General features: G+C 33.2%; 59 protein-coding genes and 1 riboswitch (1 of these 60 running past the window's edge). Of the genes, 27 read left to right on the top strand and 32 right to left on the bottom strand.

Annotated features, from left to right (window positions below):
• The 7 genes from B0A64_RS18060 to B0A64_RS18030 form a co-directional block, all read left to right on the top strand.
• Nucleotides 1-1,709, top strand: the 3' portion of a protein-coding gene (locus B0A64_RS18060; protein WP_089480898.1) for a cellulase family glycosylhydrolase. It extends 34 nt beyond the left edge of the window; 1,709 of the gene's 1,743 nt are visible here — the last part of the coding sequence; its start codon lies off the left edge, out of view; the stop codon is at nucleotides 1,707-1,709.
• Between the two features lie 286 nt (nucleotides 1,710-1,995).
• A complete protein-coding gene (locus B0A64_RS18055; protein WP_089480897.1) occupies nucleotides 1,996-3,609 on the top strand; it encodes a T9SS type A sorting domain-containing protein in 1,614 nt (537 codons plus the stop codon).
• Between the two features lie 306 nt (nucleotides 3,610-3,915).
• The gene (locus B0A64_RS18050) at nucleotides 3,916-4,755 is read left to right on the top strand and encodes an endonuclease/exonuclease/phosphatase family protein (protein ID WP_089480896.1); all 840 of its coding nucleotides are present in this window, start codon (nucleotides 3,916-3,918) and stop codon (nucleotides 4,753-4,755) included.
• A gap of 6 nt (nucleotides 4,756-4,761) precedes the next feature.
• Nucleotides 4,762-6,987: a glycoside hydrolase family 3 N-terminal domain-containing protein gene (locus tag B0A64_RS18045; RefSeq protein WP_089480895.1), complete on the top strand. Its 2,226-nt coding sequence runs from the start codon at nucleotides 4,762-4,764 to the stop codon at nucleotides 6,985-6,987.
• Nucleotides 6,988-7,158: 171 nt separating this feature from the next.
• A complete protein-coding gene (locus B0A64_RS18040; protein WP_089480894.1) occupies nucleotides 7,159-7,554 on the top strand; it encodes a helix-turn-helix domain-containing protein in 396 nt (131 codons plus the stop codon).
• A gap of 253 nt (nucleotides 7,555-7,807) precedes the next feature.
• Nucleotides 7,808-8,590 carry a hypothetical protein gene (locus B0A64_RS18035; RefSeq protein WP_089480893.1) on the top strand — a complete coding sequence of 261 codons (783 nt, stop codon included), beginning with the start codon at nucleotides 7,808-7,810 and terminating at the stop codon, nucleotides 8,588-8,590.
• A gap of 113 nt (nucleotides 8,591-8,703) precedes the next feature.
• The gene (locus B0A64_RS18030) at nucleotides 8,704-9,585 is read left to right on the top strand and encodes a toxin-antitoxin system YwqK family antitoxin (RefSeq protein ID WP_089480892.1); all 882 of its coding nucleotides are present in this window, start codon (nucleotides 8,704-8,706) and stop codon (nucleotides 9,583-9,585) included.
• A 114-nt stretch (nucleotides 9,586-9,699) separates the two neighbouring features.
• Here the strand turns inward: B0A64_RS18030 and B0A64_RS18025 are convergent, their stop codons facing one another.
• Together B0A64_RS18025 and B0A64_RS18020 are read right to left on the bottom strand one after the other, a co-directional pair.
• Entirely contained in the window at nucleotides 9,700-11,721 is a 2,022-nt protein-coding gene (locus B0A64_RS18025) for a DUF3857 domain-containing protein (protein WP_089480891.1), read from the bottom strand.
• A gap of 364 nt (nucleotides 11,722-12,085) precedes the next feature.
• Nucleotides 12,086-12,304, bottom strand: coding sequence for a hypothetical protein (locus tag B0A64_RS18020; protein ID WP_244285446.1), 219 nt, complete (start codon nucleotides 12,302-12,304; stop codon nucleotides 12,086-12,088).
• A 390-nt stretch (nucleotides 12,305-12,694) separates the two neighbouring features.
• On the opposite strand from B0A64_RS18020, the gene B0A64_RS18015 reads away from it, so the two are divergent.
• Genes B0A64_RS18015 through B0A64_RS18005 form a run of 3 tightly spaced genes read left to right on the top strand, consistent with a single transcriptional unit; the run spans nucleotide 12,695 to nucleotide 14,354 of the window.
• Nucleotides 12,695-13,450 (top strand): NUDIX hydrolase, encoded by a 756-nt coding sequence (locus B0A64_RS18015; protein ID WP_089480889.1) that lies wholly within the window; start codon nucleotides 12,695-12,697, stop codon nucleotides 13,448-13,450.
• A 26-nt stretch (nucleotides 13,451-13,476) separates the two neighbouring features.
• Nucleotides 13,477-13,797, top strand: coding sequence for an MmcQ/YjbR family DNA-binding protein (locus tag B0A64_RS18010; protein ID WP_089480888.1), 321 nt, complete (start codon nucleotides 13,477-13,479; stop codon nucleotides 13,795-13,797).
• 35 nt (nucleotides 13,798-13,832) lie between these two features.
• Nucleotides 13,833-14,354: a GrpB family protein gene (locus B0A64_RS18005; protein ID WP_089480887.1), complete on the top strand. Its 522-nt coding sequence runs from the start codon at nucleotides 13,833-13,835 to the stop codon at nucleotides 14,352-14,354.
• Nucleotides 14,355-14,428: 74 nt separating this feature from the next.
• On the opposite strand, the gene B0A64_RS18000 is transcribed toward B0A64_RS18005, so the two are convergent.
• The 7 genes from B0A64_RS18000 to B0A64_RS17970 all read right to left on the bottom strand — a co-directional run bounded on the left by B0A64_RS18000 (nucleotide 14,429) and on the right by B0A64_RS17970 (nucleotide 19,979).
• On the bottom strand, nucleotides 14,429-15,040 hold the full coding sequence (locus B0A64_RS18000) for an alpha-ketoglutarate-dependent dioxygenase AlkB family protein (RefSeq protein ID WP_089480886.1): 612 nt from the start codon (nucleotides 15,038-15,040) through the stop codon (nucleotides 14,429-14,431).
• Nucleotides 15,027-15,272 (bottom strand): Ada metal-binding domain-containing protein, encoded by a 246-nt coding sequence (locus B0A64_RS17995; protein ID WP_089480885.1) that lies wholly within the window; start codon nucleotides 15,270-15,272, stop codon nucleotides 15,027-15,029. Before B0A64_RS17995 ends, B0A64_RS18000 begins: the two co-directional genes overlap by 14 nt.
• A 310-nt stretch (nucleotides 15,273-15,582) precedes the next feature.
• Entirely contained in the window at nucleotides 15,583-16,296 is a 714-nt protein-coding gene (locus B0A64_RS17990; RefSeq protein WP_089480884.1) for a 2OG-Fe(II) oxygenase, read from the bottom strand.
• Between the two features lie 10 nt (nucleotides 16,297-16,306).
• Nucleotides 16,307-17,158, bottom strand: coding sequence for a bifunctional helix-turn-helix domain-containing protein/methylated-DNA--[protein]-cysteine S-methyltransferase (locus B0A64_RS17985; RefSeq protein ID WP_089480883.1), 852 nt, complete (start codon nucleotides 17,156-17,158; stop codon nucleotides 16,307-16,309).
• 320 nt (nucleotides 17,159-17,478) lie between these two features.
• Complete coding sequence (locus B0A64_RS17980) at nucleotides 17,479-18,432, bottom strand: Fic family protein (RefSeq protein ID WP_089480882.1); 954 nt, start codon at nucleotides 18,430-18,432, stop codon at nucleotides 17,479-17,481.
• A gap of 41 nt (nucleotides 18,433-18,473) precedes the next feature.
• Nucleotides 18,474-18,806, bottom strand: coding sequence for a DMT family transporter (locus B0A64_RS17975; RefSeq protein ID WP_089480881.1), 333 nt, complete (start codon nucleotides 18,804-18,806; stop codon nucleotides 18,474-18,476).
• Nucleotides 18,807-18,893: 87 nt separating this feature from the next.
• Complete coding sequence (locus tag B0A64_RS17970; protein ID WP_089480880.1) at nucleotides 18,894-19,979, bottom strand: WG repeat-containing protein; 1,086 nt, start codon at nucleotides 19,977-19,979, stop codon at nucleotides 18,894-18,896.
• Nucleotides 19,980-20,262: 283 nt separating this feature from the next.
• Here B0A64_RS17970 and B0A64_RS17965 point away from each other — a divergent pair, with 283 nt between their 5' ends.
• The gene (locus tag B0A64_RS17965; RefSeq protein ID WP_089480879.1) at nucleotides 20,263-22,113 is read left to right on the top strand and encodes a hypothetical protein; all 1,851 of its coding nucleotides are present in this window, start codon (nucleotides 20,263-20,265) and stop codon (nucleotides 22,111-22,113) included.
• A gap of 104 nt (nucleotides 22,114-22,217) precedes the next feature.
• Here the strand turns inward: B0A64_RS17965 and ahcY are convergent, their stop codons facing one another.
• On the bottom strand, nucleotides 22,218-23,534 hold the full coding sequence (gene ahcY, locus B0A64_RS17960) for an adenosylhomocysteinase (protein WP_041516432.1): 1,317 nt from the start codon (nucleotides 23,532-23,534) through the stop codon (nucleotides 22,218-22,220).
• Nucleotides 23,535-23,925: 391 nt separating this feature from the next.
• Between ahcY and B0A64_RS17955 the strand changes: the two genes are divergently transcribed.
• From B0A64_RS17955 to B0A64_RS17940, 4 genes are all read left to right on the top strand, one after another.
• Nucleotides 23,926-24,705, top strand: coding sequence for a hypothetical protein (locus tag B0A64_RS17955; protein ID WP_089480878.1), 780 nt, complete (start codon nucleotides 23,926-23,928; stop codon nucleotides 24,703-24,705).
• Entirely contained in the window at nucleotides 24,706-25,803 is a 1,098-nt protein-coding gene (locus tag B0A64_RS17950; RefSeq protein WP_089480877.1) for a glycosyltransferase, read from the top strand.
• A gap of 20 nt (nucleotides 25,804-25,823) precedes the next feature.
• The gene (locus B0A64_RS17945; RefSeq protein ID WP_089480876.1) at nucleotides 25,824-26,624 is read left to right on the top strand and encodes a lipid II flippase family protein; all 801 of its coding nucleotides are present in this window, start codon (nucleotides 25,824-25,826) and stop codon (nucleotides 26,622-26,624) included.
• A 157-nt stretch (nucleotides 26,625-26,781) separates the two neighbouring features.
• Nucleotides 26,782-27,444 (top strand): 4'-phosphopantetheinyl transferase family protein, encoded by a 663-nt coding sequence (locus B0A64_RS17940; RefSeq protein ID WP_089480875.1) that lies wholly within the window; start codon nucleotides 26,782-26,784, stop codon nucleotides 27,442-27,444.
• Between the two features lie 73 nt (nucleotides 27,445-27,517).
• Here B0A64_RS17940 and B0A64_RS17935 read toward each other — a convergent pair whose 3' ends face one another.
• Both B0A64_RS17935 and B0A64_RS17930 read right to left on the bottom strand, forming a co-directional pair.
• Complete coding sequence (locus tag B0A64_RS17935) at nucleotides 27,518-27,805, bottom strand: hypothetical protein (RefSeq protein WP_089480874.1); 288 nt, start codon at nucleotides 27,803-27,805, stop codon at nucleotides 27,518-27,520.
• Nucleotides 27,806-27,886: 81 nt separating this feature from the next.
• Complete coding sequence (locus B0A64_RS17930) at nucleotides 27,887-28,483, bottom strand: Crp/Fnr family transcriptional regulator (RefSeq protein ID WP_089480873.1); 597 nt, start codon at nucleotides 28,481-28,483, stop codon at nucleotides 27,887-27,889.
• An 81-nt stretch (nucleotides 28,484-28,564) separates the two neighbouring features.
• On the opposite strand from B0A64_RS17930, the gene B0A64_RS17925 reads away from it, so the two are divergent.
• From B0A64_RS17925 to B0A64_RS17905, 5 genes are all read left to right on the top strand, one after another.
• Complete coding sequence (locus B0A64_RS17925; protein WP_089480872.1) at nucleotides 28,565-29,293, top strand: phosphoglycerol geranylgeranyltransferase; 729 nt, start codon at nucleotides 28,565-28,567, stop codon at nucleotides 29,291-29,293.
• A 30-nt stretch (nucleotides 29,294-29,323) separates the two neighbouring features.
• On the top strand, nucleotides 29,324-29,947 hold the full coding sequence (pnuC, locus tag B0A64_RS17920; RefSeq protein WP_089480871.1) for a nicotinamide riboside transporter PnuC: 624 nt from the start codon (nucleotides 29,324-29,326) through the stop codon (nucleotides 29,945-29,947).
• Nucleotides 29,908-32,022 carry a DUF4301 family protein gene (locus B0A64_RS17915; RefSeq protein ID WP_089480870.1) on the top strand — a complete coding sequence of 705 codons (2,115 nt, stop codon included), beginning with the start codon at nucleotides 29,908-29,910 and terminating at the stop codon, nucleotides 32,020-32,022. Before pnuC ends, B0A64_RS17915 begins: the two co-directional genes overlap by 40 nt.
• Entirely contained in the window at nucleotides 32,022-32,426 is a 405-nt protein-coding gene (arfB, locus tag B0A64_RS17910; protein ID WP_089480869.1) for an alternative ribosome rescue aminoacyl-tRNA hydrolase ArfB, read from the top strand. The genes B0A64_RS17915 and arfB overlap by 1 nt, the downstream gene beginning before the upstream one ends.
• Nucleotides 32,427-32,683: 257 nt before the next feature.
• On the top strand, nucleotides 32,684-34,846 hold the full coding sequence (locus B0A64_RS17905; protein WP_089480868.1) for a TonB-dependent receptor: 2,163 nt from the start codon (nucleotides 32,684-32,686) through the stop codon (nucleotides 34,844-34,846).
• Between the two features lie 58 nt (nucleotides 34,847-34,904).
• Here the strand turns inward: B0A64_RS17905 and B0A64_RS17900 are convergent, their stop codons facing one another.
• Entirely contained in the window at nucleotides 34,905-35,318 is a 414-nt protein-coding gene (locus B0A64_RS17900; RefSeq protein ID WP_089480867.1) for a Rieske (2Fe-2S) protein, read from the bottom strand.
• Between the two features lie 155 nt (nucleotides 35,319-35,473).
• Here B0A64_RS17900 and greA point away from each other — a divergent pair, with 155 nt between their 5' ends.
• Together greA and B0A64_RS17890 are read left to right on the top strand one after the other, a co-directional pair.
• Complete coding sequence (greA, locus tag B0A64_RS17895; protein ID WP_089480866.1) at nucleotides 35,474-35,950, top strand: transcription elongation factor GreA; 477 nt, start codon at nucleotides 35,474-35,476, stop codon at nucleotides 35,948-35,950.
• Nucleotides 35,951-36,035: 85 nt separating this feature from the next.
• A complete protein-coding gene (locus tag B0A64_RS17890) occupies nucleotides 36,036-36,425 on the top strand; it encodes an HIT family protein (RefSeq protein ID WP_089480865.1) in 390 nt (129 codons plus the stop codon).
• A gap of 61 nt (nucleotides 36,426-36,486) precedes the next feature.
• On the opposite strand, the gene B0A64_RS17885 is transcribed toward B0A64_RS17890, so the two are convergent.
• Complete coding sequence (locus tag B0A64_RS17885) at nucleotides 36,487-37,635, bottom strand: sensor histidine kinase (RefSeq protein ID WP_089480864.1); 1,149 nt, start codon at nucleotides 37,633-37,635, stop codon at nucleotides 36,487-36,489.
• Nucleotides 37,636-37,796: 161 nt separating this feature from the next.
• On the opposite strand from B0A64_RS17885, the gene B0A64_RS17880 reads away from it, so the two are divergent.
• The 4 genes from B0A64_RS17880 to B0A64_RS17865 all read left to right on the top strand — a co-directional run bounded on the left by B0A64_RS17880 (nucleotide 37,797) and on the right by B0A64_RS17865 (nucleotide 40,734).
• Nucleotides 37,797-38,687: a flavin reductase family protein gene (locus tag B0A64_RS17880; RefSeq protein ID WP_089480863.1), complete on the top strand. Its 891-nt coding sequence runs from the start codon at nucleotides 37,797-37,799 to the stop codon at nucleotides 38,685-38,687.
• Between the two features lie 15 nt (nucleotides 38,688-38,702).
• Nucleotides 38,703-39,074 carry a DUF3127 domain-containing protein gene (locus tag B0A64_RS17875; protein ID WP_089480862.1) on the top strand — a complete coding sequence of 124 codons (372 nt, stop codon included), beginning with the start codon at nucleotides 38,703-38,705 and terminating at the stop codon, nucleotides 39,072-39,074.
• Between the two features lie 224 nt (nucleotides 39,075-39,298).
• On the top strand, nucleotides 39,299-39,940 hold the full coding sequence (gene aat, locus B0A64_RS17870; protein WP_089480861.1) for a leucyl/phenylalanyl-tRNA--protein transferase: 642 nt from the start codon (nucleotides 39,299-39,301) through the stop codon (nucleotides 39,938-39,940).
• Nucleotides 39,940-40,734, top strand: a complete 795-nt coding sequence (locus B0A64_RS17865; RefSeq protein ID WP_089480860.1) for an MOSC domain-containing protein — start codon at nucleotides 39,940-39,942, stop codon at nucleotides 40,732-40,734. The genes aat and B0A64_RS17865 overlap by 1 nt, the downstream gene beginning before the upstream one ends.
• On the opposite strand, the gene B0A64_RS17860 is transcribed toward B0A64_RS17865, so the two are convergent.
• From B0A64_RS17860 to B0A64_RS17805, 12 genes are all read right to left on the bottom strand, one after another.
• A complete protein-coding gene (locus tag B0A64_RS17860) occupies nucleotides 40,731-41,441 on the bottom strand; it encodes a HesA/MoeB/ThiF family protein (RefSeq protein WP_089480859.1) in 711 nt (236 codons plus the stop codon). The two genes, B0A64_RS17865 and B0A64_RS17860, sit on opposite strands and share 4 nt — an antisense overlap.
• Before the next feature lie 81 nt (nucleotides 41,442-41,522).
• The gene (gene thiH / locus B0A64_RS17855; RefSeq protein ID WP_089480858.1) at nucleotides 41,523-42,644 is read right to left on the bottom strand and encodes a 2-iminoacetate synthase ThiH; all 1,122 of its coding nucleotides are present in this window, start codon (nucleotides 42,642-42,644) and stop codon (nucleotides 41,523-41,525) included.
• A gap of 39 nt (nucleotides 42,645-42,683) precedes the next feature.
• Nucleotides 42,684-43,061, bottom strand: coding sequence for a GxxExxY protein (locus B0A64_RS17850; RefSeq protein WP_089480857.1), 378 nt, complete (start codon nucleotides 43,059-43,061; stop codon nucleotides 42,684-42,686).
• Nucleotides 43,062-43,211: 150 nt separating this feature from the next.
• A complete protein-coding gene (locus tag B0A64_RS17845) occupies nucleotides 43,212-43,988 on the bottom strand; it encodes a thiazole synthase (RefSeq protein WP_089480856.1) in 777 nt (258 codons plus the stop codon).
• Nucleotides 43,969-44,607 (bottom strand): thiamine phosphate synthase, encoded by a 639-nt coding sequence (locus B0A64_RS17840; protein WP_089480855.1) that lies wholly within the window; start codon nucleotides 44,605-44,607, stop codon nucleotides 43,969-43,971. Before B0A64_RS17840 ends, B0A64_RS17845 begins: the two co-directional genes overlap by 20 nt.
• A complete protein-coding gene (locus tag B0A64_RS17835) occupies nucleotides 44,597-45,352 on the bottom strand; it encodes a hydroxymethylpyrimidine/phosphomethylpyrimidine kinase (RefSeq protein ID WP_089480854.1) in 756 nt (251 codons plus the stop codon). The genes B0A64_RS17840 and B0A64_RS17835 overlap by 11 nt, the downstream gene beginning before the upstream one ends.
• Nucleotides 45,319-45,921: a thiamine phosphate synthase gene (locus B0A64_RS17830; RefSeq protein WP_089480853.1), complete on the bottom strand. Its 603-nt coding sequence runs from the start codon at nucleotides 45,919-45,921 to the stop codon at nucleotides 45,319-45,321. Before B0A64_RS17830 ends, B0A64_RS17835 begins: the two co-directional genes overlap by 34 nt.
• Before the next feature lie 88 nt (nucleotides 45,922-46,009).
• The gene (gene thiC, locus B0A64_RS17825; RefSeq protein WP_089480852.1) at nucleotides 46,010-47,833 is read right to left on the bottom strand and encodes a phosphomethylpyrimidine synthase ThiC; all 1,824 of its coding nucleotides are present in this window, start codon (nucleotides 47,831-47,833) and stop codon (nucleotides 46,010-46,012) included.
• A gap of 160 nt (nucleotides 47,834-47,993) precedes the next feature.
• Nucleotides 47,994-48,200, bottom strand: coding sequence for a sulfur carrier protein ThiS (gene thiS / locus B0A64_RS17820; RefSeq protein WP_089480851.1), 207 nt, complete (start codon nucleotides 48,198-48,200; stop codon nucleotides 47,994-47,996).
• Between the two features lie 85 nt (nucleotides 48,201-48,285).
• Nucleotides 48,286-48,383: riboswitch (TPP riboswitch) on the bottom strand.
• Between the two features lie 99 nt (nucleotides 48,384-48,482).
• Nucleotides 48,483-49,046: a DNA-3-methyladenine glycosylase I gene (locus B0A64_RS17815; protein ID WP_089480850.1), complete on the bottom strand. Its 564-nt coding sequence runs from the start codon at nucleotides 49,044-49,046 to the stop codon at nucleotides 48,483-48,485.
• Nucleotides 49,046-49,687, bottom strand: coding sequence for a hypothetical protein (locus tag B0A64_RS17810; RefSeq protein WP_089480849.1), 642 nt, complete (start codon nucleotides 49,685-49,687; stop codon nucleotides 49,046-49,048). Before B0A64_RS17810 ends, B0A64_RS17815 begins: the two co-directional genes overlap by 1 nt.
• Nucleotides 49,684-50,364: a queuosine precursor transporter gene (locus tag B0A64_RS17805; RefSeq protein ID WP_089480848.1), complete on the bottom strand. Its 681-nt coding sequence runs from the start codon at nucleotides 50,362-50,364 to the stop codon at nucleotides 49,684-49,686. The genes B0A64_RS17810 and B0A64_RS17805 overlap by 4 nt, the downstream gene beginning before the upstream one ends.
• A gap of 180 nt (nucleotides 50,365-50,544) precedes the next feature.
• Between B0A64_RS17805 and B0A64_RS17800 the strand changes: the two genes are divergently transcribed.
• Nucleotides 50,545-52,665, top strand: a complete 2,121-nt coding sequence (locus B0A64_RS17800) for a M3 family metallopeptidase (RefSeq protein ID WP_089480847.1) — start codon at nucleotides 50,545-50,547, stop codon at nucleotides 52,663-52,665.
• A gap of 77 nt (nucleotides 52,666-52,742) precedes the next feature.
• On the opposite strand, the gene tsf is transcribed toward B0A64_RS17800, so the two are convergent.
• From tsf to B0A64_RS17770, 6 genes are all read right to left on the bottom strand, one after another.
• Nucleotides 52,743-53,705: a translation elongation factor Ts gene (gene tsf / locus B0A64_RS17795; protein ID WP_089480846.1), complete on the bottom strand. Its 963-nt coding sequence runs from the start codon at nucleotides 53,703-53,705 to the stop codon at nucleotides 52,743-52,745.
• Between the two features lie 136 nt (nucleotides 53,706-53,841).
• On the bottom strand, nucleotides 53,842-54,633 hold the full coding sequence (gene rpsB, locus B0A64_RS17790; protein ID WP_089480845.1) for a 30S ribosomal protein S2: 792 nt from the start codon (nucleotides 54,631-54,633) through the stop codon (nucleotides 53,842-53,844).
• A 245-nt stretch (nucleotides 54,634-54,878) separates the two neighbouring features.
• Nucleotides 54,879-55,265 carry a 30S ribosomal protein S9 gene (rpsI, locus tag B0A64_RS17785; RefSeq protein WP_007808909.1) on the bottom strand — a complete coding sequence of 129 codons (387 nt, stop codon included), beginning with the start codon at nucleotides 55,263-55,265 and terminating at the stop codon, nucleotides 54,879-54,881.
• Nucleotides 55,265-55,720: a 50S ribosomal protein L13 gene (rplM, locus tag B0A64_RS17780; RefSeq protein WP_007808911.1), complete on the bottom strand. Its 456-nt coding sequence runs from the start codon at nucleotides 55,718-55,720 to the stop codon at nucleotides 55,265-55,267. The genes rpsI and rplM overlap by 1 nt, the downstream gene beginning before the upstream one ends.
• 192 nt (nucleotides 55,721-55,912) lie before the next feature.
• Nucleotides 55,913-56,725 (bottom strand): ferritin-like domain-containing protein, encoded by an 813-nt coding sequence (locus B0A64_RS17775; RefSeq protein ID WP_089480844.1) that lies wholly within the window; start codon nucleotides 56,723-56,725, stop codon nucleotides 55,913-55,915.
• A gap of 26 nt (nucleotides 56,726-56,751) precedes the next feature.
• Complete coding sequence (locus B0A64_RS17770) at nucleotides 56,752-57,498, bottom strand: ferritin-like domain-containing protein (RefSeq protein ID WP_089480843.1); 747 nt, start codon at nucleotides 57,496-57,498, stop codon at nucleotides 56,752-56,754.
• Nucleotides 57,499-57,671: the final 173 nt, after the last annotated feature.

The raw sequence follows: 57,671 nt of genomic DNA, 5'->3' as shown, positions 1-57,671 counted from the left end.
TTTCGATTACCGCTTTTGGACAAGGATTCCTGCACAGGGACGGACAGAATATTGTAGATGGCAACGGAAAAAATATAATATTAAGAGGTCTTGGTGTAGGTGGCTGGATGGTGCAGGAAGGATATATGCTGCAAACACAGCCCTTTGCAAGTCCTCAATATGTTATCAAACAAAAAATACAGGAAGTTGCAGGCGAACAGGGAACCAAAGAGTTTTATGCTGCTTATAAGGCAAACGGAATCACAAAACGAGATGTAGATTCGCTGGCAGCCTGGGGTTTTAATTCGATCCGTTTACCAATGCATTATAATTTGTATACGCCATCGATCCAGGAAGAAAAAAACGGTGAAATTACCTGGATAGAAGAAGGTTTTACCATAACGGATAACTTAGTAAAATGGTGTGCCGAGAATAAAATGTATCTTATTCTGGACCTTCACGCTGCTCCGGGCGGACAAGGAAATGATGCTGCGATCTCAGACTACGATACCACAAAACCATCGCTTTGGGAAAGCGAAGCCAATCAGAAAAAAATGATTGCCTTATGGCAAAAACTGGCTTCCCGATATAGAGATAATCCATGGATTGGAGCTTACGATATTATAAATGAACCCAACTGGAATTTTACAGGAACCAATAAAAACGGTTGCGACGAAAACTCAAACGGACCTTTGAGAGCATTAATGGTACAGGTTACAAAAGCGATTCGCGAAGTCGATACCAACCATTTAATTTTTATTGAAGGAAATTGCTGGGGAAATAACTACAACGGAATTTTCCCGCTATGGGATGAAAATATGGCATTGAGTTTTCATAAGTACTGGAACTACAATACCAAAGAATCGATCCAGAAAATGCTGGATTACAGAACTAAATACAACGTACCGATTTGGTTGGGAGAAAGTGGAGAAAACTCGAATGTTTGGTTTAAAGATGCCTTAACTTTAGTAGAAAGCAACAATATAGGATGGGCTTTCTGGCCCATGAAAAAAATCGAAAATATTGCAGGAGTAACCTCAGTAACCAAAATTCCGGAATACGATGTTTTATTAAAATACTGGAAAGACGGCGGTCAAAAGCCAACGGCTGATTTTGCGAAAAAGGCCTTAATGAAAATGGCGGATAATTATAAAATGGAAAACCTGACCGTAAAACCGGATGTAATTGATGCGATGTTCAGACAAGTACAAACAAATGATACAAAACCGTACAAAAAACATTTGATTCCCGGTAAAATTGCCGCAACTCAATATGATTTAGGAACAAACGGAGCGGCTTATCTCGATAAAGATTTTATAAATTACAGAGTAGAAACCGGAAAATTTGAAGAGTGGAATAAAGGAAATACGATGCGAAATGATGGTGTCGATATTTTGCCCTGCAAAGATACGGGATCAAATGGTTATCAGGTTTCGTTTATCGAAGATGGAGAATGGTTGCAGTTTACAGCCAATGTTATCAAACAAAAAACGTACAATGTAGCAATCCGATATTCAAGCGAGAATTTAGAAGGTAAACTTTATCTGGAAACAGAAAACGGAAAGAAATCAACAACAATCACACTTCCGGTAACAGGAGGAAATACGAAATGGAAAACGATTGTTTTGTCCGGAATAGAACTAAATGCAGGAACAAATAAAATTAAAGTGTTTTTTGAAAAAGGAGGATTCAATTTGAATTACTTAGATTTTTCGGGAAGTAAAAAGTAAGGTATAACAGAAAAGTAATTTCTGTATGCTTTTTAAGCAAATAGAATTATTAAGGACGCATAGCAATATAATTTCAAACTAATTGAGCATACATACAATCATGATTTAATAACCACAAAAAAAGAAAAATTATGGAAAAAAGAAGATGTTATCAAGTAATAGAATGGAATCGTAAAATCTATAAGCCGCCAAAAAAATAAGTGTAATTAATTCTGATATTTTAATGTTTTATAAGATTTTGAATGAGTAATGAACCCTATTAATCACTAATAAACTATTACAAATTATGAAAAGAATTATACTATTATTTACGTTATTATTAAGCTTCGCTGTTTATAGCCAGGTTACTGTTACACCACAAAGTTTACAATATAACAATAGTGGGTCGCCAGGTGTTAATGTTGGTGGTTGTGGTCTTATAGATTTAGGGGCCAGTACCTCTACATCAATCAATTTTGGAGTGACATTATCAAAACCAGATGCACTTGTAACCGGAGATGGTAACGTTTATGTTTATATCAAGAAAAATGCCGGATCAAATGCCGTATTGAAACAAACAATTGCTATTCCGTCAGGTAGTTGGCCAACAAATGTTACGACTTCTGTAGTGACCGTTTCAGCAAGTCTTAATGTGGTTCCGTCTGATTTTGATCCTACAGGAGGATTATTATTTGTGACATACACGAGTAGTGGCGGTGCTGGCTATACTTCTTGTAGTTATCAAGTAAAAAGAAATGCAACTCCTGAGTTTAAATTAGCACCATCATTACTTGGTGTGCCTTGTAATTCGACAATATCAACCACTTTTTATGTAACAAATGTATATAATTCGCCCGGCACACTTGTTTATTCGTGGATTATTGGTTCTGGATGGAATGTTGCTGCCGGTACTTATCAAACGGCATCAAATAGTTATACATTAACACCGGTGAGTTATCCTCCCGGAAATATTACAGTTCAGGCAAAATTAGCCGGTGTAGATTATAGTGCAGGAAGTTCAATAGTAAGTCTTGCGCCTTTTACAAGTACCGCAACAATTGGCGGGATCAGTTCCTATTGTACCTATCCTACAGCATCAATATTTTCAATCGATGCCGGTGCAGGAAATACAGTTGCATGGAGCATTTCAAACTCTTCAATTGGCACTATTAGTTCACCATCAAATTCGCAAGTAACCGTTACCTCGTTGACTCAGGGTATTTTTACATTAAGTGCCCTCATAACAAATCCATGCGGACAAACAGTCACAAAAACAAAAGTAGTTACAGTAGGGGCTCCAATGCCACTTATTGATAATTATTCCTGCCCAACAGAAAGTGCTCCTTGTGCGTTGAATAATCCGGCAAACAATAATTATTTAATTTACAACCTGTCTGCACCAGTTGGTAGTTACGTTCCTGTAAGTTCAGATTGGGAATGGGACAAAATTTCAGGAAATTTTTATTTCTTAAATAACGGACTCTATAATAGCGCGACTGCTACAGGAACACAAGGAAGTATTTACCTGACAGGCGCAAATCCTACAGACAATCCGGCAAAATTTAGAGTAAGAGTAAGAAATTCTTGTGGTTGGGGAAATTGGAGAACTTACAATTGGACTGATGGAACAACTACTCCAACTAATCCGGGAAATCCTCCAACAGCTTATTTTAAAGTATCACCCAATCCCGTATCATCTTATTTTGATATAAGTTTAATAAATCCAAGTGTTGCACCACAAACATCCAGTCCAAAAGTTATTAGAATTTATGGGCAATATGGACAACTTTTGCAAAATAACACCGTTTTTTACGGAGTAGGATATAATAGCTATAATATGACCTCTTTTGCAAGCGGAACCTATTATGTGAGCATTACATTTGACAGCTTTTCTGAATCACATACCATTATAAAAATATAAATAAGTAGCATATAAATTTTTAAACTTGCCTGAATAGTATACGATGTTGAAATAATAAGTTGTAGATCCAAAGTTTATACTATTCAGTCAGGTTTTAAACAAAATGAAAACATCGATGTAAGTTCAAAAAAAAGAAAAATCTTACCTGTTCTGAAGGTATTTTTTGAAAGAAAAACCCTTAAATTAGTACTTTTAATATAGCTAATGTTAATTATGGGAGCATACATAATTAACATTGTTTTAAAGTTAATTTTTTTCTGCGACGCTACTGAAATGGTAGCTTTACCGAATTAAATTTTTTTAAACATGAAAAAGATAAATCCAGTTTTTTTAGTAGTACTGCTATTTTTTGTTAGTGCTTCATTTTATGGTCAGCATTTAAAAATCATGACCTACAATATTCGATTAGATGTTGCCTCTGATGGAGAAAATGCGTGGCCAAACCGGAAAGATTTTTTTACTTCGCAAATTCAATTTTACAGCCCTGATATTTTTGGAGTCCAGGAAGCAACTCCCAATCAGGTTATTGATATAGCAACAGCTTTTCAGGATTACAACAAGTTTGGAATAGGGAGAGAAGAAGAAGGAAAAGGAGAAGCATGTACGATTTATTATAAAAAAGGTCGTTTTCAAGTACTGGAATCAAACACGTTTTGGTTGTCAGAAACACCCAATAAAGTTTCAAGAGGCTGGGATGCAGCCTGCAACAGAGTTTGTACGTATGGTTTATTTAAAGACGTAAAGACAAAAAAGTTGTTTTGGGTATTTAACCTGCATCTGGATCACATGGGCGAAGTAGCCAGAGTAAAAGGAGTAGAATTAGTGCTTTCTAAAATTGCAGCATTAAACACCAAAAAATATCCGGCTTTTTTAATGGGAGATTTTAACTCAGAACCGGATACCAAACAAATTGTAAACATTAAAAAAGTAATGGATGATACCAAAGATGTTTCTAAAGAAAAACCTTTTGGACCATCAGGAACGTTTAACGATTTTAAACACAATGAACCAGTAACCTTATTAATAGATTATATTTTTATCTCTAAAAATAGTGGTCTCACAATACAAAAGCATGCAGTTTTAAGTGATTCGAAAGATTTAAAATATCCCTCAGATCATTTACCTGTTTTAATAGAAATTAATTAAACAAGAATGAAAAAATTAACCACATTTACCTTGTTGATGGTATCGCTTTTTGCAACTGCCCAACAAGAAACAATCGATCAGAAAGTAGATGCTCTATTGAAAAAAATGACCATAGAGGAAAAAATAGGTCAATTGAATCAATATACAGGCGATAACTCGGCAACAGGACCAATTACAATAAATCCAAACAAACAAGCCGAAATAAAAGCAGGAGTTGTAGGTTCTATGCTGAACATTATCGGGACAAAATATACCAGACAATATCAGGAACTGGCGATGCAATCGCGACTTAAAATTCCGTTGTTATTTGGTCAGGACGTTATTCACGGTTACAAAACAACATTTCCAATCCCGCTAGCAGAAGCAGCAAGTTGGGATTTGCCAGCAATTGAGTTAGCAGCCAGAGTTGCAGCTACAGAAGCTTCGGCAAGTGGAATTCACTGGACATTTGCTCCCATGGTAGATATTGGTCGTGACCCGCGTTGGGGACGTGTTATGGAAGGAGCCGGAGAAGATACTTATCTGGGTTCTAAAATTGCTTATGCCAGAGTAAAAGGTTTTCAGGGCAATAAACTCGGAGATTTAAACTCGGTTATGGCTTGCGTAAAACATTTTGCAGCTTATGGCGCCGCTGTAGGTGGTAGAGATTACAACTCAGTAGATATGAGCGAAAGAATGTTGTGGGAAACCTATTTACCACCCTTCAAAGCAGCATTAGACGCTGGTGCAGCTACATTTATGAATTCATTTAATGATCTAAACGGAATTCCGGCAACTGCAAATGCACACTTGCAACGTGATATCTTAAAAGGCAAATGGAACTTTCAGGGATTTGTAGTCTCAGATTGGGGGTCGATAGGCGAAATGGTAGCACACGGATACTCCAAAGATCTTAAAGCTGCTGCACTTGCTGCGATTACTGCCGGAAGCGATATGGATATGGAAAGTAATGCCTACAGGTATAACCTGGCCCAATTGGTCAAAGAAGGTAAAGTACCTGTTGATTTGATCGATGATGCCGTAAAACGTATTTTACGCAAGAAATTTGAATTGGGATTATTTGATGATCCATACCGATATTCAGATCAAAAAAGAGCAGATAAAGTCCTGAATGATCCTGAAAACAGAAAAGCGGCTCTTGATGTGGCGCAAAAAAGTATCGTTTTATTAAAGAACGAAAAAGAAATTTTGCCATTGTCTAAAAACCTGAAAACAATTGCATTTATTGGTCCAATGGTAAAAGAGTATAAAGAAAATATGGGCTTCTGGTCTGTAGAATTACCAGATGTTGATTATAATAAATGGATCGTTTCGCAATGGGATGGTTTGCAGAATAAAGTAGGCAAAAACACCAAGTTACTTTATGCCAAAGGTTGCGAAGTAGACGGAGACAATAAAGATGGTTTTGCCGAAGCTGTAGCAACTGCCAAACAAGCCGATGTTGTAATTTTGAGCATAGGAGAAAGACGCGATATGAGTGGCGAAGCAAAAAGCCGAAGCGATCTTCATTTGCCGGGTGTTCAGGAAGAATTAGTAAAAGCAATACAAGCAACCGGAAAACCAGTAGTAGTTTTGGTAAATGCAGGAAGACCATTAATTTTTAATTGGACTGCAGATAATGTTCCCGCAATTGTATACACCTGGTGGTTGGGTACAGAAGCAGGAAACGCAATCGCTAATGTTTTATTTGGAGATTATAATCCGTCCGGAAAATTGCCTATGACTTTCCCAAGAGAAGTAGGGCAGGTGCCTATCTATTACAACCATTTTAGTACAGGAAGACCAGCAAAAGACGAAGATGCAAAAAATTATGTATCTGCTTATATCGATCTTAAAAACTCGCCTAAATTTCCTTTTGGATACGGTTTGAGTTATACAAAATTCAATTATTCAGATCTAAAATTGTCTACCCCGAAAATGAAGAACAATGAAACCATTAAAGTTTCATTTCAGTTATCAAACGTTGGTAAAGTAGCCGGAGAAGAAGTAGTTCAATTGTACTTAAAAGATAAATTTGGATCAGTTGTAAGACCAGTTTTAGAATTAAGAGATTTTCAAAAAGTAAAACTAAATGCAGGAGAATCTAAAACTATTGAATTTACAATTGACAAAGAGAAACTTTCTTTCTATAATAACAAACTAGAATGGACAGCAGAAGCAGGAGATTTTGAAGTAATGATTGGAGCCTCATCAGCAGATATCAAATTAAAATCTGACTTTGAATTGCTTTAAATTCAAAGTATAATAAATCTTCTTTTTTATAATTTGTTATTGTGCGAAAAATAGTATTTTTACATAATAAAAGCAAGTCAGCAAATACTACTTAAAATAGTAAATTACAAATGCTGGCTTGTGTTTTACAAAAATAGAAAGTTTTTAAAGAATTTTAAATACCTTTGAATTATGAGTACAGCAACAAAACCAAAACATATTGGCAGAAATATTAGCCGGATCAGAGAGCTTCGTGGCATGAAACAAGAAGCACTAGCAGAAGCAATTGGTTTAAGCCAGCAATCTGTTTCTAATATTGAAGGAAGCGAAAATGTTGATGAAGAAAAATTAAATGCGATTGCTGAAGTTTTAGGGGTTTCTGTAGAAGCAATTAAAAATTATAGTGATGAAACAGCATTGAATATCATTAACAATACTTTTACTAGTAATGATAACTCGACCATAAATGCAATCAATTTGCAACTTAATTTTAATCCTCTTGATAAAGTTGTGGAACTTTACGAACGCTTGGTTTTGGCTGAAAAAGAAAAGGTCGAATATTTAGAAAAATTTTTGAAAGGGAAATAATATTTTTGATAAAAGAATCTCTTATATAAAATGCGCAATTACCATTGTGCATTTTTTTTTGTTTTTATGAAAATTAGTTTTATGAAATATTTTTTCAGATTTTTTTAATATTTAATAAAATACTTACAGTTGTAATTGTTTTATAGATAATTTTGTAATATTATTATTCTTATTTATTTTTTTTAATAAAGAAATCGTAAGAAATATTTTATTTTACAAAATATCAAATTAGTATAAAACAACAATTTTTATTATGTTTAGAGATAGATTTGGGGAAAATAAGAATAGAAACCCATTTGATAATGATATATGGGAAAGAACAGATGCTATTGGAGAAATGCTGGAAGCCAGAAAAAGTAAGGATCGCTATGAAAATCTTTTTTCTTTTCATCATAATTTCTTTGCTGATGGTCCAAACACAATAGCTTCTGAAGGAGAACTTTATTTCGAGAGTAAAGACAATACAATATATCGAGGAAACAAAGACGGTAGTTGGACAAAAGCGACACAATTGAGTGAAGTTGTAGTTAGACATTTAATTGGCACATTAGTTCAAAGTGATGGAATAAGAGTTTTTGGTTTTGGTGCAGACCCAATTGCAGGAAGTGGAAATTTAGGAAATGACAGAGGTTCCGGATCTATTAATACGCCAAGTCATGACTTTAATACTTGTATTGATTTAGGTTATTTATTGGGCAAATTATTCCCCAATTCATCAATGATGTATCCGTGGCTTTTGGAGTTTGAACTCAGATTAAAATATGGAGCTCCTAATACGAATTCATCCGTTTCTAAAAATGCAATTTCATCTGATCCTGAAATGATACTAATGCCACTATATAATTATAAAGCTACCGACATTTTTGGAGGAAATCTTTCAGGAGTTCATGAAAAAAAAATAAAAGATACAACTGTAGATCCTTCTCAAAAAGATGATATTGAGAGAATTAATTCACGTAATCGCAAAGAAGCAGAGAAAGAAATGGAATATAAAAACAGAGAATTTCAAAAAAAAATAAATAACTACAAAGATTAAATGATGAAAAAGCATAAACTTTTTTTAGTATTAATACAGGGTTGTTGAAAATGCGTCATTAGTCAAGAAACTTAACTTTAGTTAAATGCGAACCCAATTAAACAAAGAGAAAATTGAAAAAGAATGTTTTATTACCAGTATTAATTTGCTTACTATTTTCTTGTTGTGAGAAAAAAACAATAATTGAAAATGAATTAAATGAAATAGGAATTAATAAAGAAAATTATAATGTAATCGATACATTTTTTTATGAAAATAAAAGAATAAGAACAATACGGTTTTTCAAAGAAAAATCAGATTATATTATGGTTGGGTTTTACGAATCGGGAAAAAAGAAATCAATTGCCAATATTAAAAATAAGAATCAATTTTATGATAAAATTATTGATTGGTACGAAAGTGGGAGACCTAAATGTATTCGTAAATATGATAGTCATGGAATACAAATTGGTAAAAATATAAGTTTTCGAGCAAATGGAAGCCTTGAACATGAGTATGATAATGACAAAGAACAATCAACTGATTATTGGATAAATGGAAAAACAAAATTTAAATTCATAGAAAACGTATCGCAAAGTTATCATTACTTTAATGGCAACTTCATGGAAAAATATACCCAAAAAATAAAAGACGAATATAACGTAGAATATTTTAATGAAAATGGAAGGCTGGTTTTTTCAGGACTTTATAAAAAAAAGATTCTTTTTAAAGATAATTTAAGATATAATGGAAAAATCATTTGCTATTTCGACAATGGAAAAATTTCACATTTTGAAAATGTTGTAAATGGAATTCCGAATGGAAAATTTTATGCTTATTATGGTAATGGAAATTTAAAATATGAAAGTAAAGTAGAAAACAAGGAAGAAATTTATTACAAGTATTATCATGAAAATGGAAAAGTTGATTTTATTCGGGACAGAATAAAAAATACATTTACACAATGGGACGAAAAAGGAAAACTAATAGAACAAGTACCACTTACAGGAACTTAACTTAAGCTTTGACCAGAATTTAAAAAAGAGCTCCATGATTACAGTTTCAAGGAGCTCTTTTTTGTTAATATTACTTCTATATCAATACCTATTTGAGAAGTTTTTTTGTTATCATTATTTCACTAATTTTTTAAAATTAAATTTCATCAAATTCATAAAGCCTTGCTCTATAATATCAATTCCAAGTCCAAAATTACTATCAGCAACAGCATGATGCGCATTTCTGAATTCTTCGAAATCTGAAGTCGGAATTTCTAAATTTACCAATGGAGTGTAATCAATGTAAATCGATGCACCGTTTTTTGTCACTTTTTTGCGACTGTTATAATCAAAATACGGATTTTTAATCGAGCTTTCCTGCACCGTATATTTTTCTTCTACATCAATTCGTTGATCCGTATAAAGATTGATTTCATACTTTTCGTTGTCAAAATTATGCCAGAATGCAATATCTGTAAGCAGGAAATCGCGAGCATTATTTTTGATTACATTTCGATCAAAATACATCAAAAAGCGATTCTTTTGTGCATCTGTAAAATAAGGATCTTCAACCGTAGCTTTGTACTGAATAGTGTATTCGTTCAGTTGTTTATCATCGCTCAATGTTTCGATTGTAGTCTCTTTGAAGATATTTCGAACATCAGTTCCGTTTCTGTCATTATTATAATTCAGCGTGTAGAAAAAGAAATTATTCCAGCTGTCAATGATTTCTCGTTTATTGGTGTTTTTAAAATATTTACGCATATAATTGGCACGATTTCCTTTGTAAGTTGTCGTTAACAAAAGCTGACCAATATTATTCTGAACATTAAAATCTGCCTTTTCATTAATCCCATAATAAGGGAATTTATGCGCCTTTTTGATCTTTAAATCCTGATTAGGTTTAACCTCTAAATAATGCATGAAATAAATAAAGCCGCGATTTTCGATTAATCCAAATTCGTCACGAATTGTGGCATCAATAAAATAAGTTTCATCCTTATAATCGATTTTTACAATAACATGGTTAAAAGTAAGAAGCGATGGCAAATAATGTTTTATATAATGATCCGTGCTAAAATTAACCAGCACCACAGTAGCATCAACCTTTATATAATCTAAAATAACTTTTAGTAAAACAGATTTGGCCTTACAGTCTCCCTGTTTATTTTGGTACGTGACAGATGGTTCCTGCGGTTTGTGACCGTTCATTTCATCTGCATTATAAACATAATAGACATGATTTTGTACATAATCGATTGCAAATTGCAACTGTTCGTCTTTGTTTGTAATCGCATCCAGCTTTTCGACCAAATTTGGTGCAAATTCATGCAAAGAAGCCTTTTCGTAAACCTCTTCGTATAACGGTGAAATATAATTAGATAAATCGATCCAGTTGCTATCAGTAGCAAAGTCAATAAAAGGAGCAACCTCACGATTTGTATCAACAAAATTGATGTAATTTTCTTTATCAATAGTAAATTTCTGACCTTTCTCTAAATAGTAAATTTCCGGTTCTATTACATTTCCCTGCTCGTCTCTGAAAAAAGTTTTTTTGTAGGCAATCGACTTCTTACGATCGTTGATAAAAGTAAATTTATAACTTCCGTAAGCCCAATAAGTACTGGGACTTACCCAAACAAATTTCAGAAACTCCTTGCGCATAAAGTCACGTTCTGTAAAAATCTTTACCCTTGAATCCTCCATAATCAAAACATCATATAAACGGAGATCTTTTATCGTAATATTGATTTTTTTATTGCTGCTCAAAACCCCACCATCACTTTGGTTTTCGCTGTCCAGTACTTTAATTTTAGTATCAGGAATTTTATCGATTAAAACACCTTCACGTAAAACACTTATTCGGTGTATAATGTAAGTTTCGTTTTCTTCGACAACCACATCCATAACCGAAGCATTTTCCAGATTCGAAGGTTCGTTAAGCGTATACGCTACACAAGCATATTCGCTGTTTTCGTCGTCACTGGTGTAATAAATTTTATCCAGAAAATAACAATAGTCTCGTCCTTCATCGATTTGTTTACTTGCAAAATCTGATTCTTTTATATATTCAATAAGTTGATTGTCATTGGTATTAGTAGCCCATTCTGCGGGTTTTTGAATTTTGTAATTCTCTGATTGAATAAGATTCTCCATCGTTGTATTTTTAATATTTTCAAATAATTTAGTATAAGTATAATCCTTTTTTTATTGCGCTGTAAAAGTGCAGCACTTAGAGAATACTTACAGATTGCTAAAATTAATTAATTTAATTTTCTTAATAAAATTGCGTCATTTTATTGAGATGGACAATTGAAATTAAAAAAAAGTTCACTTTTTATTACTATTAAACTTAAAATTTAAGGATATAAAAAAAGTTTTAGAGCCTATAAGTTTATGATAAATAGTAATTTACAGGAGAGGAATTAAAATAAAAAAACCTCGCTTTTTCAGCAAGGTTTCAGTAAGTTTTAGACCAGTAATTTAATTAAAATCAATACTTGTGATGTGTAATTTGAAATTATTTTAAAACAGTATGTATAAAATCCATAGCGCCAATTCCTTTATAAGAGGCAAACAAAGCTTTATCAAAAGCCTCACGTTTTGCTTTTTTATCTTTTGCCTCAGTTTCTATAATCATTTCGTTAAAAATTCTTTCCTGTTCTTCACTATATTTTAGTGAAGCTTCTAAAAGGTCATTTTTTGATACTAATCCAAAAGAAGAGTATATCTTTCTCATAAAACTCTTATTCATTTTTTCTAAATTTGGAATGCTCATATTTAAATCATTAATGTTTTTTCTGTACTTAAATAGACTAATTTTTTTGGCTTTTGTTACAAAAAAAACAATATTAAAAGTTGTTAGTTAATACGTTATCTGATTCTAAGAATTTGTTTTGCTAAAAAAACAGCAAACCAAAAACCTAATGTGTTATAATGACGCAATGTACTTATTTTTTCTAATTCAACTTTAATTTTAGGCAAAAATTGTGATTTGCAAAGAGTATCATTTCTATTAAGAATTTTAGTAAGTAATAAAGTCTATTTGTAAAAAAATGTTTCGGGTTTGCAAAAATGATCTAAATTGCAAGTTGATAAAAAAAAGGAAAATAGATTTTAATAAAACAGAATGGCAAAAGGAATATTAGATAATAACGAAAACTACCAGCCTGGACTTTCAATAGACTGTGTTATTTTTGGTTTTCATGATAATCAGCTTAAAGTTTTATTGATTAAAGCTCCTTATGAAGACAAGTGGTCTTTGCCCGGCGGATTTGTTCCTATCGATCAGGATATTGATACAGCTGCAGTTACTGTTTTGAATTTGCGTACAGGAATGGAGGGTATTTTTTTAAGACAATTTGCCACTTTTGGAAGAGTAAAACGCAACGATAATCATTTTGAGAAAGCCGTTTTAGCCCATTTTAATATCCTGGAAGAAGATGGGAAATGGTTTACGCAACGTTTTGTAACAATTGGATATTATGCCTTAGTTGATTTTTTAAAAGCAATTCCGCATAAAGAAAACAGTACAGAAATCATAGAATGGATTGATCATAAAGAAGTGCCGGATCTTATCCTGGATCATAAAGAAATTCTGGACAAGGCATTAAATACGCTTCGAATAGAATTGAATTTAATGCCAATAGGATATAATTTATTACCCGAAAAATTTACCATTCCCGAGCTTCAGAAATTATATGAAACGATTTTGGATCGAAAACTCGACAGAAGAAACTTTTTAAGAAAAATAACCAACATTGGAATCCTGACCAAACTCGACGAAAAGAAAAGTAACGTTGCGCACAAAGCACCAAATCTATACACCTTTGATAAAGACAAATATGAAGAAGTCTTGAAAAACGGATTGAATCAAGGTTGGTAAGATATTGTATAAAAAACATATTTAATATGGTCTCAATTGAAAACTTTAGAAAATTAGCTTTAGCGTTTGAAAATGCAACCGAAGAACCACATTTCGAGAAGACCTCATTTCGTGTCAATAAGAAGATATTTGCGACTTTTGACGAAAAGAACAATCGGGCAGTATTGAAATTAAACGAAATCGATCAATCTGTTTTTTGTGCGTCAAGCGAAATGATTTTTTATCCAATTCCGAATAAATGGGGCAAACAAGGCTGGACAATTGTAGAACTTTCAAAGGTAAGGTCAGAAATGTTTGAAGATGCTTTAAAGCTTTCTTATCAAAATGTTACCTCAAAAAAGAAATAATCTGCTAATTATTATATTTGTAAAAAAGAATTTACATGATTGGTAGTGAAAGTTGGAATATAGTAGTGGTTCTATACAATTCTAATTGGGTAGAAGAGTTTCAAAAAATTGAAAAAGAATTGCTTTCAGTTTTAAACGACTCAGTATTGTCAATTGAGCATGTTGGGAGTACATCTGTGACCGGGCTATCTGCAAAACCTATTATTGATATTGATGTTGTAGTCGATAATGATATGTTTTCAGTAGTAGAACAAAAGCTAAATATTATTGGTTACGAGCATGCTGGTGATTTAGGGATAAAAGGCCGAGAAGCTTTTAGTTATAAAAATAAAGAACATCTTATGGAGCATCATTTATATGTATGTCATAAAGATGCCAGAGAATTAAAACGACATACGACTTTTCGAAATTATCTTCGTATGCATGATGAGGAAAGAGATAGATATGGGCAAATTAAAATTGAAATGGCTAAAAAATTCCCTCATGATATTGATAATTACCTTCTAGGAAAGGAATCTGTAATTTTAGACATTTACAAAAAATGCGGATTATTATAAATTTTTTTTTGAACAGAAATAGAAATTAAGATTTTATACTTAATTTTCTTAATATCTTAATGGTTCAATACTTTTTATTGTGAAACAATTGTTCTAAAAGTCAAATTTACTCGAGGTTTTGATGTTGTTTTGGTGGGAGGTAAACGATGCAACCAATGCGTTTGTGTTGTGCCTTTCATAACCAATAAACTGCCATGTTCTAAGATTAGCGAAACCGTTTCTTTGGTTTCCTTATTTTTAAAAGCAAATTTGCGCTCAGCACCAAAACTTACAGATCCTATAGCGCCATTTTTTTTAAGATCTTTCTCACCATCGCTGTGCCACGCCATTCCTTCTTCGCCGGAATGATATAAATTAAGCAGGCAAGAATTGAATGTTTCGCCTGTTTTTTGTTCAACAATAGTTTTTAATTCCAGTAATTCGGTAGTCCACGGAAGTGCTTTTTTTGTCGTGTTCGAATACGTATATTCAAAACCCGAATCACCATACCAGGCTACTTTCCGTTTCGTAATAATAAGCTTTCCAAAAATAATAGCTTCATCATTTTTCCATTCGATACACTCTAGCAAAACGTCTAAATAATGATTTGCGTTTTCTCTGGAAAACAGTTTTCCGTAATAATTTACAGTTCCGTCTTTAGGAAGCAAATTGGTCGTTTCGTTTATTTCAGGGTTAAATAAGTCCATTTTTCCAGTTTTGATATTTGGTTTTGATACAATGTCCACAAGGTCTGTAACCATTTTGTTTCGCTTCATTTTCAGATAAAAAGAAAACCCGATTTTCTCGTTTCATTCTTTTTCCCGAAGAACATTGCAACGTTCCGTAAATTTTTAGTTTTCGGTTTCCACCAAAGCAAATTTCCGAATTTTTAATTTTATTTCGAAGATCTAAATCTGAAATTTCTTGATGTTGTATCATTTCTTTGTCTTTTTATGCCACAGATTACAGGATTAAAATGATTAAAAAAATCTGCTCAATCTGCCTAATCTACGTGAAAAAATTATCGGTTTTTATTCTGTAGAGGTGCACAGCGGTGCGTCTAACGTTTTTGGGTTTTTTCCGCCACGAATTCACGAATTAAACTAATTCTATTCGAATAGATTTTAAAAATAATTCGCGAATTCGGGGCAAAAGAACATGATCTCAGACGCACTGCAGTGCGCCTCTACGGACATACGGTGTTTTGAAACTTTGAACCTCTGTACCTTTGCCTCTTTGCACCTTAAAATTAAGACAACGCATCATGAAAAATAATTCCCAAAGTATGTCGTTCCCCCGAATGAATTTCGCTCACACCATGTTTCATATTTACGCGATAATACCCTTTTGTACCTTTTACAGGTCTAAAATTGGTTGTAAAAACCAAAACGTCTCCTTTTTTTGGTTTCAGTACAATGACTTTCGATTGTGCCCTTGGCATTTGTTGCGTCAAAACAAATTCTCCGCCGGTAAAGTCTTCATCAGGTTCATTCAGAAATAATACAATTTGAATCGGGAAATAAACATCGCCGTATAAATCCTGATGCAAAGTATTAAAACCGCTTTGACCATATTTTAAAATTAAAACAGTTGCTTTTAGTTGTTTATTGGCATGACATTGCTCTAATAATTCTGTATGGTTTTCAGGAAAAACGGTATTTATATTTAGTGCTTTCATCCACGTATTTGCAATTGGTGCCAATTTAGGATAAATACCCGTTCGAATTGATTGAATCAGATCAGGAAGAGGATAATTAAAATATTTGTATTCGCCTAAGCCAAAACGATATCGTTCCATAATAACTGTTTTTCGATAAAGCGCAGAGTTCGAATAGTTCTCTTTTAAGTTTTCGCATTGTTCATTATTCAGCATATTTGGTATAATGGCAAAACCATTTTGATGCATAGATTCGGTGATGCTTTCCCAATTAAGAGAAGCAATTTTTGATGGTATATTTTGCATGGAAAAGTTTTTAAATGGCTGAATTAATTTTAGCACCTTCCCAACCAATTATAGCAGTTTTACGGGTGTTTCCCCACATATAACCCCCAAAGGTTCCTGAAGATTGAATCACACGATGACACGGAATCAGGAAAGCTACAGGGTTGCTGCCAATTGCGGTTCCTACAGCTCTGGAAGCATTTGGTTTCTCGATTTGTTGTGCAATTGAACCGTAAGTAGAAAGTTGTCCCATTGGAATTTTAAGCAACGTTTCCCAAACTTTCAATTGAAAATCAGTTCCTTTTAAGTGCAGTTTGATTTCGGATAATTTGCTCCAGTCATTTTGAAAAATAAATAACGCATTTTGTTGCGACAAATCTAGTTTTCTGGAAAATGTAGCATTTGGAAATTTGTTTTCAAGGTCTTGAAATCCAGTTTCTTCATCTTCGGCGAAAGCCATAAAACAAACCCCTTTACTGGTCGATGCTACAATGATATTCCCAAACGGACTTTCGGCAAAACTAAAGTTAATTTCTAAATTTTTGCCACCATTTTTGTATTCAGCAGGAGTCATTCCTTCGATGTTTACAAATAAATCATGCAAACGACTTGTTCCGGATAATCCCGTATCAAAAGCGGCATCAGATAAAGTAGCCTGATTGTTTTCTTTAAGGATCTTTTTGGCGTTTTCGATACTTATGTATTGCAAGAATTTCTTCGGACTTGTTCCTGCCCATTCCGTAAACAACCGCTGAAAGTGAAACGGGCTTAAATGCACTTTTTCTGCAACCTCATCTAAGTTGGGTTGTTCCTTAAAGTTTACTTTGATATAATCTATTGCTTCGGCAATCCTATTATAATTGATGTTTTCCTGTGTGTTCATTTTCGTTCAATTTTATAATACAAAGATCTATAGGATTCTGCAGGCATAAAATCCGAAACTTGCGGTGTTTTTGTTGTTTTACTTTATTTTAGGTTTTGCAGTAATTTGAAACCTGAAAAAAATATTTCATTATTTCAGACTTTTTCCATTTTGTAATTGATCAGTTCAATACTTAATCTTATTTTTTTTGTTCCGCTTTTGTGATGAAACCTTTCTTGTCAAAAAAAAGCTTTACAGTTATGCTTACATCGGTAATAATCGTTTTGATTTTTCTTTTAAATCTGAAATTGTACTCTTTCTAAAATCCATTTTCATTTGAATTATATTAGAATATATTTTGTCTTATTTTGTGCTCCCTCAATTTTAAAAATTTTAAGTTCGACTCCTTTTTTTAAATCTCGACTTGCCGTAGCAGACGATATATCTTTAAAAACATTCATATAATCTTTCCTTGTAAATTCTCTTATACCTAACATAGAAAAATAATCCAATCGATCAACATCTTTTACTGTTCTATTGTTGTAGTTCAATAAACTTTCTAAAGATTTATTTATTACATCGAGCATATACTCAATAAAATGGGTTGATTTTCCGCTACTATCACTTAAAGCAAGGGATTTATAATATTCTTTTTGGGTTTGGCTAATTAATGTTTCAAAAGGTAAAAATTCAAAAACTGGATATTCATTCATTAAAATCACGGTCTGCCATAATCTGCCCATTCTACCATTTCCATCTAAAAAAGGATGAATAAATTCCATTTCATAATGAAAAACACAGCTTTTAATTAGCGCTAATTCATCTTTATCTTTTAAATAATCAAATAAATCATTCATTAAATAAGGAACGTTTTCATAAGGAGGGGCAATGTGTGCTACTTTCGTTCCTTTTACTATTCCAACACCTTGTCTTCGATATTTTCCAGCATCCGAAATTAATCCATTCATTAAGGTTGTATGTGCCTCTAAAAAACATTTAGAGGATGTTGCTTTATAGTGATCTAATTTCTGATATACTTTTATAGCATTAAGCACTTCAAGAACATCTTTTTCCGGACCAATAATACGTTTGTTTTCTATTAAAGCTGTTATTTGTTCTTCGGTTAAAGTATTTCCTTCAATTTGTAGAGAAGAATGTATGGTTTTAATTCTGTTCTGTTTCCTTAATTGAGGAGATTGTTTGTCTAAATTTACGGCATTTAGGGCTCCTATTTTTTCAGAAATTGAACTGATGAGTTTTAATATAGTGGGTGTAATGTCATACGGAGGCTTCATGATGGGATCATTTGATGCTATCAAAAATAGAGTTTTTTAAGTTAATGCGCCGTAGTTTTAGAAAAAACATTGATTACAACTACGCCAATCATAATTAAAACCAGACCAATAATAGCAGGTAAATCAGGGATTTGTTTAAAGAAAATAGCACCAATTACAGTAATCAAGACTATCCCTACTCCAGACCAGATCGCATAAGCAATCCCAACAGGAATTGTTCTAATAGCAAAACTTAAAAAATAGAATGCAGCAAAATAGCCTGCAATTGTAATAATGCTTGGGATAAGCTGTGTAAACTGCTCAGACTTTTTTAAGGCCGAAGTTGCGATGATCTCAAATATAATAGCAAGCCCTAAAAAAATAAAGTTTTTCATATTTCACGTTTTATACCTAACAGGTTTTAAAAACCGGTTAGGTTTGTTGTATTTTTTAAAGTTAACTTTTATACTGAAGTAAAAGAATTATTTGAGATTGTCTTTTGCACTAGAAACACTTATAAGCTTATAGCCATTTTCAGTTCTTAAAAACTCAAAATGATCTTGTTTTCCATTTTTATTAGAAATCACAATATTTTTTACAGGATATTTCCAATCTCTTGCCTGATTGCAATTATTGAAGTATTCTTCAAATTCTTTTCCTTCATAAATAAATTGATTCAAACTTTCAGAAAAAACATTGTAATCAGAATTTGCAGTTGTAAGCTCACTCAATTTAGCTTTTATTATCTTGTAATTCTGATTGATGAAATTCATTTTCGATTCATTTTTCCAGCCGTTTGGCTCTTTCCAATACGTGATTTTATCATAAGAGAATTTTAATAAATTGTTCTTTGATAAATCAGAAAGTAAACTCGTTTTTAGCCATGATTTAAACTCTTTATCAAAATTTACAAACGAATAATATTGACCGTCAACTCCGGTAAAGTTTTCTCTTATTTCCTCTTTATTGGGTTCCTTTGATTTTAGTAAAGAATAAAAATTGAGCTCATCATTGTATCTAAAATTCTCGATTAGCACATTATTATTGGTATCAATAAGATATTCTTTGCCGCCTGCCCAGCCAAAATGCCCATCTCCACCAGGATCCATCACTTTTTGTGCACCTTTTAGAGCGATAATCATTCCGTTTCTTACTCTGGTTAAATCGCTGTATTCGGCAGGAATTACGATTTTTCCTTCGCCATTAAATAGCCCCATTTTGTCTGTCTTATTGTCTTTAAAACGAATAAAACCTTCATTTTCGCAATCAGGTCCATTGTCATAAACATACAGACTATCACGACCAATTATTTTGCCCGATTTGGTCAGATAATAACTCTTCCAGGTTTTATCCAGATTCACTTCTTCTGAAACCACAATGATCTCGTCAAATTTATTGGCAGAAGTCAGCCCCATAAATTTCGGTTCAATTTTAATCTTTCCGGTTTTATCTTTAAAACCGATATGGGTGGTGTCTTTGTCCCAAAATGAAATCCAAATGTCTTTATTTTGTGCAGATACTACACAATTTAGGGTGAGAAATAGATAGAGAATGATATACTTTTTCATGAGATTAATTTATCGTAGATGGATTTCTAATTCATTATTTTTTGAAGAGTTCTTTAATTTCAAATTTAAAATTAAAATCTCAGGAATCATAAATAATATCGGACTAATTTAAGCTTGTTGGGCTGCACACGATTGCAAAGTATAAGTAATCTTTTGCGCTGGATTGATGCTTTTATTTGTAGCCGAATCATAAAATATTTTCTTTATCTGTTGCAAAAAAACTTATAGCGATGAGATTGAGTTTGTTTCAAAAAGATGTATTTTTCAAAAAAAAAACACACACATGAATAGAATTGTACTGATTTTGATGGGCTTTAGTCTTTCTATGTTTTCTCAAAAAAAAGAATATAGTAAGGAAGAGAAGGATATGGTTTATGAAATGACTTATAATACAAGTAAAGCAATGTTTAAAGTCCCTGATTTTCCTTTTAAAAAAGTAAATAAAAAAAATGATGAAATTCAAAAGAAAACCATTCAATCCCGTGAGGTTGTAAATTCTTCAATAGATACTCTTATTGCAAGAGGAGTTCTAAAATTGGGGAAATCTGAATATGGATATGACTTATTGTTTAATTCTCGCTTTCCGTCCTATTTTAAAGAGAATGATGAGGTTTCTATTATAGAATTTCACCCCGTAACAAGCAAGTTGTTTAATTTAAAAAAGGAGCTGATTGAAATTAAGAATGTTGGCGGTACTTCTTATGGCAGCGAGACTTTGTTAAAATTTAATAACGGAAAAACTACTGATTTGAATTTTACTACACTCCGTAAACAAGATCAAATAAATAATGCGGTAAATTTTAAAAACAATAACGAACTTTCTGAAATTAAAGGCAGTGTGGTTTATAATATTAAATTCATAACAGATAATGCTCAGGTAAAGCTTTCTCAAAAGGATATTGGAACTACGTTTAAGCTGAATAACACTGCATATAATTTAGTTGCGATTATCAACAATGTGGTTTTGATAGAGATAGCGGATTTGAATAATAGTGATAGAAAAAACGATATACATTTGATAAATTATGATGAGACAGGTAATGTATTGGTAAATTACAGCTATCAGGAATTGGTACAGTTAAAAAAGAAAAACAAAAAAATCAATGATGAAAGAGCTGGTTATAGTGATTTGAAAGGGAATGTAAGTAAACGCGTTTTTGAGGCTTTTAAAGCTAATCCGGCAATGACTTTTGAAGAATATAAAAAAGCTTTTACAATTGATGATATAATATCTGAAAAAGCCAAGTACATCTTTATTCAAACTACTGCGCCAATTAAGAATGATTTTGTTCTTTATGAACCTATTTATGGTATAGACAGGAGTTTTGAGATGATTTCTAATCAGGAAGAAAAACGAACAGAGCTTAAAAAAATGGATGTAGCAGATTATAATGCACCGCAGCTATCTGCAAATTGGGAAGAGAAATTATATGGAAATATCAAAGAATACACCGAGAATTTTTATTACGCATCTAAAAAGAACGGGAAGTATGTAAAAGGAAAAATGCAAAACTATACCACTTTCAAAAAAAATGCTAATGGTGAGTTTATCGAAGAAAAAATATTTCCTAAAAAATCTGATTATCCGGAAAACAAGTATAATAATTTAAAGCAAAAGATAGAATCGATAGGTTATGATGAAGATGGAAAGGTAACTGGAAAAACAATTTACAGCTATGGACCAGAGAATAAATTATTAGAAGAGAAAAGCTATTCTTCGGGAAGCGATACATTAAGAAGTTTGGTAAAATATCAATATGATAAAAATAAAATTATAAAAACGAATTTTTCTTATGATTATGTGGGAGGAGAAACGCACGTAAACGAGTCTGAGGATGATTTAATATATGATGAAAGAGGCAACCTTATAGAGCAACATTTTAAGAATAATAAAGAAGGTTTAGTTTATATAGACGAAATGGTCATTTATAGAAAATACGACTCTGATAATAGAATAATCGAGGAGTCAAGTAAGAATTCATTTTTAGGAAATGGAAAAATTAACTTAGATACAAAAACAGAATATCTTAAAATTGATAATCAAAAAAACTGGATTCAAATGTTTTTTGAAGGAGGTATAAGTTCAGAAAAGCAAGAGGCCAATTTTGTAGAACGAATTTTTGTATATGAATAGGGATATGTCATAAAAACAAAACCCTACAGATTTTTAAAATCTGTAGGGTTTGATATAGACAATCGAAGAAATCTAAAACCAGAAATCTTCAATCTAAAATTTATTTAGTATCTGTAGTATTCTGGTTTAAAAGGACCTTCAACCGGAACACCAATATAAGCAGCCTGATCGTCACGTAAAGTTTCTAATTCAACGCCTAATTTAGCCAAGTGCAAAGCAGCAACTTTTTCATCTAAGTGTTTTGGTAACATATAAACGTCATTGTTGTAAGCAGCACTGTTTTTCCATAATTCGATTTGAGCAAGAGTTTGGTTTGTAAATGAGTTACTCATTACAAAACTTGGGTGACCTGTAGCACAACCAAGGTTTACTAAACGACCTTCGGCAAGAATGATGATATCTTTTCCAGCGATTGTATATTTGTCAACTTGTGGTTTGATTTCGATTTTTGATGCACCGTGGTTTTTGTTCAACCAAGCCATATCAATTTCGTTATCAAAGTGACCAATGTTACAAACAACAGTTTTGTCTTTCATTTGCTCGAAATGAGATCCAAGAACGATATCTTTATTTCCTGTAGTTGTAATGATGATATCAGCATTAGCAATTACAGTATTTAATTTTTTAACTTCATAACCGTCCATTGCAGCTTGTAAAGCACAAATTGGGTCAATTTCAGTAACAGTTACAATAGATCCCGCACCTCTGAAAGAAGCAGCAGTTCCTTTTCCAACATCACCGTATCCGCAAACGATAACTCTTTTTCCAGCCAACATTAAGTCAGTTGCACGACGTACAGCATCTACAGCAGATTCTTTACAACCGTATTTGTTATCAAATTTAGATTTAGTAACAGAGTCATTAATGTTGATTGCAGGCATTGGTAAAGTCCCGGCTTTTACTCTTTCATAAAGTCTGTGAACTCCAGTTGTAGTTTCTTCAGACAATCCTTTGATTCCAGGAACCAATTCAGGGAAACGGTCAATAACCATGTTAGTTAAATCTCCACCATCGTCAAGAATCATGTTCAATGGTTTTCTGTCTTCACCAAAGAATAAAGTTTGCTCAATACACCAGTCAAATGATTGCTCATCAAGACCTTTCCATGCATAAACCTGAATTCCGGCAGCAGCAATAGCAGCAGCAGCCTGATCCTGAGTAGAGAAAATGTTACAAGAAGACCAAGTAACCTCTGCACCAAGAGCGATTAAAGTTTCGATCAAAACTGCAGTCTGGATCGTCATGTGCAAACATCCAGCGATACGAGCACCTGCAAGAGGTTGTTCGTCTTTATATTCAGCGCGAAGTGCCATTAAACCTGGCATTTCAGCTTCAGCTAATTCAATTTCTTTTCTTCCCCAAGCCGCTAGAGAAATGTCTTTTACTTTGAAAGCCACAAAAGGCGTAGTTGTAGTACTCATTTATAGTATATTTGTAATTGTAAAATTTTTGCAAATTTACGGAATAGGTTTTTAATTTAGACTACTTTCTTTCAGATTTGTGAAATGTTTAATTTCTTAATCTTTAGAATATTAGTTAAACATAGCTTTTAGAAGTTAATCTTCTTTTTGATGCAATCCTTTTTAATTCGGTCAGTTTATAAATTAGAATTTTTGTAATCTATTTTTGTCTTATATAAATCTTTTGTTTTTAATAAATCATTGCACATCTTTTTGGTGATTTGGACTTTATTGTTATGGTTTTTTGATGAAAAGAAGTTATTCTGGTATTTTAAAAAAAATTAAAAAGTATTCTGTAATTATTATCTTGCACTATAAATTAAATCATCGATTTAACAATTTCTAAAAAAATATGGAAAAAAAGACGGCATTAATAATTGGTCATCCTGGGCATGAACTGAGAGCATATACATATATAAAAAAATACAAACCTGATGTATTTATTTTAACTGATGGCTCAGGATCAAGTAATGCTTCAAGAATTCATCAATCTATAAAATTATTAGATTCAATAGGTGCCAAATTTCAAGATTCTATAAAAGTATTTACAGATAAAGAATTATATAATATAGTTTTAGAACAAGATTTATCTGAAATCTCAATATATATGGATAGTCTAAAGAATATCATTATTAAAAACAATTATGATGTAATTGTAGGTGATGCTTTGGAAGGATTTAATCCGACTCATGACATTTGCAGGTATTTGATCAATGGAATTCTTTCTGCGATATCTTCGGATGATAGTTCAAAAGCAATTTTAAATTATGATTTTGTGTTAGATTCCGCGCCAAATAATATTTCAATTGATGATAACGCAGGAGGACTGTCTTTGAGGCTTTCTGATGAAGAGTTTTATATGAAAATGGAGGCGGCAATGAATTATCCGGAGTTAAAATATGAAGTTGAAACGGCTGTTAATAAATATGGAAAAGAAGTTTTTTTATGGGAATCATTTGGAAAAGTATCAGATCTTAATCAAATTTCAAATTGGAACACTTCAAAACCTTACTATGAACAATTTGGAGAGAAAAGAGTGAAGGAGGGAGCTTACTCTACTGTTATAACTTTTGAAAAACATATTAAGCCTATTGCTGAATTGTGTTTGGGTAATAATATTAATTTCTTGTAAATGAATGTATTAATTACAAATATTCATATTGCTGAATACACCGGAACAGAGACATATGTAAAAGAATTAGCAATTGAACTTATCAACAGAGGCAACTTAGTAGAAATTTTTACATTAAGAATGGGTGATTTATCGCAAGAGTTGATTGAAAAAGGAATTAATGTTACTAACAATCTAAAAAAATTAAAGCTGACACCAGATATTATTCATGCACATCATAATATTACCGCGCTTAAAGCAATAAAATTTTTCAAATTTACTCCTGTAGTTTATTTTATTCATGATAGAACTTCTGTATTTGATAATCCATACCAACATAAGAACATTCTTAGATATATTGCCGTTGATTATAATTGCAAAGAACGATATTGTTTAGAAAATAATTTTAAAGAAGAAGATATAGAAATTGTCTATAATTGGGTAAATACATATCGATTTCGATTGAAAGAACAAATTAATAAACAACCAAAAAAAGCATTGGTTTTTTCTAATTATTTGAATGATAACAATATTTATCCCCAAATAAAAGAGGCTTGTACAGATCTTGGAGTTGAAGTTGAAATTATAGGTTATTCAAGTGGTAATATTTGTCTGGAGCCTGAAAAAATACTTCATAAATATGACTTGGTGTTTGCGAAAGCAAAAGCGGCAATAGAAGCTATGGCAACTGGAGCAGCTGTAATTGTTTGTGATTTTAGAGGATTAGGAGGTATGGTTACCAGTTCTAATATGAAACACTTTAGAGATTTTAATTTTGGAATGAAACTTATGACAAATGTCCCAACAAAAAAAAATCTGATTGCAGAGATTAATAAATATGATTCGTTCGAGACAATTAAAATTTCTGAATATATTATTAGGGAGTCTAATTTTCTTTTGGTTGTTTCTCATTTGGAAAAAATATATTCAACTGTGATAATAGATTTTAAAAACCAAATAAAAGGAAAATATCATTCTTCATTTTTGCAATACATATTTATATATAAGTCTACAATTGTAATTTTAACCAAGCTTCGTTTAAAATCAAGGCTTCCTAAGCTGTATGCTTTTCTAAAATATTATTTAAAAATTAATACTAGACTTCTTTTATTTATATAATTAATAATGCAAGAAATAATATGACAGTCAATATTTTAATAGTCTGTATACTTACTTTGATAATTCATTTTATAGGAATTATTAGTTTATCAGCTAAGATTGTTGGAACAAGGACCAGAAGAATTGCCTCCTCTGCTTCTATTTTTAATATAATAATTATCATATCACAATTTTCAAATACAATACAGGCGCCTTTGTTAACAAAAACGATCGAAAATAATATCAATCTTGGAAATTCACCAGATCTTTCTATCTTTAGATGTATTATTTTTTCTGCCACAATTGGAGGCATTTTGGGTGGTTTATTTGTTCCAACAATTCATAGATTTATGGAAAAAGGGGTAAATGCATTATATAATAATCGCTCAGTTTTTGTGGTAATAATGAAGTCTTTTAGTTTATCTACAGTTATTCATTTTAAAAATAGTTTTACCATACCAAAGAAATCTAATTTTGACAGATTAAATAAATTTAAAGATATATATATAGAATTAGTATTGCTTAATGTTGTTGTATACGCTTTTATTACAGTAAGTGTGTTGTCGTGCTTATATGCGGGCTATTTAAATCCAAATTTAAGAACTACATCATTGTCCATGAGTGGTGTAGCAGTTAGTTTGGGGTCGATAGGGATGATGTTATTTATTGAGCCTTATCATGCAACTTTAACAGATAAAGTGATAGATGGTTCTGTAACCGAATCGTTTTTTAGAAGGCACCTGATTTTTGTTATAATTGCACGAATTTTCGGGACCATTTTAGGACAGTTTATTTTTATTCCGTTAGCCTGGTTAATTGTGAAATTAGCCGAAATGTTATAAACGTAAAGATTTGAAAATTTGATTATATTAAAAAAAGTAAAATGTTTTTTGGTATAATCAAATACAATTTAAAAAACTGATATTAAATTACAAATTCAATTTTCAGATCACAAAAATAATTCATAACTTAAAGCTCATAATTCATAATTAAAAAAGCATGCCTTTATTTCAAACCATACAATTCAACGAAACAACCAAAATCTTAGTCTGGCACATAACGGAATCTTTTGAGGAGTTATTGAGCAAGGTTGTTTTAAAAGAAAAAACGCAGCTTCGCCTAATAGGTATGAAGTCAGAAATGCACCAGCGTGCTTTTTTGAGCGTTCGTATGTTAATACAGGAAATGGGTTTTACAGACCATGAAATGCATTATGACGAATTTGGAAAACCTTATTTTAATTGTCACAACCATATATCGATCACACATTCGCATGATTTTGCAGCCATTATCATTAGTGACGAAACCGTAGGAATCGACATGGAATTGCAGCGTGAAAAAATTCTTCGAATTGCGGATAAATTTGTAGATACAGAAAACAGTTATTTATCCCAACATTTGGGGACTCAAAATATAGCCAATTATATCAGAGAACTTACCGTAATCTGGGGAGCAAAAGAAGCTATTTTTAAAATTAGAAACGAAAAAGGAATCAGTTTTAAAGATCATATTAGAGTAGATGCTTTTTCGTTAGACAAAAATCAGACTCAGGCTAGTCTGCATTTTAATGATTTGGTAGTAGATTTTAATGTGCACTATAAAGAAATTAAGTCAAGTGCTTCAGGACAAAACTTTACTTTGGTTTATGCTTTTGAGAAGTAGTTTGTAGTCACAGTTTTCAGTGGCGGTTTTCAGTAAAAAAAAGAAATATCAGCTCTATTTTCTATTTGTTTTTTCATAGTACAAAACTATTGAGAAATATAAAAAAGACACTTAATAAAGCACTTAAAATAATAAGGTTAAAAACCACTTTGTGTTTCATTTGTGCTAAAATTGAAGTGTTGGCAAAAACACAAGCCAAAACAATAATACCCAATTGTATCATTTGAGCAATAGAGGTTCCGTGAGAAAGAATATACATTGCAGCTGCGCCACCTAAGCAGCTTTGGGCAATTACAGCCATTGCAGCAGAACCCATATAATTTTTATTAAAATTTTCGAATGTTGTTTGATATAGTGTCATGATATTGTGATTTTTATACTACAAAGGTACAGGCACTATACTGCTCCATTTTATGACTAAAATCATAAAACATGAACTTTTTTATCGGTATACTTTTCTGTTTATAATCTTAAGAACGCCCTTTTTTTCCAGAGCCTTAATAGTTCTTATCACGGTTTCTACCCGTAAACCGGTCAAATCCCCAATTTGTTGTCTCGTAAAATTGATGAGATAGCCGTTATCCTCTTTCTTAAAATTAAAATAGGCAATTCCGTGATCCATTAGCTTTAAAATACGATGTTCAGGTTCTTGCGTAGACATTTCTGCCGCCATAACCGATTTATAATACAAGCGTTGTGCTAAATTCTCGATTATTTTGATGCTGACATTTGCATTTTCTTCCAGCAATTTCATAAAGCTGCTTTTAGAGATAAAAAGAACTTCTGAGTCTTCAACAGCAATGGCGTTAGCAGGATAATTTTGATTCAGGAATAAAGGAGGTTCACCAAAAGATTGATTTTTGTAAAAGATACCCTGAATAAATTCGCGACCATCATCATTATAATTACTCATTTTTATCTCACCGGAAACAATTTGGTAATAATGCGTAGGTAGATTTCCTTCTTCAAATATAATTTCATTTTTGTCGAAAGATTTTTTCAGAGCGCCATATTTTTCTAAGAGATCAATTGCAATCATAATTTTGTTTAACGATAACACAAATATAATTCATTCAAAATAGTTCTTCTACATTAAAAAACTTTTACTTTTACGCCCATTATGAGACAGAAAATACCCAATATATGCCAACAAATTTTGGAAGCAAAAAGTAATGGACAAAAATTACTCGCCATACTTTTGGATCCTGATAAAATTGCTTGGGAAAATTTAGATCATTTATTAGCTAAAATAAATCAATCTCCGGCAACACATATTTTTGTGGGAGGAAGTATTGTCGAATCTACGATCTTAGAAGATTTAATTGCAGCATTAAAACAAAAAACAAATTTGCCCGTTGTGATATTTCCGGGAAATCCGTCGCAGATTTCGCCTCAGGCCGATGCTATTTTGTTCTTGTCCTTATTGTCTGGTCGAAATCCGGATTACCTAATAGAATATCAGGTTCAGGCAGCGCCAATTCTTAAAAAAACAAATCTTGAAGTGATTTCAACCGGTTATATTTTGATCGAAAGCGGCAACGAAACTGCTGTTGCGCGAGTAAGTAAAACAAAACCATTAAATAGAGAAAATTTTGATCTCGTTCTTGCAACTGCGCAAGCAGGAGAAATGTTAGGCAATAAATTAATTTATCTAGAGGCAGGAAGTGGAGCAAAAAAATCAGTTCCGTTGGAAATGATACAGTTAATTGCTCAAAATATTAATATTCCTATTATTGTTGGAGGAGGAATTGTAGATTTGCACGGAATTCAAAATGCCTACAATGCAGGTGCAGATCTGGTCGTTATTGGAACTGCTTTTGAGAACGACAGTCATTTTTTTGAATCATAAAACAGGAACAAACCTAAAACAACCCCCCCAATGATAGATTTTTTTCTTGAGAGTTACAAAAATGCTCCTTTATGGCATATTGCTTTAGAGTTTTTAGTTTTTGTTTGTGGAATTTTAAGCGTTTGGTTTGCTAAAAAAGAAAATATCTGGGTATATCCAACAGGACTAATTGCCACAGTAATCTCCGTATATCTATTATATATTGCCGGTTATATTGGAGATATGATTATTAATGGATATTTCTCGATCATGAGTATTTATGGTTGGTATGTTTGGGCAAAAGGAGGAACCGCTGAAGATAATATGCCTATTACACGAACTAACTTTAATGAAAAAATAATCGGAATTTTGCTTTTCTTTGTAACTGTTTTCGTAGTTTTCGGGATTTATAAATATTTTGATTATAAAATAAATCCGGATAATTATGTCGACATGATTTCATCAGGAATATTTTTTGCAGGAATGTGGTATATGGCCAGAAAAAAGATCGAAAACTGGACGCTTTGGATCATTGGCGACATTATTGTAGTACCTCTTTATGCTTATCGCGGCTTAGGGATGTTGTCACTTCAATATTTAATTTTTACAATTTTGGCTATTTCAGCTTATTTAGAATGGAGAAAAATCTTAGACAGCAAAAAACAGCTATCATAAAAATTGCTTTATTTGGTCCTGAAAGTACAGGTAAAACCACATTGGCAAAACAACTTGCAGAATATTATGAAACCGAATGGGTTCCTGAATTTGCACGTGATTATTTGCAGGAAAAATGGGAAGAGAATCAACATATTTGTGTTGCAGATGATATGTTGCCTATTGCATACGGACAAGTTGCACTAGAAAATAAAAAGCTATTGTCAGCAAAGAAATATTTGTTTTCTGACACTAATTTAATGGTTACCAAAGTTTTTTCTGAGATGTATTACGGTTTCAGTGATCCGCTTTTAAAAGAAGCCGCATTAGAACATGAATACGATTTATTTTTTCTTACCGATATTGATGTTCCTTGGGAAAAAGATGACATTAGAGATACTCCTGACGGAAGAGAATCTGCTTTTTTAGTATTTAAACAAACCCTGATAGAAGCAAAAAAGCCCTTTATAACACTTTCCGGTAATAAAAAAAGTCGTTTGGCTACTGCCATTGCAATTATAGACAATTTGTCGATTGCAAAACAGCACGGTATTTCATCAGCAGATTTTGTTCAGATTTATAATCACGGGATTTCTTTTGATAAAATACTGAAACAGTTGGAAGTTTTTAAAAACGGAATTGTAAAAAGTAACTTAATTAGTCCGGCAACCATTAATAACGGAATTTTAAGTTTGTGTGAAGCTGAATTTGAAGAAAAAGCTGCTTTTTTTGATTTTCAAAAAGAAAAATTAAAACTAAAAAAGTTTGTTCCGGCATCTGGAGCTGCAAGTAGAATGTTTAAGTTTTTAAGTGCTTTTTTGAATGATTTTGATCTTAAAAAAGAAACTATAAACGCCTACGTCAATAGAAAAAAAGACAGTGACTTGTCTATTTTTATTGTTGCAATGGATAAGTTTCCTTTCTTTAAAACTTTAGATGAAAAGCTTAAGGAGATTTATCCTGATTTTGAAACTTTAGACAGGGATTACAAAAATTATTATTTTATAAAAATGTTATTGGCTTCTGATTATTTTGATTTTGCAAATAAGCCAAAAGCAGTATTGCCATTTCATCAATATAAAACCCATATAGCAAATCCAATCGAAGAACATTTGAATGAATGTGCACATTATGCAACAGCAAATCAAATTTCTAATCTGCATTTTACAGTTTCAGAAGCACATCAATATTTGTTTGAAAATGAAGTTGGTGTTCTTAAAGAAAAAGTAGAGAAAGAATGCGGTATTGAGATTAATATTGCTTATTCCTATCAAAACAAAAGCACAGATTCTATTTGTGTAGACATTAAAAATAGTCCTATTAGGGATAAAAACAATGATCTGGTTTTTAGACCCGGGGGGCACGGAGCATTAATCGAGAATCTAAATGAGCTTGATGCGGATGTTATTTTTATGAAAAACATTGATAATGTAATTCAAAATCATATTGATAAAATTGCATTGTATAAAAAAGCATTAGCCGGTGTTTTAATTGAAACACAGCAAAAAGTTTTTGATTATTTAACAGCTATTGAAAAGCAGGAAATAAAAGAAAATAATATCGAAGAAATTCGTGATTTTTTATTGCAGAAGCTAAATATTGAAATGAGTAGTGACTTTAATAAATTTACTTTCGAAAATAAAGTAAATAAGATTAAAGATTTACTAGACAGACCAATCAGGGTTTGCGGAATGGTAAAAAATGAAGGAGAACCTGGTGGCGGGCCGTTTTGGGTAATGAATGATAAAGGAGCTGTTTCATTGCAAATTGTAGAAACGTCGCAAGTTGATTTGACCAATAAAAAGCAACAGGAAATTTTGGCCGAAGCAACTCACTTTAATCCGGTTGATTTAGTTTGCGGAATAAAAAATTATAAAAATGAAAAGTTTGATTTATTAAAATTTGTAGATCAAAAAGCAGGTTTTATTGTTGAAAAAAGTGTCGACGGAAAAATAGTTAAAAGCTACGAATTACCCGGATTATGGAATGGTGCTATGGCCAATTGGCTGACCATTTTTGTGGCAGTACCATTGATAACTTTTAATCCGGTAAAAACAGTCAACGATTTATTAAAAGCAGCACATCAACCACAATAATGGATATAGAAAAAATTATAACAGAGTTAAGTTTTAAAGCCGTTAGAAGTAGTGGTGCAGGTGGACAAAATGTGAATAAAGTCTCGTCGAAAGTAGTTTTGACCTTTGATTTGAATACTTCGCAGGCTTTGTCTGATGAAGAGAAATTGCTTTTGTTGACAAATATTTCGTCTCGTCTAACAACAGAAAATATCCTGATTTTAAATTGTGATGAAGATAGAAGTCAGCTTAAAAATAAAGATATTGTTGTAAAACGTTTTCTGGAAATTATTAAAAAAGGATTGTTTGTGCCTAAAGTTCGTAAAGCAACTAAGATTCCAAAATCTGTAATTAGAAAACGAATCAAAGACAAAAAGAATATTTCTGAAAGAAAGCAATCAAGGAGAAAACCGGATTTAGATTAGTTGGCATTTTTTGATTTTTAACTAATTTAAAAATCTAACAGGCAAACAATCTAAATATCTAAAAATCTTTTCTAAATTTGCCCTGTCTCAAAGGGGTGCTCTAAATAACGAGCTGAGATCATACCCAAAGAACCTGAGCGAGTAATGTTGCTAAGGGAAAAAACGACAGTTTTAGTGTATATGCTATATACTGTGGTGAAACATTTATTAATTTTAACAAAAGAATAATTCCCCCTTTTATTCGTAATTTTTTACGGATGAAAACTATTTTAAAAGGTGCTTTCAAAGGTACAAAGGTGCAAAGGTACAAAGGTTCAAAGCTTACTCAAAAGTCTATTTTCTTTCTTCTTTGTTCTATTTTCTTTACACAACTCTCTTTCTCTCAGGAACAAGATTCTACAAAAGTCAATAAACTAGATGATGTTTTAGTTTCTGCGGTTCGTGTTACTACAAAAACTCCCGTAAGTTTTAGCAATCTTGATAAAAAAGATATTAAATACAGAAATCTGGGACAGGATATTCCAATTCTTATGAACTATTTGCCCTCTGTAGTTACCACTTCAGATGCTGGAAATGGTTTTGGATATACCGGAATCAGAGTACGTGGTAGCGATGCAACGAGAGTTAATGTTACTATAAACGGAATACCGTATAATGATGCCGAAAGTCAGGGAACTTTTTGGGTAAACATGCCGGATTTTGCTTCGTCTGTAGAAAGTTTGCAATTGCAAAGAGGCGTTGGAACGTCTACAAATGGTTCTTCTGCATTTGGTGCCAGCCTGAATATGCTAACAGATAATTATGCCTCTAAAGCTACCGGAGAAATCTCAAGTTCTTACGGAAGTTTTAATTCTAAGAAAAACACAGTAAAATTTAGTACAGGATTATTAAACGATCATTTTGAAATTGCAGGACGTTTGTCATCACTTAAATCAGATGGTTATGTTGACAGAGCCAGTTCAGATCTAAAATCGTATTTCCTGCAAGGAACTTATGTAGGTAAAACAACCTTGATTAAAGCATTGGTTTTTGGCGGAACCGAAAAAACATACCAATCCTGGAATGGAATCGATGCAGAGACTTTAAATACAGATCGTACCTTTAATTCTGCTGGAATGTATACAGACCAAGCCGGGAATGTACGTTTTTATGATAATGAAACCGATAACTATAAACAAGATCACTATCAATTGCATTGGAACGAATCTTTTTCGGACAAATGGAGTTCAAACCTGGCTTTTCATTATACAAAAGGAAAAGGGTATTACGAAAACTACAAAGAAGATGCTACGATGGCTGATTATGGTTTGTTGCCCGTTGGTGCTGTAACAACCACAGATTTAGTGCGTCAGAAATGGTTGGATAATGATTTTTACGGAACTACTTTTTCCGTAAAATATAAAGACGAAAAATTAGATGTTATTTTAGGCGGTGGATGGAATAAATACGAAGGCGATCATTACGGTAAAGTTATCTGGGCAAGATATGCTTCGCAATCAGAGCCTGGGGATCATTATTATGATGATTCTTCGACTAAAACGGATGGAAATATTTTTGCAAAAGCAAATTATCAGTTTACAGAAAAATTGAGTTTTTATGGCGATTTGCAGTACCGAAACGTAAAGTACAAGGCAAATAGCTACGAAACAGGAGTTGTCGATGATAATTTTAATTTCTTTAATCCCAAAGCGGGCCTGAACTATGATATCAATCAAAAAAGCACACTTTACTTTTCATACGCCAGAGCCAATCGTGAACCTAACAGAACAGATTATGAAGGTGGAAATGTAAAACCGGAAAAATTAAATGATTTTGAGTTAGGGTGGAGATTCAATTCAGATAAATTTCAATTGACTTCGAATGTATATTACATGGCATACAAAGATCAATTGATCTTAACCGGAAGATTGGATGATGTTGGAGCGCCAATTCGTGCCAATACTGAAAAAAGTTATCGTTTAGGTTTTGAAGTAGATGCTACTATTAAACTTTCAGAGAAATTTATCCTTAGACCAAACTTCACATTAAGCAGTAATAAAAATGTTGATTTAGCAGTTGAAGGTCAAAATTACGGAACAACATCTATTGCATATTCGCCAAACGTTATTGCAGGAAATATTATAGTTTATAGCCCAATTCAGGCTTTGCATATTTCGTTATTACAAAAATATGTAGGGGAGCAATACATGAATAATATCGAATTGCCGGCAGCTAAACTGGCAGATTATTTTGTAAACGACTTTAATGTTTCGTATGAAATAAAACCTAAATCAATCTTTAAATCAATTATGATTACTGGTTTAGTAAACAATATTTTAGATAAAAAGTATGTTTCAAACGGAGCGATGTATGATATTTATCCCTACTACTATCCACAGGCAGGAATAAATTTTCTGGCAGGATTGACTCTGAAATTCTAAATAAAAAATCTGGAAAACAAAAAAGCCTGAAAATTTAAACTTTCAGGCTTTTTGTATTTTAATTATAAACGTGAATTACTGTTCCGCTTACTTCAACCCTATATTGTTTTAGAGGATATTCTTTGCCTCCAAGTCCTGTAAACAAGCTATATTCTGATTTGTCGCAAGAACAAACAGCATTTATTCCATTTATTGTCATCGCAATGCATGAGGTCAATGCCTGATTAGGACAAGCTGCATCAAAGGCAGTATAACCGCTCCCGGCGTTAAAAATAATAATTCCTTTTGCACCATAATTAGGAACAATAACACCATTACTAACAAATTTAAGATTTGAATAAGCCGGCAAATTCATGTCAACGGTTAAGTTTACAGAATAGTTTGGGATGTTAGGATTTTTGTTACTGACACCGTTATCACTACAAGAGAAAAGGAGAGAAACAAATACGATTAAGAGCCAGAATTTTTTCATTATTTTAATAAGAATTAGTGAAACAAAAATAATTTATTTGAATTTGATTTTTATATGATTAACATATAATTATGTACTATTAAAAATAATAGTATATTTGTAATACAAAATCCCGTCCTGATGGGATTTTTTGTATTTATATAAACGACGAAGTTATGAGTAAAGTATCTTATTATACCGCAGAAGGATTAAAAAAATTAAAAGATGAGTTGGAGCATTTAAAAAGTGTAATGCGACCAAAGGCATCTCAAGATATAGCAGAAGCAAGAGACAAAGGTGATTTATCTGAAAACGCCGAATATGATGCAGCAAAAGAAGCACAGGGGTTATTAGAAATGAGAATTGCTAAACTCGAAGAAGTGTATTCTAATGCAAGATTAATAGACGAATCGCAACTTGATGTTTCGAAAGCGTTGGTGCTGTCTAATGTAAAAATTAAGAACCAAAGCAATGGAATGGAAATGAAATATACGCTTGTTGCCGAAAGTGAAGCCGATTTGAAAACCGGAAAGATCTCAGTGACATCTCCTATTGGAAAAGGTTTACTAGGTAAATCTGTAGGAGAAGTAGCGGAAATTACAGTGCCAAACGGAGTATTGAAATTTGAAGTTCTTGAAATAACCAGAGACTAAATCCTTGCGAGGAACGAAGCAATCTCACTATTAAGATTTTAATCGTTAAGTCGATTAAACAATTATTCAAATAAACGAATAAACCATGCCATCAATATTTACCAAAATAGTAAACGGAGAAATTCCTGCCTATAAAATTGCTGAAGACGATAATTTTCTCGCTTTTTTAGATGTAAATCCAAACGCTAAAGGACACACACTTTGTATTCCTAAACAAGAAATCGATAAGATTTTTGATATGGAAGATGAATTGTACTTAGGCTTAATGAAATTTTCTAAAAAAATTGCAATTGCTTTAGAGAAAACCGTTCCCTGCAAAAGAGTTGGTATTGCGGTAGTAGGTCTGGAAGTTCCTCATGCACACGTTCATTTAATCCCGCTAAACGAAATGGATGAAATGCGTTTTCAGAACAAAGTTTCCCTTTCTAAAGAAGAATTTGAAGCTTTGGCCAAAAACATTCAGGCAAATTTATAAAGTATAAAAGGTTTCGACTTCGCTCAACCTGATAAAAATAAAGTGTAGTAAAGTAATTTTGCTACACTTTTTTATTTAATGAAATCTGAAAAGTGGTTCCTTTTCCAATTTCAGAATGTAAAACTTTTATTTTTCCGCTGTGATATTCTTCAACAATTCTTTTGGTTAAAGAAAGCCCTAATCCCCAGCCACGTTTTTTAGTCGTAAAACCAGGTTCGAAAATTGTTTTGAATTGTTTTTTAGCAATTCCGGTTCCGGAATCCTTCACATTTATTTTTACATGATGTGCATCTTGCTCAATTTGAAGATCAAGAGTCCCTTTTCCTTTCATGGCATCAATAGCATTTTTTACCAAGTTTTCGATTGTCCAGCTGTGCAACGTTGGATTTATCATTGCAAAAACAGGTTCTTGTGGGACATGATAGGAGAAAGCAACCTGTTTAGAAAAACGGGATTGCAAATATTCATAAGTATGCAGCGTCTCGGCAATAATATCATGTTCCTCTAAAACAGGAACTGATCCTATTTTAGAAAAACGATCTGTAATAGTTTGCAAACGATCAACATCTTTTTCTATTTCTGCCGTAATAGATTGGTCTATCTCTTCGGTTTTCAAGATCTCAACCCAACCAATCAACGATGACAAAGGTGTCCCGATCTGATGTGCTGTTTCTTTTGCCATTCCCGCCCAGAGTTTGTTTTGAGTAGCCATTTTAGTACTTCGGTAGAAATTGTAAATTAAAGCACCAAACAAAAATATAATAAGCAGTAAAGCAACCGGATAATACTTTAATTTATTAATCAAGGCCGAATTCCCGTAATATAACTCTTGATATTTTCCCGGAGCATATTCAATAACTATAGGATCGTTTTCATTTTTTAAATTATTGAGGTACGAGATTGATTTTGCATTATCCTTCAGAATTTCGTCGGGGATATTCTTGGCACTGATAATCTTGCCATACATGGTTAATATAACGGGAATCGTAGTGTTTTTATTTAGAATTTTAAGCGGTAAGTCCAGTTCAGTATATTCATCTGCACTGACGACTGTTTTTTGTGCATCTGCAAAAAGATTCATCTTTAATCGCTCTTCATTTTTAAAAATTTGGAAAAAAGTATAAGTATTCCAAAGAATCAAAGTAATGATTGAAAAGGAGATAAGAATTATTACCCAACGAGTTGTATTTCTACTTTTAGAAAAACGCATAAACTAATTTTTGAGGTATAAATATAACGAAATAAACACATTTAATATTTTGCAAAGCTTTAAAGATTTTTTGTTTTTAAGTCCAAAACTATTTCTTGGACAAAAACGATTTCTATACTTTTGTAGCTGCCGAAATGAGATTCGGTTAAAAAGAAAAATTTATGATTAGCATCGATCCTAAAGAAATTACAACGGCAAAATTGCAAGGGTATTTGCAAAGTGCTGTAGGACCAAGACCAATTGCATTTGCGAGTACAATTAGTACAAAAGGAATTCCTAATTTGTCGCCTTTTAGTTTCTTTAATGTGTTTAGTGCCAACCCGCCAATTTTAGTTTTTTCGCCGGCACGTCGTGTACGGGACAATACCGTAAAACATACCCTAATTAATGCTGAGGCAACTCGCGAAGTAGTAATTAATGTAGTCAATTATGATTTGGTGCAACAGACATCACTGGCAAGTACAGAATATGGCGATGGTGTAAACGAATTTATAAAAGCCGGATTAACACAAATTCCGTCAGATTTTGTAAAACCTTATCGGGTAAAAGAATCTCCGGTCCAGTTTGAGTGCAAAGTCACGCAGATTATTGCGTTAGGAGATCAGGGTGGAGCAGGAAATCTGATTCTTTGCGAAGTGGTTAAAATTCATATTCACGAAGCTATTTTAGATGAAAATGGAAGTATCGATCAACACAAAATAGATTTGGTTTCAAGACTGGGAAGCAACTGGTATTCAAGATCCAATCAAGGGCTTTTTGAAGTGCCAAAACCATTGACAACACTAGGAGTTGGTGTAGATGTTATTCCTAATTATATTAAAGAAAGTCCCGTATTTAACGGAAATGACCTTGGAAAATTAGGTAATATAGAAGCCTTGCCTACAACGGAAGAAGTTAGTATATTTGTGAAAGAAAACTTTTCGGTAAAAGGAGTATTAAGTTCCGATGATAAGGAAAAAATACATCTAGAGGCCAAAAGATATCTTAATAACGATGATATTTCATCAGCTTGGAAAGTGCTTTTAGCAAAAAAAATAGAAAAGAAACAATAATTAATATAGAAGAAGATGGAAGTTACAGGAAAAGTAAAAGTGGTGAACCCAGAGCAACAAGTTAGTGCTGCATTCAAAAAAAGAGAGTTGGTTGTTACCACAGATGAGCAGTATCCACAGCATATTTTGATCGAATTTACACAAGATAAGTGCGATTTATTAAGTAGCTACAAACAAGGTGAGGCAGTAAAAGTTTCTATCAATTTAAGAGGAAGAGAATGGGTTAATCCACAAGGAGAAACCAGATATTTCAATAGTATTCAAGGTTGGAGAATTGAAAGAGTAGCTCCTGAAGGTCCTGGACAAACTCCTGCAATGCCTGCGGCTGAAGCTTTTGCTCCGGCAACTAACCTAAACGAAGACGAACCAGACGACTTACCGTTCTAAAAGTTTAAATCTCAAAAAATAAATTCCAAATTCCAATTCATAAAATGTGCAATTGGGGTTTGGAATTTTGTTTTATTCGTAATTTGTGTCATTTCGACTAAGAAGAAATGACAAGATTGCACACAGCGATTGCGTAAAACCTTTGACAAAGCTCAAAACATTGAGAAAGGTTTTCTTTAAGTTTGGGATTTGAGATTTAACCTTATTAGAATTTATTTTAAAAAATGTATTACGTATTCAAAGATTTGTTTTTTCCCCCTGTTTCCGAAGCTGATGAAGATGGAGTTCTCGCTATTGGTGGAGATTTAGATCCTGAAAGATTAAAATTGGCTTACAAAAGCGGAATTTTTCCTTGGTTTAATGAGGGAGATCCAATACTTTGGTGGTCACCGGATCCTAGAATGGTCCTTTTTCTGGATGAGTTAATCGTCTCTAAAAGTATGCGAAACATTTTGAACAGAAATCAGTTTAAAATTACGTTTAATCAAGATTTTGCAGCCGTAATTTCAAATTGTCAAAACATAAAACGAGAGGATCAAAACGGAACCTGGATTTCAAACGAAATGATCGATGCCTATTGTAAATTGAATGAACAGGGAATTGCAAAATCTGTTGAGGTTTGGCAAGAAGATGTTTTGGTGGGAGGCTTATATGGGATTGATTTAGGTCATGTTTTTTGTGGAGAAAGTATGTTTTCGAAGGTTTCAAATGCCTCAAAAGCAGCTTTCATTGCTTTGGTAAATCATTTAAAAAATGAAGATTACAAACTTTTAGATTGTCAGGTTTACAATCCGCATTTAGAAAGTTTAGGTTGCCGGGAAATCGATCGGGAAGAATTTATGTCTATTTTAGAAAATAAGAAATAATGAGCAGAATTCACTTTGTAAAAGAAATTTATATTTACCCAATAAAAAGCTTAGCAGGAATTAGTTGTAAGAATGCTTTGGCAGAAGAAATGGGATTCGAAAATGACCGAAGATGGATGTTGATTGATGCCGAAAATCAAATGATAACGCAAAGAGAACATCGCATTATGAGTCAGTTTTATCCACAGATCTCAGACGGGAAAATTAGTATTACTTTTCTCGGTCAAAAGCATGAATTTTTTATTAATGAACATTTAGATAATTCTATTCAGGTTAATGTTTGGGATGATAATAGTGAAGTCGTTGAGGTAAATCATAAAACTTCAAAATGGTTCAGCCAACATTTAGGATTTGAATGTAAATTGGTCAAAATTATTAAAAATGGAGATCGCAAACATGAAAGTTCCAGATTAAAAGAAACCTTCAATGTAAGTCTTGCAGATGGTTACCCTTATTTACTGATAGGAACAGAAAGTTTGGATTTTTTAAATGAAAAATTAGAAGATAAAATTACTGTTTTAAGATTTCGTCCTAACATCGTCATAAGTAGTGAAAAACCTCATGAAGAAGATGATTTCGATACTTTTAAAATTGGCGAAGTACAATTTAAAAATGTAAAACCCTGCGGAAGATGTATTATGGTGAATAATGATCCTCAAAATGGTAAATTAAAAAAAGAACCTCTGAAAACCTTAAGCAAATACAGAAATGTAAATAATTCCGTTTTATTCGGAACCAATATTGTGAGTTTAAATTCAGGAATTATAAGTGTGGGAGACGAAATTGTTTTTTAGAAATTCAGTTTTGTAAAGTTCCAGTTTAAGGTATTAAAAAGGATCAACTCATTTTTTAAGGCAGGTAATTCCAGAATCAATTTTAAGGTTTCGTGCGCCATCATAGTGCCAATCATACCGGGTAAAGTTCCTAAAACGCCATTCAAATCACAATTCGGAACATCTTTTGGATCTGGCATTTCGGGAAATAAATCACGTAAATTTTTGCTTCCGTTATGATTGAAAATCGCAACCTGACCTTCAAATTTTAAAATGCTTCCGTAAACCAGCGTTTTTTGCAATATAACACAAGTATCGTTAACCAAATAACGTGTGGTAAAATTATCAGAACCATCTACAATAATATCATATTGTTTAATGAATTTTGATGCATTTTCTAAAGTCAATTTTTCAGTAATAGCTTCAACTTCTATCAAAGGATTTAATTGCATAAGAACTTCTTTGGCAACAACAGCTTTTAGTTGGCCTATTTCATTTTCAGTATACAAGATTTGACGGTGCAAATTGTGAATTTCGATAGTGTCAAAATCCATAATCCCAATAAATCCTACACCAGCAGTAGCAATATATTGAAGAATTGGGCAGCCTAAACCACCGGCACCAATAACCAAAACTTTAGCTTTTTTTAGTTTTTCCTGTCCTTCATCGCCAATTTCAGGAAGAATGGTTTGTCTGTTATAACGAAGGAATTCTTGTATAATGCTCATTTTAATTAATTTTAGATTTCTGATTTTAGATTTCTAATTTTAGAGTTTAGATTGATGAAATGAAGAATAAAAAATCTAAAATCAGAAATTAGAAATAAAACTCTTGTCCCAATCTTTCCAAACGGGTTCATAACCTGAGTTGGTTATAATTTGGGCGATTTCTTTTGCTGAACGCTCATCGCTGATTTCAAATTGTTCCAGAGATTGCGGATCAACAACATAACCACCCGGATTTGTTTTAGATCCTGCGCTCATACTGGTAACTCCTATTGGAATAATGTTGTTTCTGAATTTTTCATTTTCTCTGGTCGAAATCGAGATTTCCAGATCCTCATTCCATAACCGATAGGCACAAATAAGCTGTGTGAGATCTTTATCGTCCATAATAAAATTGGGTTCAATAATTCCTTCGGCAGGGCGTAATCTTGGGAAAGAAACGGAATATTTAGTCTGCCAATATCTTTTTTGAAGATAATCGAGGTGCAAAGCATTAAAGAAGCTATCGGTTCGCCAATCTTCCAGACCTAATAAAACGCCTAAACCAATCTTATGAATTCCGGCAGTTCCAATTCTGTCAGGCGTTTCTAATCTGTAATCAAAATTTGATTTTTTGCCTTTTGTGTGGTATTTTTTATACACTTCCTGATGATACGTCTCCTGATAAACCAAAACCGAATATACTCCGGCTTTATGTAAACGCTCATACTCCTCAGTAGAAAGAGGCTGAACTTCAACCGAAATAATTGAAAATTCTTTTCTTATTAAAGCAATTGCATTAAGAAAATAATTAATGTTTACGCTATAATTTGCTTCGCCCGTAACGAGTAAAACATGATCGAAACCAAGATTTTTTAAAGCTTCGGCCTCCAGTTTTATCTCAGCATCTGAAAGGGTTTTTCGCTTGATTTTATTGTCTAAACTAAAGCCGCAATAGGTGCAAATATTTTGGCATTCGTTGCTTAAATAAAGTGGCGCATACATTTGAATGGTTTTGCCAAAGCGTTTTTTGGTGATTTCGTGACATTGTTGCGCCATTTGTTCCAGATAATTTTGCGCAACGGGAGAAATTAAAACCAAAAAATCATCGAGATTTCGTTTGTTTTTAGACAAAGCCCGTTCTACATCTTTTGATGTGGTTTGGTATATTTTAGATTGAATAGAATCCCAATCATATTGTTCAAAAACTGATTTGAATGTTTTCATTGAATTGTGTTTTGTTTCACGCGGATTTTTCGAGATAGTTCAGATTTTGTTTGCGACTCGATGTATATTATCTAGAATATTTATACAATTAAAATTGACTAATAGCCCCAGTTTTTTATTTGTTAATTTTAAATAAGTATTTAATTGTTTAAAGTGAATAGCTTTCAATTCATTAACAGATTTTAGTTCAACAATTACTTTGTTTTCAACTAATAGATCTAATCGAAAAGTGATATCTAATTCCACATTATCATATTTAACGGGTAAATTAATTTGTTTAATAGTATTTAATCCATCCTTGTTTAATTGATAATGTAAAGCACTTTCGTAAACGGATTCAAGTAACCCAGGACCTAAAGTATTATATACCTTAAATATTGCACCTCTAACTTTATATGAAATTTCATTTTCTGACATAATGTTGATTTTAATTTAAAATCAAATTTAATGAAATTTCCTACTTTTTTAGTTTTTTCTCGCAGATTTGGCAGATTGAGCAGATCTATTTGAAGTAAAAAATGCAGAAAAAAATCTGTTCAATCTGCCAAATCTGCGAGAGCTTAAAAGCTAGTCATATAAAAAAGATGTCAAAGGACTAGAAGCCACAGCATAATTATGCTGATGAGCAATTCGGGCTTCAAAAGCTTTTCTGCCTGCAATAACAGCTGTTGCAAACGCTTCTGCCATTAATTTTGGATTTCCGGCTACAGCAATTGCGGTATTGACCAAAACAGCATCGGCTCCAATTTCCATTGCTTTTGCAGCATCAGACGGAGCACCAATTCCAGCATCTACAATTACCGGAACAGTACTTTGTTCGATAATAATCTCGAGAAAATCAATTGTTTTTAAGCCTTTGTTACTGCCAATTGGCGAACCTAAAGGCATTACGGCGCTAGTTCCTGCATTTTCTAAATGTTTGCACAATACAGGATCTGCATGGATGTAGGGCAATACAAAAAAACCAAGTTTAGCCAATTCTTCCGTAGCTTTTAAAGTCTCGATAGGATCCGGCATTAAGTATTTAGGATCCGGATGAATTTCGAGTTTTAACCAATTTGTTTCTAAGGCTTCTCTGGCTAATTGTGCCGCAAAAACAGCTTCTTTAGCATTTCTGGCACCGGAAGTATTAGGTAATAAACGAATATTTGGATGTTGTAAATGTGATAAAATAGCATCGGTTTCAGTTTCTAAATCGATGCGTTTTAGAGCAACAGTAATCAATTCGCTTTCTGATGCTAAAATGGCTTCTTCCATTTCGCGGTTCGAACCAAATTTCCCGGTTCCCAAAAATAGGCGGGAGGTAAAGGTTTGGTCTCCAATTTTAAACAATGACGTTTGCATATAACTTTTCGTTTAATTGTTGAATTAATTTTTCCTGATTTTCACTCTTTGTGATCAGTCCCGAGACAGCAATACCATGAATTCCGGTTTGCATCAATTGATCGATATCCTCTAATACGATTCCGCCAATAGCATAAACAGGGATTTTGAGATTGTTGTGTTTCATTTTCTCAATAATGGCAATATATCCTGATAATCCTAAAATGGGGCTTAGTTTCTCTTTTGTTTTCGTGAATCGATAAGGACCAAGACCAATATAATCGCAACCATTTTTTGCATGATTTTCTATGTCTTCAAAAGTGTTGGCTGTTCCTCCAATAATTTTTGTGTTGCCTAAAATCGCTCGGGCTTCCTTTATCTTCATATCTGTGAGTCCCAGATGTACACCATCTGCTGCGACTTGTTGTGCGAGATATAAGTTGTCATTTACAATAAAGTTAGCGAGATATTCTTCGCATAAAATCTTTACCGCATCTGCCAGAGTAAAGGTATCTTTGATAGTTTGATTCTTAAATCGCATCTGTATCCAATCACATCCCGCATCTAGTGCCTGATGAATATTGTACAGTTGTTCTTCGATTGTATTTCCTTGTGAGATGTATTGTAGTTTATGATACATAATGATATCCAATTAAAGTTGAAGTTGAACTAAGGAATTTTTCGATATAAATTTTAGCATTTTTGCAGGCTTCCTCTATCGTTTGATCCATACCCAGATTTGCAGTTATTGCTGACGAAAGGACACAACCGGAACCATGTTTTTCAAAACATTTTTTATTAGAAGGGAGTAAGTCAATAATTCTATCATCAATAAATAACCGATCCGTTCCAATGTCTGATGGATTATGTCCGCCTTTTAATAAAATAGAAGTCGGAATTTTAAGGTGTAACCAAAGTTTATCGAATACAAAACCAGGAAACAAAACTTCTATTTCATTATAGTTTGGCGTAATCAAATCGATTTTTGATAGTATTTTATTTAAATCCAATCGCTCATAGATAGTCATAAATTCGAATTTTGTCGTCGATTTTAAAACCGGATCCCAAACAATTTTTGTTGTTGGGGATAATAGCTTTATTGTCGAAAGAATTTCATTCAGGTAATGTAATGAAGGAACAATTCCAATTTTTACCGTTTTGATCTCATAACTTTCAAACAAGGTTTCGATCGACCGAATTACATAACTCAAATCTGTCCATTGAATATCCTGAAATTTATTTTCGGTCTGTATGGTATTGGCGGTTATAATTGCAAATCCTGCAACCTGATGTTGTTCGAATGTCTTGATATCTGCCAAAACTCCCGCACCGCCCGTGGGATCAAAACCTGCTATACTGAGTAAGAACGGGCGATTTGTTGACATAATTTGAATTGTTTTATTGGGTTTTCGTTATTCCAGATACTTCCTAAAAGAGCTACATCATCAAAACCTTTTTCAAGTGTTTGTTTAATGTTTTCAGATTCAATTCCGCCCAAAGCAACCACCTTTGTTTTATAATTTGTTCTTGATTTTATGACTTCAAAAAGATCTGTTTCCGGATGATAATTTTCTTTAGAAATACTAGTAAAAACAGGACTTAAAAAAGCATAATCAAAATCATTTTCTAATGCATTAAAATCTTCTATAGAATGTGTTGATGTTGACTTATACCTAGAAGGTTTTGAAAACCTTGCAGGAAAATCAGGGATGTATTTTCGTTCTTTTTCAGAAAAATGAATTCGATTAATTCCAAAATCTTCTATTAAATCATGATGACTGTGCAATACCAGATTATCTCGAAATTCGAGTTTTATTTGATGAATAAACTGAGCCATTTCAATCATAGAAAAATCAGGCTTCCGGATATGAAGCAAAGACAATCCTTCTTTAAACAAGGAATCAATAATGCTGCTTTCATTTGCAATTGCACAAGGACTTGTAATTACGATCATAATCTATTTTCTATACTTTCTAGTCTTTTCTCTCGAGTCTTTCCTCTATCTTCTATTTTCTATTTTCTTTCTTCTATTTTCTTCTACATTAGATATAAATCTCTTTTCCCTGTTCAATAAATTCTTCTGATTTTTCCTGCATGCCTTTTTCGGCCGCGGCAACGTCACGAATTTCCTGAGATATTTTCATGGAACAGAATTTAGGTCCGCACATCGAACAAAAGTGAGCTACTTTAGCACCATCAGCAGGAAGTGTTTCGTCATGAAATTCTCTTGCTGTATCGGGATCTAATGATAAATTAAACTGATCTTCCCAACGAAATTCAAAACGGGCTTTACTCAAAGCATTGTCGCGATACTGTGCTCCGGGATGACCTTTGGCTAAATCAGCAGCATGAGCCGAAATTTTATAAGTAATAACCCCATCTTTTACATCTTTTTTATTGGGCAAACCAAGATGTTCTTTTGGCGTAACATAGCACAACATGGCACAACCATACCAGCCAATCATAGCGGCTCCAATTGCTGATGTAATATGGTCATAACCAGGTGCAATATCTGTCGTTAATGGACCTAAAGTATAAAATGGTGCTTCATGACAATGCTCTAATTGTTTGTCCATATTTTCTTTAATCATGTGCATGGGTACATGACCCGGACCTTCAATAAAAACCTGTACATCATGTTTCCAGGCAATTTTGGTCAATTCGCCTAAAGTTTCTAACTCGGCAAATTGTGCAGCATCATTGGCATCAGCAATCGAACCGGGACGTAAACCATCGCCTAGAGAAAACGCAACATCATATTGTTTCATGATTTCGCAGATTTCTTCGAAATGAGTGTATAAAAAGTTTTCTTTATGATGAAACAAACACCATTTTGCCATAATAGAACCTCCTCTGGAAACGATTCCGGTAACACGATCTGCTGTTAAATGTATGTAGCGCAATAAAACTCCCGCATGGATAGTAAAATAGGAAACACCCTGTTCTGCCTGTTCGATCAAAGTATCGCGGAAAACTTCCCAGGTTAAATCTTCGGCGATTCCTTTTACTTTCTCTAGCGCTTGATAAATAGGGACAGTACCAATTGGAACCGGAGAATTGCGAATAATCCATTCTCTGGTTTCATGAATATTTTTTCCTGTCGAAAGATCCATGATCGTGTCAGCTCCCCAACGGCAAGCCCAAACCGCTTTTTCTACTTCTTCTTCGATACTAGAAGTCACAGCACTATTACCAATATTGGCATTGATTTTTACTAAAAAATTACGTCCAACAATCATCGGCTCACTCTCGGGATGATTGATGTTGTTTGGGATTATGGCTCTTCCGCAAGCCACTTCGCTACGAACAAATTCAGGCGTGATTTTGCTCTTTGGTGTGTTGGCTCCAAAACTATGTCCGTCGTGTTGACATCGCATGGCTTTGGTTTGTTCGTTTAAAAGTTCAATACGCTGGTTTTCGCGAATCGATATATATTCCATTTCAGGAGTAATTATACCTTGTTTGGCATAATACAATTGGGTTACGTTGGCGCCTTTTTTTGCTCTTTTTGGCTGGTGTAAATATTCGAAACGAAGATGATTCAGACTTTCATCTTTTAATCGGGTTTGTCCGTAATCTGATGTGATTTCAGTAAGAATTTCGACATCTTCTCGATCCAGAATCCAGCTTTCGCGTAAGCGAGGTAATCCTTTGCGAATGTCAATTTCGATATTTGGATCTGTATAAGGTCCGGAAGTATCGTAGATGGTAACCGCTGGATTTTTCTCGATTCCGCCGTTTGAAAGTTTCGTATCGCTTAAAATAACTTCGCGCATAGCAACTTTTATGGGATGAATTTCACCGTTTACATATACTTTATTAGAATTTGGGAATGGTGTTCTGGAAATTTGTTCTTCTGTAGTCATAGCTTGTGAGGTGTATGTTGTAAAATGTGAGATGTAAAAATGTAATTGTCAATTGTAGAGGCGCACTGTAGTGTGTCTTTTTGAGGTGTTTATTTTGTATGTTTTTGTGATTTTTGTTTTCTCTAGGGATAGAAGTGGAAAGCCCGTTTAAGCAGTCCAATTATCCGCCTTGTGTTGCTGAAATAATTAGAATTTCGTCAGTTTCTTGTACAAGATGTTGGTTCCAATTGAGTTTTGGAACGACAGTATTATTTACAGCAACGGCAATTCCGTTTTGTTTATGAGGAATTTCGAGATCGAGCAATGCCTGAACGCTAAGTGATTCAGCATTGAATTGTTTTGTTTGTTGGTTGATTTTTAGTTCCATTCCTTAAGTTTTAAGTTACTATAAAGATTCACTACAGTGAATCTCTACCTTAGGAATGGCTACAATTGCGCATAAAAATGCGCGCAGAAGTCATCTTACTTTTCCCTACGCTAGTATGAACTAGATCAGGTTCAGAGGGTAAAATCTCAGCCTACAAAGTTGTAGACACCCCTAAAGTGTGAAGCAAATATAATGTTTTTTTTAAAGTTTTGAGTTTTCAGTCTCTGTTTTCAGTATTTAACTTAAAATATCGAGTTCTAAAAAACTGAAAACTGCGACTGATTACCGGAGTCTTGTCCAGCAATCCTCGACATGATCATTGACCATTCCGGTGGCTTGCATTTGAGCATAAATTACGGTTGAACCTACAAATTTAAAACCTCTTTTTTTTAAATCTTTACTAATTTCGTCTGAAAGTGGGGTAGTTGCCGGAACGTCTTTTAGGGTTTTCGGATTGTTAATAATAGGTTTTCCGTTGGTAAATTTCCAGATATAAGTAGAGAAACTTCCAAATTCTTCCTGTACCTTCATAAAAGCCTGTGCGTTTGAAACTGTAGCTCTAATTTTAAGTTTGTTGCGAATGATTCCGCTGTCTTGCAATAAAGATTCGATTTTTTCTTCGGGATAATTGGCGATTTTTTTATAATCAAAATGGTCAAAAGCAACTCTGAAGTTCTCTCTTTTGTTTAATATAGTAATCCAGCTTAAACCAGCCTGAAAAGTTTCTAAAATTAAAAATTCAAATAAAGCCGAATCGTCATAAACGGGAACACCCCATTCTTCGTCGTGATATTTTTTATATAAATCGCTGGCAGAACACCAGCCACATCGTATTTGATTTTCCATTATTTTCCAATTTTCCAGTGATACCCTTTTACGGAGGGAATGTAGGCTAAATTTCCGACAATAATTAAATTGTTGTAGATTTTTTTATTGTACTCTATTCCAATTGCCTTTCCGGAAGTATACATTTTATTGGCTTCAAACTTAATTTTCATTCGGGCATCCGTAAATTTTGCATCAGATATTTTTTCTACAAACCAGGTAGATTTCCATTTGATGTCAATTTCATCTTCGGCAGTTTTAGTAATGCTTTTAATGAGTTTAACACCTTCTTTGGGAATATTATGCTCTTCGATTAATTCTTTTTGAGTTAATGTTTCTCCTGTTTTACAAGTTAAAAGCAGTTTTTTGAAATAGCTGAATCCTTTCAATTTTTCATTGTCTAAAGTTCCTGTTTCCGTACTGTCTTTTGCAACTGATTCTTCGGCTGTACCTGTTTTATGGTTTTTTATGTTTTTTGGTAATATTGTTTTTGCAATAGAATCCTTGACTGCGATGATGTTTTCTACTGTATTTTTTGAGATATTTTTTATCTTTTCGGAAATAGAAGTAGTAGATTCCAATATGTTTTTACGATCATTTTTATTGCAGCCAAAAACGCAGAATATTACAAGAATTAATACAATTAGATTTTGATTTTTCATTCTGTCGAGTCTTCTTTTTTCTCTGTAGGATTGTCTTCTTCAAGATATTTTTTAATTAAATGATGTCCGGCATAAATAAGTGGAGTCAATAAGATTGCGATCGATAATTTGAATGTATATCCAATTAAGGCTGACGAAAGAAAGGTGTCAAAATTGATTTTTCCCGGTAACCAAAAGGCAACGCCAAGAACAATAAAAGAATCAAATAATTGCGAAACTACGGTTGATCCGGTTGTTCTAAGCCATATTTTTCTTTCTCCTGTTCGTCTTTTAAAGAACCAGAATATCCAAACATCAATTAGTTGAGATGCCATAAACGCAATCAAACTACCAACAATAATCCACATACTTTGACCAAAAACAGCCGTAAATTGCTCATCATTTACTGGGCTGATACCTTTTGCGGCAGGAATTACGATTGCCATAAACAAAATAAGAAAAGCGTATGCAATAAGACAAGCAGTTATAAATGATAACTTTTTTACACCCTTTTCTCCAAAATATTCATTGATTAAATCAGTTGTTAAAAATACTACCGGCCAGGGCAAAATTCCAATACTCATTACAAATGGTCCAACTTGAATTAATTTTCCTCCAATAAGTTCCGCTACAACAGCATTAGTTATGAAGATGCCTGCTAGAATTACAAAAACAATTTCTTTTCTGGTTTTAAACATGTGATGTGGTAAATGATGTTCCAAATTTAAACTATTTCCCTATAACTTTTAATGGATATTTTTAAATTAAACTACGGTTTTGAGATAAGCTGAAAGTTAAAATTTTCTTTCGAATGCTGATTTTTAGTTACATTTGGTACAATAACATGTTTTACTTTATATTAAATCAAATTAATGATAATGAAAAAATTAATGACAATTTTTCTCATGGGAACAACTTTATTTGCGGCCAACGCACAAACAATTTCCGATAATCCGTTGCTTAAAAAATGGACAGGGCCATACGGAGGAGTTCCTGCCTTTAATACGTACATGGTTTCGGATTTTAAACCTGCAATTCAATTTGCAATTCAGGAAAAACTTAGCGAAATAGATGCTATTACCAGCAACCCAAAAGCACCAACTTTTGAAAATACTATTGCAGCTCTTGAGCGTTCCGGTAAAACAATCTCAAGAATTTATACCGTTTACGGAATTTACGGGTCTACTTTAAGTACTCCGGAGTTTGATGCTGTTGAAACAGAAATGTCTCCAAAATTATCGGAGTTCAATGATAAGATTTTTCAAAACAAGAAATTATTTACCAGAATAGAAACTTTATACAACTCTAAGGAGAGTAAAAAACTTACGAGCGAGCAACAACGTTTAATTTGGTTGTATTATACTGATTTTGTTCGTGAAGGTGCTAAACTGAATGAAAATGACAAAGAAAAAGTAGCTAAGATTAATCAGGAATTAGCAAGTCTTTTTACTAAATTCAGTCAAAATTTATTAGCAGAAGAACACAATCAATATGTAGCCTTAAAAACCGAAAGCGATTTTGATGGTTTGCCAGCCGAAGCTAAAAATGCTGCTATTGCTGAAGCTAAAAGCAGAAAATTAGATGTAATGGGGTGTGTTGCAAACACACGTTCTTCTATCGAGCCATTTTTAACTTTTTCTACTCGTAGAGATTTAAGAGAAAAAGCATTTGATATTTTTGTAAAACGTGGTGATAATGGTAATGCAAACGATAACAACGCAACACTGGTTTCTATTTTGCAATTGCGTACTCAAAAAGCAAAATTATTAGGTTTCCCTACTTTTGCTGATTGGAGTTTGTCTAATAAAATGGCTAAAGATCCTAAGAAAACATTAGATCTAATGTTGTCAGTATGGGAGCCTGCAGTAGAAAAAGTACATCAGGACGTTGCCGAAATGCAAAAAATTGTAGATGCTGAAGGTGGTAAATTTAAAATTAAGCCTTGGGATTATCGTTACTATGCTGAAAAAGTTAGAAAAGCAAAATATGATTTAGATCAAAATGAAGTTAAGCCTTATTTGCAATTAGAGAACTTGCGTGAAGGTATGTTTTGGGTTGCCGGAGAATTGTTTAATTTAAGTTTCAAACAAATTACAACTGTTCCTGTTTATCATCCAGATGTTCGTGTTTGGGAAGTAAGTAATAAAATTACGGGTAAAGTTGTTGGATTATGGTATTTTGATCCTTATGCTCGTGCAGGAAAACGTTCTGGTGCATGGATGAATGCTTACCGTGATCAACAAAAAATGGACGGTGAGGTACTTACAATCGTTTCTAATAATTGTAATTTTATTAAAGGAACTGCAAATGAGCCAATTTTGATTTCATGGGAAGATGCTACCACTTTATTTCATGAATTTGGACATGCGCTTCACGGGTTATGCTCGAATGTAACCTATCCAAGTTTGTCAGGAACAAATGTAGCGAGAGATTATGTAGAGTTTCCTTCGCAATTGCTGGAGCATTGGCTGGCTACTCCTGAAGTATTGAATAAATTTGCTTTGCATTATAAAACAAATCAGCCATTGCCACAATCATTGGTAGACAGAATCGAGAAAGCAGCAAATTTTGGGGAAGGTTTTTCTACTGTAGAAACAATTTCAAGTTCATTAATTGATATGAAATTGCACTTGGCAACAACGACTATCGATCCTCATAAATTCGAAAAAGAGACTTTAGACGCCCTTCATATGCCTTCAGAAATTGTTATGCGTCATAGAATTCCTCAATTCGGACATATTTTCTCAGGAGATGGTTATGCAGCAGGATACTATAGTTATTTATGGGCAGATGTTATTAATGCAGATGCTTATGAGGCTTTTACAGAAGGAAAAGGACCTTATGACAAAGAAGTTGCTAAACGTCTTTATGATAGTGTTTTTAGTGTAGGAAATACTATTGATCAGGAAAAAGCTTATGAGAACTTTAGAGGACGAGCTCCTAAGTCTGATGCTTTAATGCGTGCAAGGAATTTTCCAATTGTAGAGAAAAAGAAATAAGAATAAAATAAAAGATATTGAAACAAAAAAAAGCCCGAATAAATTAATATCCGGGCTTTTTATATTGAAATAATATATTAACCTAAAGTAACTCTTTTGAAACCTGTAATTTCAACATTGTATCCTTTAACGTAATCACCAACTTTTTTACTGTCGTCTTTGATAAAGTTTTGATCTAACAAAGCTTTCTCTTGATCTAAAGTAGTGTTGTCAGAGATAAAACGTTGAACTTTTCCTGGGATAATTTTGTCCCAAATTTGCTCTGGTTTACCTTCAGCTTTTAATTCAGCTTTAGCATCTTCTTCAGCTTGTTTTATAACTTCTTCAGTCAATTGAGAGAAGGAAATATATTTAGGAACATTTTTTAAAGTTTTTCCTAAACGTTTAGCCTCTTCATTATCTTTTTCGATTACAGCAATACGAGCAGCAAGTTCAGATTCAACGAAAGCAGGATCAAAATCTTTGTAAGATAATGTATCAGCTCCCATAGAAGCAACTTGCATAGAAACATCTTTAGTTAAAACCTCAGCGTTAGGAATTGCAGCAGAAATTGCAGTTAATGCAGCAATTTTGTTAACGTGAACATAAGATCCAACGAAAGCACCTTCTAAAATTTCAAAACCACCGATTTCGATTTTTTCTCCGATAACTCCAGTTTGCTCGATTAATTTTTCGGCAACAGTAATTCCGTTGAAATCTGAAGCTAAGAATTCTTCTTTAGAAGAGAAGTTAATAGCTCTTTCTACTAATTCTTTAGCCAAAGTTACAAAAGCCTCATTTTTACCTACGAAATCTGTTTCGCAGTTTAAAGTGATGATAGCTCCTTTAGTATTGTCAGCATTAACAAAAGAAACAGCAGCTCCTTCAGAAGACTCACGGTCAGAACGGTTAGCAGCAACTTTTTGTCCTTTTTCTCTAAGGACTTGTATCGCTTTATCGAAATCTCCTTCAGCTTCAACTAAAGCTTTTTTACAGTCCATCATTCCGGCACCTGTAGTTTGTCTTAATTTATTTACGTCTGCAGCAGTAATTGTTGCCATAATATTTTGAATTTTAATGTTAAAAGTAAAAATTCCATCTTCTAAATCCCAAACTCCAATTTTATTAAATTATCAACATAACGTTTTTAATTTGTATTTGGAATTTGGAATTTAAAATTTGGAATTTAAATTTGATTTATTCTTCAGTTGCAGGTGCAGCAGCTTCAACAGCTGGCGCAGCTTCTACAGCAGCAGGAGCAGCAGCTTCTTCTGTTGTAGCTTCAGTTTCTTTTTCAGAACCTCTGTCAGATAGACCGTCGATTACAGCAGCAGTAACTAAAGATAAAATTTTGTCAATTGATTTAGAAGCATCATCATTTGCAGGAATAACGTAATCAACCTCTCTTGGGTCAGAATTCGTATCAACCATTGCGAAAACTGGAATGTTTAATTTTTGTGCTTCTTTTATTGCGATATGTTCAGCTTTGATATCTACTACGAACAATGCAGCTGGTAGTCTGGACATGTCAGCGATTGAACCTAAGTTTTTCTCTAATTTAGCACGTAGACGATCAACTTGCAAACGCTCTTTTTTAGATAACGTCATGAAAGTACCGTCTTTCTTCATTTTATCAATAGAAGACATTTTTTTAACTGCCTTTCTGATAGTTACAAAGTTAGTTAGCATTCCACCAGGCCATCTTTCAGTGATGTAAGGCATGTTTGCAGCTTTTGCTTTTTCAGCAACGATGTCTTTTGCTTGTTTTTTGGTAGCTACGAATAAGATTTTTCTACCTGATGCAGCGATTTTTTTCAAAGCTTCGTTAGCCTCTTCAATTTTTGCTGCAGTTTTATATAGATTGATAATGTGAATACCATTACGCTCCATATAAATGTAAGGGGCCATATTTGGGTCCCATTTTCTAGTCATGTGTCCAAAGTGAACACCTGCTTCTAGTAAGTCTTTAACTTCTATTTTGTTTGCCATTTTTGTACTAGTTTACGTTCTGTTGATTAGCAATGTCCCGTTTTGGATTTAATTATTTAAAAATTCAAAGATTTAAAAACGACAGTCTGTAATCTTTAAATTATTCAATTTTTAATCTTTCAATCCCAGTTTCATTTAGATGCTAAACTATTTCCTACCTCGGTAGGAGAGCAACAACAACTGTGTTTTTTAATTTCAATAAATAATTGATGATGTCCTGTACCAGATGTACAAGACAGGTAATATTAACGTTTAGAGAATTGGAATCTCTTACGAGCTTTCTTCTGACCGAATTTCTTACGTTCAACCATTCTTGGATCTCTTGTTAATAAACCTTCTGGTTTAAGGATAGCTCTGTTTTCAGCATTTACTTCACACATAACGCGTGCTAATGCCATTCTTACAGCTTCTGCCTGACCAGTTGAACCACCTCCGTAAACGTTTACTTTTACATCAAAGTTGTTTACATTTTCTGTCATAGACATTGGTTGTAAAACTTTGTATTGTAAAGTTGCAGTTGGAAAGTAAGTTGCGAATTCTTTTTTGTTTACAGTGATTTTACCTGTTCCTTCAGAAACATATACACGTGCAACAGCGGTTTTTCTTCTACCGATTTTGTGAATAACTCCCATTACTTAAGATCGTTTAGGTTAACAGTTCTAGGTTTTTGAGCTCCTTGTTTGTGCTCAGATCCTACAACAACATTTAGATTTCTAAAAAGTTCAGCTCCTAATTTGTTTTTAGGTAACATTCCTTTTACAGCTTTCTCTACTAATAATGCAGGGTTTTTAGATTGCAATACTTTAGCAGTTAAAGTTCTTTGTCCTCCTGGGTAACCTGTATGACGCATGTAAATTTTGTCATTCATTTTTGTACCTGTAAGGTTAATTTTTTCTGAGTTGATAACAATTACGTTATCTCCACAGTCAACGTGCGGTGTGTAACTTGGTTTGTACTTACCTCTTAAGATCATTGCAACCTTTGAAGCAAGACGACCTAAGTTATGACCTTCAGCGTCAACAACAATCCACTCTTTAGTTACAGTGGCTTTGCTAGCTGAAATTGTCTTGTAGCTTAATGCGTCCATAATATTATTTTAATTAAACATTCCATCCCCAATAAAGGGGATGCAAAAGTACAATTAATTATTTTAAAACCAAATACCTGAAAAGAATATTTTATCTGCTGAAAATCAGCCTATCAGTTTTATATTTAAAAGAATAAAAAAAAACCACCTTCACAATAACGCGAAGGTGGTTCAATATTTAGAATTGTTTTGTTAAACAATAAATAAATTTGCAATGTCAACGACTTGTTGTGTCGTAAGAGGCTCATCATAAGCTTCTGAGCCTGCGGCAGGTCCAAATGCAGTCGAGGTATTAAATCCTGCCTGCACAGTAACTCCTTCGCCGGTATAAACGGCTTGTGTGGCCGGTGGCATTCCCGCGCCTCTCTCGTCATTTGAAATCCATCCTTTTAAACCTCGTAATCGTCGCACTTCAGAAGCATGACGCGCTTCTACCGAGTGAATTTGTAATGCGGCAGTTAATAAATCCGGTGTAGAAATTAAATTTGCTGCCTGACCTTTGTATGCTCTTACGCCAGTATCCTCAAAGGCTTGTGCCAGTGCTAAAAAGGTTGGGTAATCATGAAACGGGTCAAATGTCCCTCCTACGGTAAAGTCAAAAGTAGGTTTAGCTACGAAGTTCGCACTTGCTGGTCCGCCTAATCCTGCAATCAAAAATTTAACATGATTGGATTCATGTGCTGCTATTTGTTGAAAAACTTTTAAATCACGACCTCCGTTTTCAGATGCAGGGATTACGCCAGAATCTAATGCCATGGCATAAAATTCGTTTTCCAGATATTCTAATGTCAATGCAAATTGCAAAGCTCCAATTGGTGTAGCCGGAGTTGCTGTAATATCTTTAGCTAATGCTTTATTGGCCATAGCAGATAATCCAAATGGGATTGATGCGTATGCCAGTGTTTTTCCTATGTTTCCAAACTGATTAAAACTGTCTCTTCTGGAGCTAGTGCTTCTCATTAAGCTGTCATCAGTAAATGTTTCTATAAATTTTAAAATATTCATAATTTCTAAGTTTTAGCTAGTTAAGATTAAGGTAAATATTTGGCAGTAAATTTTGTTGTAATAAAGCCTCCCGCAATTGGTAGAATTTTAGAAGGATCTTTGGCAACATCCAATCCTGTTGATGTACTTATGATATCATCGCCGGCAAAATCCTTAGAATTAGGATTAATTAAACTTCTGATAGCCGCAGCATGTCTGGCCTCTACCGAAACAATTTTTCCGGCCAACAGTAAATAATCAGCACTCTTAATTAGTTTTCCGGCTCCGTTATAAGCAGCAACTCCAGTATCTTCAAGAGCTTTTGCTGTAGCAAGAACATCAGCACGGCTATTAAAATTAAGAGAACCATAATTAAAAGCTAAAGTTGGTAGTAATTGAGAGCTTGGATCAGGAAGCGCTCCGGATAAAGCAGCTTTAAAAAAATCTCTGTGAATTACTTCATGATGATACAAATCAGTCAAAACCTGACGTTCAGTATCATTAAAAGCGCTATTAAAGCTTGTAGAATTTACAACTTTAGTATAAAAGTCGGCTTCCAGTTGTTCCAGAGCGTAAGCATAAGTTAACACTCCAAAATCTCCAGAGCCTAAATCAAAAACACCATTTCTAACTCCTGGCAACGATGTGTCTTCCATATCGTTATCGTCATCATTATTGCTGCAACCTGCCATTACCAGACCTGCAGTAACTAATGTTAGTCCGCTGAGCTTAAGAAAGCTCCTTCTGTTATTCAATGAAGGGTCAACTTCATGAATTTTAACTTCGTTTTTCATAATCAAGGTTTTTAAAAAAGGTTAATAACATGTATTAAGTTATTAACGAAATTTTATGAGATGCGGTTTTGGAAAATCGAAGTATTTTAAAATTATTTTAAAAAGACCCTATAAATTCAAATACTGGTAGGTGTTTTTTGTTTTATTTTAGGTAATTCTACTATATTTGTATT

Origin of the sequence: Flavobacterium araucananum (assembly GCF_002222055.1) — a bacterium.
Classification (GTDB): Bacteria; Bacteroidota; Bacteroidia; order Flavobacteriales; family Flavobacteriaceae; genus Flavobacterium; species Flavobacterium araucananum.
This window is presented reverse-complemented; position numbering and strand designations above follow the sequence as displayed.

Coding starts and splice junctions, on each gene's coding strand:
- B0A64_RS17930 (WP_089480873.1), bottom strand. CDS start 28,483: ATGATTGCAATTGATCTCTTAGAAAAATATGGCGCTCTGAAAAAATCT.
- B0A64_RS17990 (WP_089480884.1), bottom strand. CDS start 16,296: ATGCAAAATATACCATCAAAAATTGCTTCTCTTAATTGGGAAAGCATC.
- B0A64_RS17915 (WP_089480870.1), top strand. CDS start 29,908: ATGGAGAAAAATCTTAGACAGCAAAAAACAGCTATCATAAAAATTGCT.
- B0A64_RS17815 (WP_089480850.1), bottom strand. CDS start 49,046: ATGGAAAATCAAATACGATGTGGCTGGTGTTCTGCCAGCGATTTATAT.
- greA (WP_089480866.1), top strand. CDS start 35,474: ATGAGTAAAGTATCTTATTATACCGCAGAAGGATTAAAAAAATTAAAA.
- B0A64_RS18025 (WP_089480891.1), bottom strand. CDS start 11,721: ATGGAGAATCTTATTCAATCAGAGAATTACAAAATTCAAAAACCCGCA.
- arfB (WP_089480869.1), top strand. CDS start 32,022: ATGGATATAGAAAAAATTATAACAGAGTTAAGTTTTAAAGCCGTTAGA.
- B0A64_RS18055 (WP_089480897.1), top strand. CDS start 1,996: ATGAAAAGAATTATACTATTATTTACGTTATTATTAAGCTTCGCTGTT.
- B0A64_RS17935 (WP_089480874.1), bottom strand. CDS start 27,805: ATGACACTATATCAAACAACATTCGAAAATTTTAATAAAAATTATATG.
- B0A64_RS17925 (WP_089480872.1), top strand. CDS start 28,565: ATGAGACAGAAAATACCCAATATATGCCAACAAATTTTGGAAGCAAAA.
- B0A64_RS17980 (WP_089480882.1), bottom strand. CDS start 18,432: ATGAAGCCTCCGTATGACATTACACCCACTATATTAAAACTCATCAGT.
- thiS (WP_089480851.1), bottom strand. CDS start 48,200: ATGGAACTAAAAATCAACCAACAAACAAAACAATTCAATGCTGAATCA.
- B0A64_RS17965 (WP_089480879.1), top strand. CDS start 20,263: ATGAATAGAATTGTACTGATTTTGATGGGCTTTAGTCTTTCTATGTTT.
- rpsB (WP_089480845.1), bottom strand. CDS start 54,633: ATGGCAAACAAAATAGAAGTTAAAGACTTACTAGAAGCAGGTGTTCAC.
- B0A64_RS17975 (WP_089480881.1), bottom strand. CDS start 18,806: ATGAAAAACTTTATTTTTTTAGGGCTTGCTATTATATTTGAGATCATC.
- pnuC (WP_089480871.1), top strand. CDS start 29,324: ATGATAGATTTTTTTCTTGAGAGTTACAAAAATGCTCCTTTATGGCAT.
- B0A64_RS18005 (WP_089480887.1), top strand. CDS start 13,833: ATGATTGGTAGTGAAAGTTGGAATATAGTAGTGGTTCTATACAATTCT.
- B0A64_RS17770 (WP_089480843.1), bottom strand. CDS start 57,498: ATGAAAAACGAAGTTAAAATTCATGAAGTTGACCCTTCATTGAATAAC.
- ahcY (WP_041516432.1), bottom strand. CDS start 23,534: ATGAGTACTACAACTACGCCTTTTGTGGCTTTCAAAGTAAAAGACATT.
- aat (WP_089480861.1), top strand. CDS start 39,299: ATGTATTACGTATTCAAAGATTTGTTTTTTCCCCCTGTTTCCGAAGCT.
- B0A64_RS17885 (WP_089480864.1), bottom strand. CDS start 37,635: ATGCGTTTTTCTAAAAGTAGAAATACAACTCGTTGGGTAATAATTCTT.
- B0A64_RS17875 (WP_089480862.1), top strand. CDS start 38,703: ATGGAAGTTACAGGAAAAGTAAAAGTGGTGAACCCAGAGCAACAAGTT.
- B0A64_RS18040 (WP_089480894.1), top strand. CDS start 7,159: ATGAGTACAGCAACAAAACCAAAACATATTGGCAGAAATATTAGCCGG.
- B0A64_RS17830 (WP_089480853.1), bottom strand. CDS start 45,921: ATGATCGTAATTACAAGTCCTTGTGCAATTGCAAATGAAAGCAGCATT.
- B0A64_RS18010 (WP_089480888.1), top strand. CDS start 13,477: ATGGTCTCAATTGAAAACTTTAGAAAATTAGCTTTAGCGTTTGAAAAT.
- rplM (WP_007808911.1), bottom strand. CDS start 55,720: ATGGACGCATTAAGCTACAAGACAATTTCAGCTAGCAAAGCCACTGTA.
- B0A64_RS17945 (WP_089480876.1), top strand. CDS start 25,824: ATGACAGTCAATATTTTAATAGTCTGTATACTTACTTTGATAATTCAT.
- B0A64_RS17970 (WP_089480880.1), bottom strand. CDS start 19,979: ATGAAAAAGTATATCATTCTCTATCTATTTCTCACCCTAAATTGTGTA.
- B0A64_RS17890 (WP_089480865.1), top strand. CDS start 36,036: ATGCCATCAATATTTACCAAAATAGTAAACGGAGAAATTCCTGCCTAT.
- B0A64_RS17950 (WP_089480877.1), top strand. CDS start 24,706: ATGAATGTATTAATTACAAATATTCATATTGCTGAATACACCGGAACA.
- B0A64_RS17880 (WP_089480863.1), top strand. CDS start 37,797: ATGATTAGCATCGATCCTAAAGAAATTACAACGGCAAAATTGCAAGGG.
- B0A64_RS18050 (WP_089480896.1), top strand. CDS start 3,916: ATGAAAAAGATAAATCCAGTTTTTTTAGTAGTACTGCTATTTTTTGTT.
- B0A64_RS17850 (WP_089480857.1), bottom strand. CDS start 43,061: ATGTCAGAAAATGAAATTTCATATAAAGTTAGAGGTGCAATATTTAAG.
- thiH (WP_089480858.1), bottom strand. CDS start 42,644: ATGAAAACATTCAAATCAGTTTTTGAACAATATGATTGGGATTCTATT.
- B0A64_RS17900 (WP_089480867.1), bottom strand. CDS start 35,318: ATGAAAAAATTCTGGCTCTTAATCGTATTTGTTTCTCTCCTTTTCTCT.
- B0A64_RS17835 (WP_089480854.1), bottom strand. CDS start 45,352: ATGTCAACAAATCGCCCGTTCTTACTCAGTATAGCAGGTTTTGATCCC.
- B0A64_RS17810 (WP_089480849.1), bottom strand. CDS start 49,687: ATGAAAAATCAAAATCTAATTGTATTAATTCTTGTAATATTCTGCGTT.
- B0A64_RS17995 (WP_089480885.1), bottom strand. CDS start 15,272: ATGATACAACATCAAGAAATTTCAGATTTAGATCTTCGAAATAAAATT.
- rpsI (WP_007808909.1), bottom strand. CDS start 55,265: ATGGGAGTTATTCACAAAATCGGTAGAAGAAAAACCGCTGTTGCACGT.
- B0A64_RS17805 (WP_089480848.1), bottom strand. CDS start 50,364: ATGTTTAAAACCAGAAAAGAAATTGTTTTTGTAATTCTAGCAGGCATC.
- B0A64_RS18000 (WP_089480886.1), bottom strand. CDS start 15,040: ATGGACTTATTTAACCCTGAAATAAACGAAACGACCAATTTGCTTCCT.
- tsf (WP_089480846.1), bottom strand. CDS start 53,705: ATGGCAACAATTACTGCTGCAGACGTAAATAAATTAAGACAAACTACA.
- B0A64_RS17905 (WP_089480868.1), top strand. CDS start 32,684: ATGAAAACTATTTTAAAAGGTGCTTTCAAAGGTACAAAGGTGCAAAGG.
- B0A64_RS17800 (WP_089480847.1), top strand. CDS start 50,545: ATGAAAAAATTAATGACAATTTTTCTCATGGGAACAACTTTATTTGCG.
- B0A64_RS17865 (WP_089480860.1), top strand. CDS start 39,940: ATGAGCAGAATTCACTTTGTAAAAGAAATTTATATTTACCCAATAAAA.
- B0A64_RS17860 (WP_089480859.1), bottom strand. CDS start 41,441: ATGAGCATTATACAAGAATTCCTTCGTTATAACAGACAAACCATTCTT.
- B0A64_RS17940 (WP_089480875.1), top strand. CDS start 26,782: ATGCCTTTATTTCAAACCATACAATTCAACGAAACAACCAAAATCTTA.
- thiC (WP_089480852.1), bottom strand. CDS start 47,833: ATGACTACAGAAGAACAAATTTCCAGAACACCATTCCCAAATTCTAAT.
- B0A64_RS17840 (WP_089480855.1), bottom strand. CDS start 44,607: ATGTATCATAAACTACAATACATCTCACAAGGAAATACAATCGAAGAA.
- B0A64_RS17845 (WP_089480856.1), bottom strand. CDS start 43,988: ATGCAAACGTCATTGTTTAAAATTGGAGACCAAACCTTTACCTCCCGC.
- B0A64_RS18020 (WP_244285446.1), bottom strand. CDS start 12,304: ATGAGAAAGATATACTCTTCTTTTGGATTAGTATCAAAAAATGACCTT.
- B0A64_RS18045 (WP_089480895.1), top strand. CDS start 4,762: ATGAAAAAATTAACCACATTTACCTTGTTGATGGTATCGCTTTTTGCA.
- B0A64_RS17955 (WP_089480878.1), top strand. CDS start 23,926: ATGGAAAAAAAGACGGCATTAATAATTGGTCATCCTGGGCATGAACTG.
- B0A64_RS17775 (WP_089480844.1), bottom strand. CDS start 56,725: ATGAATATTTTAAAATTTATAGAAACATTTACTGATGACAGCTTAATG.
- B0A64_RS18035 (WP_089480893.1), top strand. CDS start 7,808: ATGTTTAGAGATAGATTTGGGGAAAATAAGAATAGAAACCCATTTGAT.
- B0A64_RS18015 (WP_089480889.1), top strand. CDS start 12,695: ATGGCAAAAGGAATATTAGATAATAACGAAAACTACCAGCCTGGACTT.
- B0A64_RS17985 (WP_089480883.1), bottom strand. CDS start 17,158: ATGAACACACAGGAAAACATCAATTATAATAGGATTGCCGAAGCAATA.